The organism is Microbulbifer maximicatervae (SeqCode), assembly GCF_056231245.1.
The window spans coordinates 3476039-3533709 of sequence record NZ_CP174334.1 but is presented as its reverse complement, the minus strand read 5'-3'; the positions used below and the strand labels follow the sequence as shown (position 1 = coordinate 3533709).

Genomic DNA, 57671 nt, shown 5'->3' with positions numbered 1-57671 from the left:
GATATCCGACTGATCGCTGTTGGCAGTATCCGGGCAGTTATCGTTAGCGTTATCTACGCCGTCGTTATCGTTGTCGCCGTCGCAGGCATCGCCGATTCCGTCGTTATCACTATCTTCCTGTAGTGTATTGCTGACGTAGGGGCAGTTATCGTCGTCATTGAAGATACCATCGCCATCAAGGTCTGGATCACAGGCATCACCGACTGAATCGCCGTCAGTATCCGTTTGATTACTATTGGATTCAGTGGGGCAGTTATCGGCTATGTCATCGACGCCGTCGTTGTCGTCGTCGCTATCACAGATATCGCCACTGCCATCCCCGTCAGTATCAAGTTGGTCTGAGTTGGGGATCGATGGGCAGTTGTCGTCATCGTTATCGGTGCCGTCGCCGTCCAGATCGCTATCGCAGGCATCCCCGACACCATCTCCATCCTGATCAGTTTGATCGGTGTTGGGGATGAGGACACAGTTGTCGACGCTGTCAGGTACCTGATCGCCGTCGACATCGGTATTGTCATCGCAGGCATCTCCGTAACCATCACCATCTGTATCTGTTTGATTTGCGTTGGGTACAAGCGGGCAGTTGTCATTTTCATTTTCAACGCCGTCATCATCGCGATCGCTGTCGCAGGCATCGCCAGTGCCGTCGCCGTCGGTATCGGTTTGATCATCGTTGGCAACGGCCGGACAGTTGTCATTACTATCGTCTATACCATCGCCGTCATCGTCGCTGTCACAGCTATCGCCTTGCCCGTCACCATCGATATCGCTCTGGTCTGAATTGGCGGTAGCAGGGCAGTTGTCATCGTCGTTATCAATACCGTCACCATCCTGGTCGCTATCACAGGCATCGCCGACACCGTCTTCGTCGATATCACTTTGGTCGCTATTGCTATGGCTGGGGCAGTTGTCGACCTCATCCTCGACAGAGTCATTGTCGTCGTCGCTGTCACAGGCGTCGCCAATGCCATCTCCGTCGTTATCGTCTTGGCTTGGGTTGTGGGTGGATGGGCAGTTGTCATCTTCGTTATCGATGCCGTCACTGTCCGCATCGTCATCGCAGGCATCGCCTATACCATCGCCATCCTGGTCGGTTTGTGAGGAGTTGGCTGCGGTTGGGCAGTTGTCGTCTTGATCGTCTACGCCGTCACCGTCGTCATCGCTGTCACAAGCATCGCCAATGCCGTCGCCGTCAAGGTCGGCTTGATCTGGGTTGGATACGGCTGGGCAGTTATCCTGGCCATCGTCGTGGCCGTCATTGTCAGTATCGCTATCTTCGTCACAGGCGTCGCCGATACCGTCATTGTCCTGATCTGATTGGTCTGGGTTGGCTACGTCCGGACAGTTATCCAAGCTGTCGGTGTAATTGTCCCCGTCGCGGTCGTTGTCGCACACATCCCCGACGCCGTCGCCATCGATATCACCCTGCTCACTATTTGAATCAGCAGGGCAGTTGTCAGAATCGTTGGGGACATTGTCGCCATCCAGATCACTGTCACAGGCATTGCCTATGCCGTCGCTATCACTGTCGGCTTGGTCCGAATTTGGGGTTTGTGGGCAGTTGTCTGAAGTGTCTGGGTGGGAGTCGCCATCGTCATCAGTATCACAGGTATCACCGCTGCCGTCGCCATCTAAATCTTCCTGGTCTGAATTACTAACACTCGGACAATTGTCATTATCATCATCGATACCGTCACCATCTGAGTCTGTGACGCCAGGGGGCGGGAGCAAGTCATCGGCGGCATCGCCCCGGCCTCCATCAGAACCGCAGGCACTTAAAAGCACCAATGAAAATAGTATCGCAATAAGCGAAGGTAGACGCATGGTCATAATCTCCCGAACAAAATCCATTTTTGTTATCTGTCAGACAAACGCAGTAGACCTGTAAAAAATACCCCTGCAATAAATCATTTATGCTGGCGCACTTGGACTCCGGCTTATTTTTAGATAGATGTCATTATTTTGATTGTGCGTATTTCTAATACTAAAGTTATGGCGCACAACCGTTTATGAGTGTGGTAACTATGCGTTCTTTCTCACTAAAAGTGTGATGAATGGCGAAATTTTGGCGGGATAATTTATGGGTGATAAAGCGTGTAATTAGTGAAGACAAATTTACGCCATAAAATATAATGGAATAGATAATTTGACAGCTTGATTTGCTGTTGCTCTTGACTCTTTCTAAAGTGGAATCTGATTCTGAGCCTGATTAAGCCGCTACTAAGATGGGGAATTACCCCGCCATTTCAAGTTGATTATAAATCTTGCAGGCAGGTATTTAGATCGAAGTATATTGGCTAAGGCTTCTTTAATAACACTCTTTGAAATCGCCTGGTGTAAATCAGGTGAGCCAAGGGCATCGACATCACCTGGGTTTATAGGCTGTGAACTTTCTATTTAAGATTTAACTTCATTTCCATAAGTGATGGTTGGAAGCCAACTTTTTCATAGGCTTTTATCGCTGAGCTATTTTGAGAGTAAACATCAAGATAAAAATCTTGAACACCATTCTGTGTACCCCATGCAATTAATTTTTCTATTAGCTTTGAGTTAATGCCCTTTCCTCGGTGCGCTGGTGATACATACATAAATCCCAGATAAGCATGCCGCTCATGATCAAGAGATATTTTTGAGCTTCGAATCTGGGCATATCCCGTTCCAATAACCTCACCTTCGATTTCAACTACCAGAAGATATGAGTCATCAGATAGTATCAACTTTTCCATATCATAATAGAATGCTGATTCAGCTTTAATGGATGAATTGTATGGCCTTTCGGCTTCGATAAGACACTGTTCCAGCTTAAGTAAATCAGGAAGGTCTTCTATAAGTGCTGTTCTAAAATTTAACATCTTTATTTTCAGTGGTGATAGATTTGGTCATGAAAACTGCTCCAACTCTACAAAGGCCTGTATCTGACTTTGGTGTGGGCTAACAAAGCTAGACAAATTTCTATTGAGTGGCGGTCAATTCATACTTATAACTGGCCTCTACTGCAGGCCGTGATCTGTGTGATTGCGTGAGGATAGCAGATTGTAAGTCTTGAAGCAGCTTTTGTGATTCAAGCTTTGTTTGTTTAGGAAATTAGCCCAACGGTCCTTTCAATTGCCCAATACCCACTGACTACTCCAACTGGATAAATAGCGTATTTTGATTGTGTTAGAATGTGTTGATACAAAATTGAGATCTTCCAGTTCGAGAATATCCACTGAACTGTAGATGATAAGAAAATCAAAACCAAGACAAATAATATCTGCCCCAGTTCTACACCTATATTAAAGCTAAATAATGCGGTGATTTTATTGCTGTGAGGAAGGCCTAATTCCGCTAGCGCACTGGCAAAACCAAATCCGTGAAGTAACCCAAAGCCACTGGCAACAATCGCAGGATAGCGTCGGGTTAAACTCGTTTTACTCTGTCCATTATGCGCGTATACAATTTCTGCGGCTAACAGCATAATACTCAATGGGATCAACACTTCAACAACATCTACTCTTATGGTGAATAAATCTAAACTTGCGAGTCCCAGGGTGAGGGAGTGGCCTAATGTAAATCCGCTAATCGCTATTAAAGTGCTTCTAAAATTTCTGGCGATAAAGACTAAACATAACACGAATAGTAAGTGATCATAGCCCTCCAATATATGTAAGAAACCTGCTTCAATATATTGTTTGACACAATCCCAAATAGTTAGGCGGGAAGGTAAATTCATCTCTAAGACCTTGGGGCTATTAAAGAGATTAATAGTGTCACCGTCTGATTTTTCAAAATGAATTAAGCTCGATAAGGCTGGATTGGCAATGGGGTATGTGATTTTTATAGTTAGGGGATTATATAGCCTTGTAAAATTGTTTGGGTGGGGGTTTCTGCATAGGTAACTCTTCACGTTGGGTCCGGCAGGTCCTGTTATCTCTGGTTGTATTTGGCAGAATTCGCCCTTTAAGTGTATCTCAGGTTCAGTGCCTGGCTGCATGATAGGCGGGACTTTCCATCGAAGGATATAGCTGCTTTCCGTGACCTCTTTTAACTCAATGTATATCGGTCTTCCATCATGAGCGAAACTAAAATTACTAATTGTTGTAAGTAACAATAAGAATAGAAGGGCTTTGATGATCTTGTAGGGATTTTTAGTTGGCATAGGTGATATCTACAGGTACATATGGTATTGAGGCATCCCTCTCTATTCTGTATCCTGCCAACAGCTCTTGTATCCTAAGTTGTCTGTTTTCCTCCATTTTTTCCCGTCGATAATCCTCAAGCACTAAAGGGGAGGCTTCTCTAAAGCTGGGTAGACGGCTTGTTTTGTTTTCACTAACCAAAATTAGATGTAGACCATACGGAGATTCAAATGGACCGGACCAAGTATTCAATGGTAGTTGAAAGATACTTTCTGCGAAATTATCTCCGAAGTGGCTGGCCACTAGACGGGGAGTACGATCTACATAATTCCGATGAAAGATGAATCTGTCTCCGTAGCGGGCGGACTCCTCGAATGGAACTGACTGCTTTATTAAGTGGTTCAAGCTCTGCTTAACAGTCTTCTCTAACTTTTCTGTAGAGTGACGTCTAAAATCAAAGAAAACATGAGTGAAGGTAATAGATGCTTCAATTCGATATTTCTCGCGATGAAGCTGGAAGTAGTTTTCCAAGTCTTCTTCACTAATGTCAGTGTTACTGGAAAAGCCACCATTTACATAGTCCAGCTTTTGAATAAGGCGCCGTCGTATAATCTGATCATGCTTCTGCAGGCCTAGATTAAGGGCTTCACGGTAAAGTACTTCTTCTTTAATGTAATCATTAATCAGGTTGGACTTTTCTGGCTGAGTCAAACCCTCCCAATAACGTCGTGCAAAATTCTGGTTAAATGTTTTTTTCTGGAATTGGAGGTGCTCAATTAGTATGTCTTCGCTGATAAGCAAGGTACCTTCAAAGTTGGTTCCATTTTCTTCTGTTAACAACTCTGCGACAACGAATAGCACTAAAGCGATAATAGAAAAGTGTACCAGAGGCTCCCTTTTCAGAATCTCTAATTTCCGCTGCATGAAGCTTCCTCCATTGAAACCCGCAGAGTGTATTGATATCAGTATGCAAGCTACTTTTTTAGATATGCTATGTGCTTGCTGTAGCGTCGAGGTTTCCTATCGGTGTCAGGGGGTATACCAAATTGGGGATGTATAAGCGCGCTCCTGGATAACAGCAGGTCCTTCAGATGGTATCTGAATATTTCCGTTGTTAATTTCTTTTACGGCCACTGCATCGTAAAGTGAATGGCGAGGAGTAGGGATTTGTAATACCCGAACATAGTAAAATGCTCTTTCGTTCACATTAAAGCTTGTATCCTGCCACAAGGTCGATAACTCAATAGAACCAATGTTGTTAGTGTATTGCCCCGTTTCTCGACTCACGGTATCACCCACTGGCTTTAACTGGCCTTGGTTATTAAGAGTGCGCTCCCCAGACCAAGCAACATTAATTACTTTCTCATGACTTTTTCCCGCTGCGTCCAACCAAGATTTTACCACCTGGATTCGATCCAGATTTGCTCCTTTGGGATCTTTTGTCGCGCGTATAAGTAGCTGAATTGGCTGGTCAGTTCCTTGTGGTTTGACTAAATCACCCCCCATAGGTACTCCATGGGAATAACCCAGCTCAGCAATATTTTCTGCATCTATCGCATGCTTGGGGAAATCCCAGCCTGCAAAGACACGCACCTGTATTCTAGGGCCTGTAGTGGCATATACTTCACGGCGTTTAAATGCAGCGAAAAGGCTTTCTCTAGTATTTTCTTCTGCCCAAGCGGCGGCGAGTCCAGAAGCAGACATATTCCAACCTGTAGCCTTGGTTCCGCCAATGACAGTGTTAGTTCGCTTGCTGCTTGGTACTGAGTCGTGGGCAAACTTGCCCCAAAAGTTATTCTCCTCCGCAGTTGACATACCCGTATGTGAATCTGTCGACCCTACAAACCCCAGCTTATAAGGGTTTACACCAATTTTTTTCTGTATTTCCAGCCCAGAACGCAAGGCCGATCGGACGAAGTCACCTTTGGCAACACGGTACGACTCTGGGTCAGCTTGTAGGTAAAATGGATAATTCTCAAAGTCGGCAAAAGGATCGTCCGGGGAAAGCGTTGAATGGGTTTCTGAGTCCCCCTTAATTTGCGTTATTTCAACCAGGGGCTCCCAGCGCATGCGTGTACGTGCATACTGGGTATCAATTGGCTCACCACGCAGAGTGGTTTCTGCAAACATATAGCCTTTGGATACATTGGAGTTGTGGGGAATCGCAATGAATTCACTGCCAGTTCGTTTAGATGTCTCATCTAACCAGTGCCACAAATCTTCTGGGTACTGGCTCTGATCAGCCCCAAAAGGAAGATACTGCTTAGCTTTATCCGCCCCATCAGGGGAGACCACAACCCGGTGTAAGTTGGCCCCTGTTGGGGTTGAGCTCCATTCCCAGCCAATAAAACTGGTAAAGGTGCCTGGGTTGTTATGGCGCTCTGCAGCATCGACTATTGCGCTCCATGCACTTGTCCGGGTTTTATCCAAATCACCAAGAACCGGCTCTGGGAACTTGTTAGCCGGGTCCTGGACAGGGTCGGTGGGAGCTACTGTGCCGAGAGCCTTAGCGGGCAGTAACTCATTGAAAATATCCATACCTTCATTCATAGATACTTTATATCGGATATGCTGCTTGGCAAACCAGCGCATCATTGACTGGTATAAGGACATATCGCTGTCTAGCTCATCTGTCTTATTCACCACTGCCCTCATAACACCCAGCCCTTCAGCGTGATCTGAAACCACGAGAAAATCCAGGGGGGTGTCTATACGTACTTTCGCATGAGTGTAGGGGTGAATAACCGGCTGCCCCTTGGCCCAGCGATAAGCGGTGTCTGGAGTTGCCGAATAATTTTGGCTTAAGAAGGCATCGAATGAATAGGAGGTATGAAGGTGCATATCTCCCCAGAAAACCTGAGTGGGCTCACTAGCAGCAACACTTAGGTGAGTGATGGATAATGTAACCCCTACCAGACGTGCTATTCTTTTTATGGGATTTTTCATATTTCCAATTGCCAACGTCGGTTGGCTATCTTTTAGATGACTAGATCCTCTTAACATGTCAGGATCGTTAGGATAATCTTGGTAAATAAGGAAGTGATTGATTAGATGCTAATCATTTGGCTTTTAGGTTTCTTTGCAAATAAAGCCAATCTCTTGACCAATTAGGACACACTTGTAGATGGCTGAGTATGGACACACGACCATTGCAACTTGGGTATTACCTATTATTGAGGCCCTAAAACCATTCTGTTCTACCCAAGAAATTTTGCAGCGTGCAGAAATTGACCCTAAGTGCATAGAGGATGCGAATCAGAGAATTCCTTTAGAGAATATGAAAAAACTATGGGGGCTCGCTGAATCCATATCAGGTGATGATTGTATCGGCCTGCAAGTCACTAAGTATGTTAATCATACAAACCTTCATGCTCTAAGCTATGCCCACTTGGCCAGTAGCTCCATCAGGGAGAGCTTACTGAGGTCTGCTCGATTCTCAGAAGTGGTTACCACCGCTATGCGAATCAATGTTCATGATGAACAGAAACAAGTAGTAGTCTCTTGGGAAAAAGTTGATAATTTTCCATATGATCCAAGTATTCACGCTATAGATGCCTTTATGGCTTTGCTAATAAAGTCCATCAGAAAGATATGCCCTGATGTGCATCGTCATTTGATTTCTATTAATCTGGAGAGGCCCAGACCTATCACTCTTGAGCGGCATCAAATGATGTATAAGTGCCCAATTAACTTTTCGGCGGACACTTGTGAGATTAGATTTAAACAAGAGTTTGTTGATCGAAAGCTCTCTTCGGGAAACGATGAGCTGGTCAGGGTCAACGAGCAAGCCCTAATTGGTTACTTGGAGCGTTTGCAGAAGAATGACATAGTTAGCATAACCAGTAGAGTGCTTGTTGATCTGATGGCTACAGGTAATTTTTCACAAGAGGTCGTGGCCAAGGAGCTTGGTATTAGTTGCCGTGGTTTGCATAGAAAACTAAAAGAAAGAGGTTCCAGTTATCAGACTGTGCTAGATGAAATACGCCAGTATCAGGCTGTGCAGTACCTTAAGCAAAACGATACCCCGATCACGTCAATCGCCTACAAACTTGGATTCGGTGATACCAGTAGTTTTTCCAGAAGCTTTAAAAAATGGACTGGGCAATCTCCGCGAGAATTTCGGACTAAGCATAGTAGAGATACCTCAACAGAAATCTGTATAGATTAAGAGCGACTTTATTTATCAATAGAGGAGTCGATTTGTTTGCATTAATTACTCCTAGGGCTATTGGATATTACATACCACCCAGCTAAATTTGGTTGGACTATTCTATAGTTATCGAGAGAAAAGAGGGGAGGTCTAGTCTTTAAAGGGGCTGATAAAGTACTTGAATTTCTCATTCGGTATCATCAAATACCTCAAGCTCTTCCTTGCTTCGAACCCAAGACTTAACTCTGCCAACTGTAATCCCATTATCATCGTCAAACAGGATTTCAGTGCCTTCAGGATCAAGTTCATCATAGATGGGAATAAGACTGCTTAGTCCCTCAAAAATCCAGCGACCTCTACGCCCTTTATCATTTGTCCAGTCACTTTTGTCTTCGATGCCGGACTTCCCGTACTGAATGGCCTTCTGGTAAGCTTGCTCTCTATCATCAGCTCTTAGTATCACAACATTTGAGAATGCCCGGCAGCGCCGACGCATATTGTCGAGTTCCTCATCATCAAATTGAAACCTCTCTATAATTGTTGCGACCCACCAGCCGTAGGGGCTCTTATTTCTGTCAGGAATTCTCTGGTTACTCATTTTAACTGCCTTGTACTCGCCGGTGATGGGGAAGCTAATAATCTCTTCTTATGCATTAATTCCTCCGCTTGCGCTCATGTAAAACAGGAATAAAGCAGCGGCGAGATTTAGGGGTACACGAATAATACCTGCAATTCTGTTTGGGCCCCACTCATCTTTAGCTATGGCCGTTTTGAACTCATTTAGAGTGAAGTAACAAAATGCGCAGCCAAGTAAAAAGGAGCCTGCCCGAGTATTGAAAATGGACAGATTTAGCATCTCAGGATTCAAAAACCGGATGGCCAGCAAGCCAAGCATTGCCAGTAGGGTGGTGAGGATAATAAATTCATTAATTCCAAATGCCTTCTTGCTCATAAAATACGATGTTCCAATTAGTGCGGGCTAACAACTAAGGCAACTTGCCAGTGATGGGCTTTTCTTTGGGGACTTACCGGTTTGTTAAACTAGTGCATGTCTTTGCAAGCTTGTATAGTTATTCTCACCTGAATTTGATGTTGAAGCCCCACCGCGAGCAGATAGGTTGGGGCTCATCTACGGAGCCAACAGATCGTTTTTTGGGTAATAGATGCGCTATACTGGCTAATTGATATATGTCGCTACCCGACTGTACGCTCAAAGTTCATATAATACTTAAATTCAAGTGTATTGCCACTCGGATCTTTTATAAGAAACTTACCTGACTCATCTTCAGCGCCTTCGTTCTTTATAAGGCTACTTGCTACAAACTCTACATCATTTGATTTGCAAACTTCTAATACGGACAGCCATTCTTCTTTACTTAGAATTGGTCCAAAATGGTCAATTTGGTAGGCCGGCATTTTGTCGGAAGCTTGATGAATTGTAATTTGATGGCCGTAAAATAAAATGTCGAACCAGGTGGGGTTGTCACGGCCTATAGAGCAACCCAAAATGTCCAAATAAAAGCGCTTCGCTTCCTCTTTGTCGGGAACCACGAAAGAGAGATGAAATGGATTCAACATAAGTTTCACCTTGTTGTTCGTAAACGTGGGTAAGTCTTAGATATAACGTCTCTATAACCATCTCTAATTGGGGTGGTTTTTTGTTGTCTACGTAAAATTGATAGTACGCAGAGGTTAGGTTATTGGCTTGGCAATGGACTTTAAACATTAATGGAAAAGTACTTTGCTTCCCATACCATGCCTTTTTCTATATAGAATTTGTGAGCTTGCTCGCGTCGAACACCAGAAACAAGGCGAACCTGGTTGCAGTTCTCAATTTTTGCTTGCTCCAAAATCCAGTCAAAAAGCTTTCCGCCATAACCACTCGATCTCTTCTCTATTGTGGTTATAAGGTCTTCAATTTCGAGATACTTTCCTGTATGTAGCCAGTCAGATATACGGTAACCTGCTACAGCTTTTATGCCGTTATCGTCTAGCCGGGCCAGTTTATACCCGCAGTTGTGAGTTAAAGATAAGATCCTTTTCAAGAAATCATCTTTAGATATATGTGGCCTGAGCTCAGATAAAACCTCATAACAACCCAGTATATCTTGATTTGTCTCAGCTATAGATATATTCACTTGAACCTCAAGTATGTAACGCTACTACAACGTGTCGCTTTGAGCGCAGCGTAAGATGGCCTGGTGGCTTTATTGTAAACCACTCCTCTTAACTATTTGGCCTGTCTCGAAAAATAAGACCAATTTCTATTGTTACCCACGGTTAGTTGATTGATAAATTAGCACTTTGATTCTTCCATATGAGCTGATTCACAAGCTCAAACAGTTCAAAGGTATACACTTTCCTTAGGAGCCAATTCTAGACCAAATAGAGGATCAATTGCAGCCTAGGTTCCCACAATGACCGACACACTTGGCGGTAATGAAGGAAGCTAGCAGTAGTCAGGCGTGCTCCGACACAAACAAGCCAGGGATTCCATAGGAACTTATATCAGCTCGCTGTATCTGATTGAGCGGTACCAGATTGGTGTCATCAATTGATAAGAGTGCTAGCCGTAAATCGTTGCTTTATATCTCAATTGCTCTGCAATCCCATCCCTAGCGATTTCAATCGTTGCGCGTATATTTCGCTTGGACTTCACTATTTGAGATACACTTCGAACATTTAGAATTTATAGTTCCACCCTTTGAATGAAGTGAATTTTTAGGGGTTGTCGCATCAAAAAGTCCAAACCCTAAAGGGCTATAAAAATAACACCAGTGCTATTCCTAATAGACTGATTACCTAAAATCCTAACAATATATAAAAAATACTAAGCAATTTTGACTGTAAGAAGAAGGGGGCTTGCGGTAAGTAGCAGTATTGAAGATCTACTCTTCTGGGCTCTTTCGTGAGAGCTTAATAACAGCACCAGCATAAATGGTTAATTTTGTGCGTAACTCAGATTATTCAAAGCGCTAAGGAACCTCTGAATAATTCTGAGTCAATTTGGTAATATTCACCTACCCATCAAGACTACGATGAATCATGCACCAAGTCACCTTTGCCGAAGCAGAATATAAGCTAAAGCGTCGTATAACTCGCCGAGAGAAGTTTCTTTCTCAAATGGAAACCCTCGTCCCATGGCAGCGACTAGAAGCTCAGATCACTCCTTGTTACCCACAAGGTAAACGTGGCCGACAGCCATATCCATTGAGTGTCATGCTTCGTATTCATTGCATGCAGCTATTTTACAATCTCAGTGATCCCGCTATGGAAGATGCACTGTATGAAATTGAATCCATGCGTAGTTTTGCTGGATTGACTTTGAGTAGCCCAATTCCCGATGAAACAACGATTCTTAACTTTCGCCACTTACTGGAGCTCAATCAGCTAGGTGCAGCTCTTTTTGATGAAATCAACAAACACCTTGCTGAGAATGGGATGGTACTGCGTGAAGGCACGATTGTAGATGCCACTATTATCTCTGCGCCAACTTCAACTAAGAATGAAAAGAAAGAACGTGACCCGGAAATGCATCAAACAAAGAAAGGCAATCAGTGGCATTTTGGGATGAAAATGCATATCGGGGTTGATGATGTGCTCGGAGTAATACATAGCATAGATACAACAGCAGCGAATTCGCATGATGTCACAACCACAGAGCGAGTTCTCCACGGGGAGGAGAAAAGAATCTGGGGAGACTCTGGGTACATTGGTGCGGAGAAACGTGAAGAGTTGAAAGAGCGGGAGGCGGATTGGTATATAGCAATGAAGCCGAGCAAGCTAAAAACTCTTCCAGGGCGTGATGCACTCCGTAAAGCGGAAAAGATCAAGGCGCAGATAAGAGCGAAGGTCGAGCACCCCTTCCGCTACATCAAACGGGTATTTGGTTATGACAAGGTCCGCTATCGGGGACTGGTAAAAAATACTGAGAGGCTGTGCTTACTGGCAGGCTTTACCAACTTATTAATAGGGAGAAAATACTTGGCTGCCTAGGGGTGGTTCGCCTGAAACCCACCTATTGAGGGTTTCAGATGAAAAATTAGGGGACTATTACGCGAAAATTACGCGTTTGTGCGTAATAAAGTGAATTTTTCAAGCAGCTCAGCTTAATTCTGGAAAAATGCTTCGTTGATCAGAGGATCCCTAAGTTAAAAAATATAGGCACAAAAATAATCTTATTGGATTTTATTAAGTTTGTTTTAGTGTCGAAGCTGCGTAAAATCAAAGGATGATTATTGGTATTTTGGTCAGCGTTGAGCTGCCTTTTAAAATGCTGACTACCAAAGAAGTTTAACCAAGTCAATAATTTTCTAAGAATCAGCCCGTCAAAGGAGAGCGGTATTGTGACGTAAAAGCAAGTAAAAGGCGCTGACCCAAGGTGCTCGAACACCAGGGGCCAGCTAACCAAATTGATACACACACTATCAAAATGGCTATATGGATCATACGCTAGAAACCCGCTCGTCTTCAATAAACTGGAGAGTATTGAGCAGTTTGGAGAGATTCACCAAGCTATGGGAGCGTAGTGCTCGCCTTTTCTTCTTCTATGCCTATCGTTCTCGTGCACCACCTCATATTTCCTCAAGAAGTTACTTACAAAGCCTTCCGTTAAGGGTGGTCTACAAATGGTTTGAGTCTTAGAGGAAATAAATATGTTGATCTTAAAGCGCCGGACGGGTCAAAACTTAAGGATTGGAGCAAATGTCTCAATTACCGTACTAGAAGTTAAGGGTAATCAAGTGAAGATAGGCATACTTGCTCCCAAATCCCTGCCTGTTCACCGTGAAGAAATATATATACGTGTACAAAAGGAGCGGGCACTTGGAAGAGGAGATCGATGATAGCCTCGCTGTGGCTACGGATTTCCCAAAGCATCCATGTCAAAACCATGGTGAGGTAGCGGTTTTGATGTTGGGTGCCTTTGCAAGCGACCCCTACTTGCTGGATGTAAGCAATGGGTTAATGTTGAACTCACCTACCAATATGTCATAGATGACCAAATTATGGGCGCCCAAGATCGTTCCAACTCAAATGAAGAGTTGCTCGACAGTATTGTTGGGTAGAGATTCATTACTGGTTGGGAGTTGCCCATCTCTGACCTGCACGATGGGTGGTGTGGGGGACGGTAGCTAGAAGCTACCGGCTATGTGATCTAGGTTCTGGGCCCATTGTATCTTGACTCATTAATAGACCAGATTACACCTGACAAGAGAAACCCAACAGCCAAACTACCTATTACTGACCAAAATGTATCCATAGTGAGAATGGGTTGATTATGGATCATCTGCCTTGATAGAAACCCATTGACAAATAGTAAACAACCGCCCCCAAATAGACCTCTAGTTAAAGTAAAATGAAACGACCCTTTAGATCGAATCTTTTTCCATCTTTCATCAGGCTTCATTATTGATCCGTATATTGTCGGTGCTTACCGCCTTTAGCATAGGCCGAACGACGTAAGGTTCAGCCCAGTTACTTTTTTGGCTTGGCGATGCTGGCTAAACTTGTTATGACTTTACTGGCCATATAACAGTCTCGTTGTCCAGCTCAAATAGATAGCTACACTGCATTTCTGCAAGGTAATTGTAATCAAACCAAAACATTATACCTAAACCATCATGAATTAAGCATTTATGATCTGGAAGATCTTCAGAAGACCAGTCTTCTAGTTTTGCTATCTCTCCAGTATGTTTAGCTATTAACCTTGATATTTCTTTGATTCCTAAACCGAATAGTTGCTGTTCAAATAATAAATATCCGGCTCCCATAACTGTTATTGTACCTAAGCGAAAGTTATCATTATCATTGAAGGTAAATGTTAAGTTTCTATGCGAATACCATAATTCTCTATGCCAATCACCTTTGCCTTCAACATACTCGGATTCTTCGGCTCGATCTGGCTTGCCTAAGAAAGAAATGACTTCTTTCTCTATCATGCCGTACCTAATTTCACCTATTCCAATACCCGGTAATATATTCATTTTCTATGGGTCATAACGCCTTTTTATGAGAACCTATGCAGTAGGCTGTTCAAGTCGGAGGCGACAACACAAGCTTGTTAAACATTGTGTAGGCCAAAAAACAAAGTATATGGAATTTATATAGCCAACACTGTAACTGGAACCCATACTGAATACTTTAGTGATTTTTTTGCTGAATGGCCTAGAATCTTCTTTAAATAGATAAACGGAATAATAAAATATAAGGAATAGGCCGATAAAATAATGATCTCCGAAAAAGCATTTCCTATGACTACTAAGCTGATTATGAATATAATAATCATAGGTACAAAAACGAAGGTAAAGGCAACCCACCAGTCAATATCTGGATCACTACTTTGTGCCTTGTTTCTGTCAATTAGCTTGTAGATGCCTATCAATATCAAAGCAATTATTGCAGCCTGTAACATCTTCCCACCTATTTATACTTAAAACACTTCAATCAACTGATACGTTAGTGGACGGTTGGATTGATTTGTTAATGTTTTCTAATTCTACTTTAAAAGTGCTTACTTTTTTCTCTAGCTCTTTCCTAATTCTCCTCTTGCCTTCAAGACAGTAGTCCACCATTAAATCAGATATTCTAACGAGTTTACCGGTTTTGCTCTCTGGTGAAGGTGACCATACCTTGCCAGCGTAATTCAAGTTTCCAAACAATTTTGCTGAGAAGTGGTAAGTTTGACCGTCTGCTCCCATAGAAAAATTTCGTGGATACCTTGTTTCATACAGTATTTCTTGCCAAACATACTGAATTTTATCTGCTAACTCTTGACGAATTTCTTTTTTACACCTTATTCGTGGAATTTCTTGGGGAGATTTAGGGTATTGGGACTCTAGTTCTTTAAGTCCTGCTTCATCTTTAACGAATTCACCCTCATCATTCATAACCTTCACAGAACCTTCTTCCATCAAAGGCATCATTTGGTATCCCCATAATTGCATTTTGGGGGACTCAAAAAATATATAATTTTCTTTATCATTTTGCTTTATACCCAAGACGTATTCAGGAGAAAAGGAAGGGAATCCAATAAGCCTTACTATTACATCTTCTTCATATGCTGAACCAAGATAACTTAAGACAAGATGCGTATATCCGCCAAAGAGCTCTCTCGAAAACTGAGAGTCCTCAGGTTCAAGGTGTTCACTTGCGAAAGCAGTACTACTTATGAACCATATAATAAAAATTCTTAATTTCACTCTATGCTCCTATTGTCTGTGGTCTTGCCCACATAAAGAAAATTGTCCTTCTGTTGTGCTTTGTTAGTACTGTTACCTACAGATTCTAATTTAATAGAATACTGGAATAATTGTTACTTTTTTCACTGGGCCAGTTTTAATCTCTGACTCGATATCCCCCGATTCTGACTCGATCCAGAAAGTAGCTAAACTCCCACTCCTTTTAGCTTTCAACATGTACGATTTCCCTGCCTCTGCCAATAGCTCAGTATTTGACTCAAGGACATAGTGAAAAGGGGGTTGAAAACCTATTTTTTGCGCTGTGGTTTTTTCAGGTGTAAATACAGCTCTTACACCAATATCTCTCCATCCTGGCGGAACTGGAAAGGTTGCCTCAATTGGCGCCGTCCATGGTCCGGGATGAAGTTTTTTTCCATCGATTGAAGCAAAAATGAGCGAAACACCGCCATCTGTTTTTTCTCGGCTATTTATGAGTACACCGTTTTCGGTTCTATCAATTACCTTGTTACTAGAGCATCCACAAAGAACAAGTAACACCAGTAAAAGTAATGTCATTTTCATTGGTTGTACCAAATTAGTGCTAACGAAGGTGCAGGAAAACTCAGCCCGCTTTTCGTGTTTTGTTTTTATGTGAAAAATAGCCTACTTATCAGTGAAAGGCTAAATCAGAATTCACGTAGGATCACCATTTGTGGTTATTATTTGGCCACTCCTAAGGGAGCAAAGATATACATTAGTTTTTCTACAACTTCAATGTTCAGCACAGCGGCTTGCTAGGGCAACCATGCTAATTACTCTTGCGGGATTGGCAATCCATGTTGTTTTAGAAAAGAAAGCTTATCCCAATATCCTCTTTGAAATACGATCTTTCCATCTTTGACTTGAAAGAAACCGCAGCCACGCAAACCTAGAGGATCTTTCCACTCTAAAATTACCCAATCTCCATCTTGGAAGATATGCTCTACTATGCATACCATATCCGCTGCAATGAACTCTTCTTCAAATCTGGCTCGAATAGCATCTTTGCCAACCACCTTATCATTAGCAACTTGATGGTTAACTGCATCATCAGAATAGAAGCTGACCACTTTCTCTACATCCGCTTTGTTAAAGGCCTCAACCCAAGCCTGAATTACTTCTTTTGGTTCCATAACTCGAATCCTTTTAGATCCTAACGCCTCAATAATGGGTCGACTGGAGTAAAGCGTAAGGAAGTCCAGCCGAAGGCACCATTGATTGATTTTTTATGTGTTGTCACTATTTTGTCTAAATTTATGATTGCAAGACCAGCATGACTCACTTGGCCAATGCCATTGTTTGATACTACTGCCCTGATTATCTGTGGTTTCTTACATTTAGAGCAATTAAAGCGCAAAACACATGTAACGATGAACAACCAGTATCCCATTGCTACCCACCAATGCCAGCCGAATGGGGGGAAGCTTGTTGGCTCATTGGAGATGGCGCCAGAGGAATCGACCACTCGATATAGCAGGATTAATATGGCGCCAGTCGCTAAAAGCTGTATTAATCTCTTCTTATAGTGGCTCATGGATCGATTAGCACATAACGCCTAGCTTCCTGTGAGGCGAGTTGGTACGCCCAGAACGGGTGTGGACTAATGGGGTGAAAGTCCCCTGTAGGAGGATCACCATTTAATGGATTCCATTAAATGATAACTACTAGTGAATGGCAACTTTATCACCGCGAGGTCTTGTAGGAAGGTAGCCGCTAGCAAGGCTATGAGCTGACGAACGGAAACATCCTAAAAGGCTGAGCCTGGAGGTGGGGGATAAAGGACACCGAAGCCGGATGATCTAGCGGGCAGAGTCAATGATACAGTTGTGTATATAAAGTTTACGTTCTTATCTCGGGAAATCTGTTTAGCTTGCTGCTATGAAGCTGTCAGCGTGGCCGCTGACTCACAAGTAGGCCCCACCCACTAGCCGCCATCGCGGGGATAGAAAAAAGTGGTGGAACACCGAAGCGTCTCGGTCAGAAATGAATAGAGTGATTAAATAGAAGTCAGCTGACGGCATAGTAGCCAAATGCCAAGATTTATACCTTGAACAGAGTGAAGGCCTGGACCTAAACTCCACGAATTAAAAGACCGGATTTGCCTACCGATATGCTTTCAGTCAGATAAAGTTGAGGTTGGGCACTGTCATGGAACTCAACTTAGATGAGTATCTGCTCGACGCTATCGTTGGGTAGAGATTCGGCGGATAGGGAACCAGCCATTGCGGACCGGCACAATGGGTAGAGTGGGGCAGGTAGCTAGAAACTACCGGCTACCCGATTTAACTGCGTGCCACAAAATATTTAAATATTATTTGTATCGTTTACGGTTTCTTCAAGCATCTCTGAAAATTCTTTGGGCTTGGCCCGATAAATCACATGATCACCATTAAATGTACGAATTGTCCATTTCCGTTCTACTGCCCGATGCCAAGAGGGATCTTTAGCTCTATCGGCTTTCGACACCCCCTCAGGAATAAAAGCTACATAAGTGACATTGAGTTTTTTGGCCAGAGGATTCTTATACGATACAGGTTCCGTAAGTGTTTTTAATGGCTGCGTAACATCTCGTGGAAATTCGGAATTAACATCAATCCATGAGAAGTGAACTTGACCATTTACCACTTTATGTTCCTCTGGTATTGTCTGCCCCTCCATCATTGACATGCCATCCTCAGGTACTTTCGCGTCTAAAAATGTAACATGATGAATTCGCTCTGGAATACGATCGATAACTCCGGTGATTACCATACCACCATAGCTATGACCTACAAGTACCACATTTTTCAATTTTTCAAAAATAATCAGGTTAACGATATCGTTGATATGTGTGGTTAAGTTAACATCAGGAGTGGAAAGATGGTGCCTCTCACCTAACCCCGTCAGTGTTGGCCTGTAGACGGTATGACCTTTAGCGCTAAGGTGTTTACCAACCTCTTTCCAGTCCCATCCACCGCCTGTAGCACCATGTACCAAAACAAAGGTGTGATAATCTTTTTTTGTATCAACTTCTTCAGCAACAGTTTCAAATGTCGTAAATATTAAGAATATTACTAATGAGAATATAGTTTTCAATGAAATTCCTCTTTTTGTATTCTTGATTTTCCACCTACAAGTAAAATTGCTAATAAAGCAGTTAATGCCTCAAACTGCAGCGCGAAGCGTCCGACACCTTGACCTGGTACGCCCGCCCAGCATGGGCGTGAACTAATGGGGTGAAAGCCCCTTATAGGAAGATCACCATTTAATGGGCTTCATTAAATGCTAACTACTAGCGAATGGCAACTGCAACACCGTGACTTTTGTGGGAAGGAAGCCGCTAGTAAGACTACGGACTGAAGAATATAAGTATCCTATAAGGCTTAGCCTGGAGGGGAGGTGGCCAAGGACACCGAAGCATTGTGATCTAATGTGTAGAGTAAATGATGCAGTTGTTTGGTGAAGTTCACGTTCTTATCTAGAGAGATCTGTTAAGCCTGCTGCTGTGAAGCTGTCAGTGTGGCCGCTAGTTCAAAAGTAGACCCAACCCGCTAGCCACCTTCGAGGGTATAGACAAAAAGCAGTGAAACACAGTAGCTCCTCAATCAGCATTGACCACGATGATTAAATAGAAGTTAGCTGACGGCATAGTAGCTAAGTGCCAAGATTAATACCTTGGACAGAGTTAAGGCCTGAACCTAAACTCTACGAGTTGAAAGAGTGGGCTAGCCTTCCAGTCGGATAAAGTTGAGGTAGGATACCGCCATTATGCTTAGCTCAAATGAAGAGCTGCTCGACACTATCGTTGGGTAGAGATTCATTACGGATAGGGAACCACTCATTGCGGACCCGCATGATGGGTGGTGTGGGAACCGGTAGCAAAAAGCTACCGGTTATCCGATTTAAGATTGGTCCGTAGCTCTTTCCCATTCATCTGCATAGCCACTTGAGCGTAGATATGAACGTAGGGAGTTCATTATGTATTCGTTCCAAGCCTCAAGATCTTTATGGCCACAAACTAATCTTTCTTCCTCTATATCCTCTACAGATAAGTCAACCATAGACCAGAAGAATTTTGCTAAATGAAACGCCTCGTCTCTATCAGAAACCATACCTTTAGAAATTATAAGGCTTGTTTTTTGATCGTCGAGGACGTTTGCGTAGTGAAGAATAATATCTTTTTCTTCTTCGAACCTATATTTGATCATAGAGCGTCTTGTGCCTCCCTAATAACCGACATTCTGTCAGCAAGCCAAATGAGCTTTTGATGTAATTGGGCTGTGGTCATTTTTCGAGTGACCGTCAAGAAATAATGCTGTTTATCCCTCTCGTCAGCGATAAATTCAAGTCCTTCTGGTAAATCACATTTTTCTATTACCCAAAATACATCGACTGGGCTACCTTTGGCATGTTTCTTTTTTAGTTTGTACTGATCCTTTAAGTGCTGCCAATGAGCCGAAAACGATAGCCCCATTTGAGAATGCGGTATAACCCATTGCTTACACTGTGAAAAAAGGTAATCTTTCTCTCGAATATTGTTGTATGTTTTACCTTGTTTATCATCCATATACAGAGTCGGATGCTCACCTCTTTGTGTTGGTCGTGCAAAAAAAGCATCATAACTTTTAATGTACTCTCGAATATCTTGAATTATCCGAAACTGTTCCATATTCACATTCCATGTCTAAAATCTTAACGTTGCCAGCACACGCAGTGTGCGATCGTACCTGTGTTTGGTACGCTCAGCATAGGTGTGGACTAATCGGGTAATAGCCTCCCTGTATGAGGGTCACCATTATATGGGTTTCATTAAATGCTAACTACTAGCGAATGGCAACTGCGACACCGTGAGGTCTTGTGGGGAGGGAGCCGCTAGCAAAACTACGAGCTGACGAACAGAAACATCATATAAGGCTTAGCCTGGAGGGGAGGCGGCCAAGGACACCGAAGCTGCGTGATCTAACGGGTAGGGTAAGTAATGCAGTTGTTTAGTGAAAGTTTACGTTCTTATCTGGGGAGATCTGTTTAACTTGCTGCCGTGAAGCTGTCAGCGTGGCCGCTGATTCATAAATAGGACCAGCTAGCCGCTATTGCGGATTGGCACGATGGGTAGCGTGGGAGCTGGTAGCTAAAACTACCGGCTACCCGATTTATGCGCCTGTCCCTGCCTTGTCACAGCGACATCTATGTAGTGACCAAATAGTGCTTATTTACGATTAGCCCACGGAGAGTTATTTTCAAAAGTTGAGATATACAGATCCTCGACTTTATCTCGTGCCCACTGGGTTTTGCGTAAAAACTTGAGCGAAGACTTAATTGATGGGTCGCTCTTAAAGCAATTGATATTGATCCTATCTGCCAAACCATCCCAGCCATAATGCTCCTGCAAACGTGTAACAACTTTCTCAAGAGTAATACCGTGTAGCGGATTATTTGGTTGATCTTTACTCATTTTTCAATTAATACTCTATGTTTAATGGCGCATAATGCTGTGAACATGGGCTGATGAAGTTGGCACCTAATCGCAAATAAAATTAGGTGACAGGCTTGCAAGTCCTTTCCCTTAACTTATTATGTGTTTAAAGCCCTTTAATAATTATAATTGATATACATAATAAATGTGGATATAAGTAATATAGTGATAAATTGTTTGAATCTTTGATTACTTCGTTTTGTTAACTTTTGAGTAAAGGTGGTATCTGTTTCGATAGCATCTTTTAATAGAATGTTTGAGCTAGATTGCAATAGTTCACCTATCTTGTCAGCTTCCTCTGGGCTAATTTCAGCCTTCGATGACATTTCAGATATCCTCTGGTGAATCGATGAGAGCTCATTGTATTCAGCCTTGTTGATTTTACCTGACTGAAAAAACTCTTCCTGCTTTTCTCTCAGTGTAGTTACATCCACAATTCTTCCTTACCTATAACGCCTTGCACAAGTGCCGCTGGAATGGAGCCGCTTTGTGCTAGCGTAGCGTACAGCACAAAGCGAACGGAGTATAGGTGGTGGGATGCAGCAACTTGTTAAAAGCTCACTGGGACCAGTAACCCAATATATGGTATTTGCCAGACTCTTCAGGTTTTAAACGAATGCCGAGAGCTTTAAAGCCAGGGCAGGTAATGAGAGCATGATTGGTAGCGCTACCATCACCTATTGGTTGTTTGGCATCACCTTCGAGAATGTTGAGGGTGCATAACGAGCTAATGCTTTGCCGCTTATTGAATTCTGACTGTGTTCTGTTTCCGACGTGAACAAAGCTATCTGTACTCCCTGATTCTAATAGAGATCTGACCGCTGTTGAAAATGTCTGATATGATAAGGCACTAGAGGATAGAGCAAACAAAATAAATGCTGCGATAGTTTTCATAACTATTAACGCCTTATACGATAGGCTAGTGGAACGACGTGCAGCGAGTCCAGTCTGTATCCTTTGTGGGCGATTGTGCCACAATTTGTAAGTACTATTTAACAGCATTGATCTGAACTACCGTGACATTAGCAATGCGACCACCGCGCCACCAAGTCCCTTTTGTACCAATCTTAAGCCTTTTATGGTGATACTCACGGCGCTCTTCAATTAATATCCACATATTGGCAAAGCCTTCATTAGGAATATTACCTGGAGTAGTATCTCTTATGACTCTGCCATCTTCATCAAGAATCTCTGGCCAGATCATGTGTATACCTTCAACTTGCGGATCATCCCCGTCATATAGAAAATCCACTCTCATTCCTTGACCCGGCTTGGCATTTTTATTCTCTTCAGATAAGTCTATCTTGTACCTGACTACAAAATCCGGCTTTCTTCCACATCTTTCTTCATAAGGTATATGTTCTTTCATATATTGTGTTAACGCGAAGTTGTGGGGCTCCGTAGGCGTCCCTAGCAGTTTGCTGCCGAACGCCGACGTTTTGTGATACCTACTGGTTTTATTGCATAAATGTGGTTCGCAAAGCGCTCACTGTTAAGGCTATTAATGGAATGTTTGATAGAGCAAATATTAAAAACCTGATTTCAATTTTGTTGAAAGTTGCTTGCACAATACTATGAATTACTCGAATAGCGACATAGGTCCATGCCAGAATAAAATTTATGCCATCTCCTGCGCCAAGGACTGCAAGTGATATTGCCAAAGCATAGAAAATAGTTGGTTGCTCCATGAGATGATTATAATTATCAGCTTTCCAACGAACATGGGGAGGTAGGGTTGACATTTGCTCTCCGCGAGGAGCATTCGGATCAAGCTTTAATTTAGCTTTCTTCACTGCAGGCAATCGTGTTGCGTACATCCACAACCACATAACCATTGACCAAGCTATCAAGGCAATTACAGGCTGAATTATTTGGGTACTTTCAATCATTCGTTGATTCCTTTTTATTATTTACTGATGTTAGAGAGCTGAACAGAGCATAATGACCACAACAGGAGCAGCTGGAGTGTTGGTCGTCCTGCGTAAGGCTGCAAGCCTGGAATATACTGATCGGCCTTACTTTCATGGCTACTTTTTCGGTGGAACTCTTGTCGATACAGCTTGGATTTCATTCTCGAAATATGTTCTCGGATCGGTATCATTCAAAAATATAAAAGATTCGGGTTTAATACCAGACTCAATAGCACGGGATTCTTCACGCGAGAGAATTAGAGACTTTTTAGGGGCCACCCATATCTCCTTATAAGTTCCTTCATAGGTTTCAAGATACCACTTACCTCTCTGTGGATCTCCTTTTTTAAAGGGGTTGTCTTGAGGGGAATTCTTTGTTTCCTTAGAATATTTGAACCAATTTTTATCTAAATCTAGTTCTAGAATGCAACCTCTCGTAGCAACATTTCCGTCTACAAGAATATACGTCCAATAGGCCCGGTCAGCATTGATCGACTAATGTGCTTGGTATGTATTTTACTCATTAATTACACAAAACCCATTACCAAAAGGATCTGAGCAATATGCAATAGTACCCCAGTCACCTCTTTCTCCTCCTTCATGCTTTCCGCCTAGTTTAACAATTCGCTTAACTATTTCATCTACGTTTTCAGTTAGAAAGTCAATATGAACGGGGGTCCAATGACGAGAATAATTTCGCTCAGCTGTCTCGGTGGGGGCTGCTGCTGATCGAGCCTCTTTCTCTTGTAGATAAATATCACAGTTCTCTACTGAAATTACTGACATCCCAGCTTGATCCCTTAGCTTTTTACAACCAAGAGCTTTAATATAAAAATCCTCAGCTTGTTTAATGTTAGAAACATCAATACTTATAGAGAGCTTTATCAAAATATATTCTCTTTTATTGATTTATGATAAATGACGGCTACAACAGGGACGACCAGCACATAACTGCTTGTGCTTGCTAGGCTGATGCACTCTAAACGGATCAGAAAAAGTTACGCCTCTACTTTAAATAAAATTGGAATTCTATGCAGTCCTTCACTTGGATTTGGCAGCCATGTAGATAGGTAAAAATTTGAATGCTTTGCCAAGCATTCTGCATAAGCGCGTAATTCTTCAGGATTAATGTCCTCTGGTTTAGTATCAATCAATGTGCCATTCTTCGCAATAGTGAGAGCGATTACAAAGCTGCCTTCAATATTTCGCTCTCCTAAATACTCCACATGAGGCGTGCAAAAACCGATCGAAGTAGCTGTAGCAGTGGAGATCTCTGTTAAGAGGATAGCCAGCAACATTACTTTAAATATATTGTGAATCATCAAATATGTCCAACGCTTTGCTAATGAGCAGCCGAAGTAACGCGCAGGCTATCCTGTGGAGGCCGAGCTTTTCGTGGTCGGAACGAAATTGAGAAACTTGTTATCATCTTTTACCACGTAACTTTGCCCTTAACGCTCGTACACCTACAGGCTTTAAAGCACAGTACTTTGCAAACAGTAACTCGCTCAGAAACGGGACTATGATAAGTACTATACCGAACACAACCCAACTCTTACTGGCCAAACCCAATATAATAGCCAGCATTGGAATAGTGGCGCCTATAAATGCGAGTACCCATTTTGACAACGAAGTGTACTCGTACTGAAAGAAGCGCTTTTCACAGTGCATGCGGTTTGAAAAAGACAGCATTCTGACTTTTACCGCTTGCTTTCCATATTGTGGGCACTTTCTTATCATGGCTTATAACGCCAAGCTTCGTGACTGCTGTGAAGCGGATGCGTATCAGCGGCTCCAGCCACGGTAGTGCCGAACAAGAGTGCTTTGCTATGCATTTTCCGGTCAATCAGAAAAAAATCCCCATTCAATATCTGCTGCATTTAGGCAAAAACTCCAATTACTTCTCGGCAGTCTTTTGTAATCAAAGCCAATAATAGGCAATGGATATTCAAGCAAGTCTTCTCCATCAGTTAAATCCTGCTCATATCGTTCTTGAATATTAGAAAATTTAAAGGATTTTCATTCTTTATGATTATATGCAGGAGAAATAGTGATAATCGAGGTTTTGCCGTTTTTTTCTCACGATACAAGATCATGAGCTACATTACCTCCTAATGCAACTTTTTCGACTTTTGATAGCACTAACGCGTTGCTCAGTTGCGGCCTGAATGGAGCTTGCATTGTACTAATGTTTTCTAGCACAATACAAATGGAGTGTAGGATGTCAATTGTAGCAATTCGTTATGGCATTTTTGACGGACGGGGGAATTGGAATTCTAACTTAGCTAAATGCATGTTTGTGCGAATTTTCTGAACATATGTTCCCAAGTGATTTCCAGGATTGTAAGGAATATAAATTCCCTTTGTATTTGCGAAGAATATCAGATTGGCGGAATGTGGATGGCATTATGGCGCCATTGCAGATTTAATATACGCCTCTAGATACTTATCTCCGGCCGTATATCTCTATTTAACAAAAATTCAACTATTAAGTAAAAATATCTTTGAATAACTTGGTTATAGAAAAAACTACAATCTATCTGTTTTGTGGAGGTGGTCTTGAGGCGCTTATTCCTGGTGGTTGTGGATCATTTCTTTTTTAAAACTCTTTGAAATTCAATAAATATTTTGTAGAGCGTTAGCGTCCAAGGATAAACGCCTTAAGGCATTTACCTTGTGGGAGGGGTAATACTTAAGTGTCAATCTTGGCTGAAAAATTCAAATCTAAGTGCTATGAGCTGTAATTAAATGGCTGCAGATTTTCTTTGCGTTTTCATGACTATCGACATTGAATTTAGAATAGTGTTTACTAGATTCTCCATGGGCGATTTCAGAAAAGTTTTGAAGTGAAGAGCCAAGCTCTTTCATTGGCCGCCTATGGTTTAAATATTTTTTTCTGTAGTATTTTTAATTAACAGGTTTGTTCAAGCGCCAATTATTTTTAAGTTTCTGTCAGTATCTATAAAGCAAAAACTGATCGGGAGGGCTTTAGTATTTGGCACTTAAATTGCCTTTTATCTTAAAAAAACTTTCTGCCGTATTAAGAGGGCTTTTTGTTAAAAAATGGGCAAGCCTGTGGCTGTATATATCATAAACATTAATGGGAACTAACATGGCTACAAACACTTACATCTATAAATCCTACGCAGATGGTGAGTCAGACAGCGATACTTTGTGGGGGCAAGTACAAAATAGCCTTAATAGCTTAAGCCAGAATGGCCGCGATTCGGTAAAAATCGCAAGTTCAAACGAACATGGCGGCAATTGCCGGAGTGTCATTATTTACACAGACGACGCGGCACCCGCTGGCTCAGTTGACACATTGTCACAGACTTGGAATTACGAAACCTTCAACGATTCAGACGGATATAGCACAATGTATCAAAATGCCGTCAATTTTCTGAATGAAACCCTTAATTCCGTACAGGCATACTACTCACGACTGTCTATGATCGACGCCAAGAGTCACTCAGCACACCTCGTTGTTTGGTACCGTGAAGGTGCATAAACAGTATTATTATATTTTCGGAATTCATTGATGGCTCATAGACGTCATCTCTTTTTACACCAATGCAAACAATTAGCCAGCCTGTGCTCGCGCGCCATAAGAGCGTAGCTCTAAAGTCGATGTGAGCAGCTGTCAGGTTGTAGGATAAGGCGTGTGGAGATAACAAGACACAGTTAATCTGTTTGCGTAGCTTTTATATTTATATAAGGTGAGCACGTGTCAAACTTCGACCAGATGGCAAACTTTTCTAGTACCACCAATATCGCTAGCACCTCCACTGGCTCTAACTCATCCTCTGTCGCCAAAAATTATGCGAAGAATTTTCTTACCCAAGTCAATCCCCGTACTGGTTTACTCAGCGTTACGATTCCATCGCCACCTCTAAAAGGGATTCTCTCGATGGAAGTGAATCTCGGGATCACATACGCGCAGGAGACCGTAGGTTCCTATGAACAATTGTTTGGTCTACCTATAGGATGGTCCTATTCGTTAAGTTACATTAATGATGGGATCTTGACTCTCAACGGTAGCCAAACCTATGTTTTGAGTCTGGAAAGTCCTTCTGGCTTGCAGTATTACTACCAGAAAAATCTTGAAATGACGCAGTATAGTCCAGGGCAGTACCCTAATTTGCCCTATGTCCCAAGTACCCTTTATGCATACCTACTGACCTTTTTAGACGGCCATCATCAGTATTTCGATGCCCAGGGGAAATTGATCTGTTGGGACGACAAAAATGGAAACCATCTGCTTTTTACCTATGATTCAAGCGATGCTTCCATTACACAGGCGAAGCTTATCAGTGTTACTGATGCATACGGACAAAACCTATCGATTTCACTCAGTAGTGACTCCATCGACGTGATTTACCCAAAATCCGATGCCAACCCTAACCCGATCACCTATTCTTACCAGCTGCTTGAGGGCGCGCTGGTTTCCTACATTGACCCTATGGGCTTGACCACGCACTTTATTTACAACGGAGGCCTTATAAATAGCAAGCTCCTCTCGAACGTCAACTATCCCAATAAAGTCAGCTCGACGTTTGACTACAGTACAATCTACTACAAAGATAGTTCTGGACAACAAGAGCAACAAGATGTCGTAAGCAAGGTGATCAACACCTATGAAGAAGAAACCCGTAGCACAACCTATAATTATCACCCTGAGCAAAGTGGTCCAGATGGCCATAATTATCTTGGGAACCCTACGTATGAGGTCGCATCTACAGCATCAGATACTTTATTTCAAAGTAATGACAATAATTACAGGTATTACACCACGATCAACAATAACAAAACGTTGGTCGTTAATCAGTACAACAATCTGCACCTTCTTCTAAAGTCGACCACCTTCACAGCAGATGGAAGCGAACGCATCCAAGAAATAGCGTACACTTATGTTGGTGAAACGGACGGCGACTTCCCCCCCTACAACCAGCTCGATCCAAATTATCAACTGATTGCAGAAAAGCTAAGCACCTTCTACAACGAGCAAGAAGACACCAGACCCGCTAAAATTATTCGCAGCTACACAGACAATGGTCAAATTGCCTCTATCGAAGAGTACGAACAGATAGAGGGTGAATTACAGCTCGTCAAAAAGGGAGAGGTTGAATACGATATCAGTTTTGGTATGCCCACTTCCGTTAAGGTATACGATTACAAACCCAGAGGAGTACTTAGTCAAACACCAGAGATTATAAGAACGGACAATAAACTTTCAGATGATAAGAAGCACATCCTCACATCCACCCGCGGGACTGAAGTGAATGGCCTACTTAATCCACTACTCGTGACCTCTGTTGAGTATGACACTGCTGGCCGTCCCAGTTCCTCCACGCGTACCTGGGGTTCAGCAGCACCAGATCATTCTGGAATTGCGAAAACCAACACGATCTTCGAAAATATTCTTGACTCTACCGCACACACATTGACGCATGCCACAACCGATTTCTTTGGCAACACCTCTAATGAGGTTTACGATTTATGTACTGGTTTCCCAACCTCAACTAGCAACGCCGTGGGTGCGATCACTACGTATAACTATGACCTCGCTGAAGCAACCGTAATACGCACTGACCCTATGGGTAACACCACAACATGGAGCTACGATCTTACCAGTAACATAATGCGAAAGCTCGATGCCAACGGTTACGAACAGAAGTACTACTACAACGGGTTTGGGCAACTTATCCAGCAAAGTGATTATCCTGTGAAGGGTGGGGCAGAGCGAACCTTAACGACGAATACTTATGATCAGCTTGGGCGTCTCAGCGTACAATTGGGTGTTCTAGGCGAAGCTTCAAAAGTCACATACGCCTATAACGCACGCAGCCAATTAGCCTCTAAGACTGATGCCCTTGGCAATATATCGGGATACGAATATGATTCGGTAGCTTGCACGAAAGCAAGCTCTTTTAATTCGCTGAAATCAACTGAAGTGACTTACGGTCCTGAGAAGTCTGGCGGCCCACTTCTTAGTAAATTCAAGAAAAGAGCTAAAAAAGAATATAAACAAAGACTTGTCGCTTCGGCTAAAAAGTTCGATAGACACAATGCTAATCAGTACGCCTGCGCTACACGCTTGTGGAACGCTTTTCAACTCAATGTACAGACCAGTATTGGGGATCAGCAGACCCCTCAACAGTTTTCTCTAGCGAGATCCTACAATATCCTCCAAAGCCCCACCCAGTATTGTCTCGGTGGTGCAAATCTCAAGCGCACACTAGTGGCCTCGCGAGATCTAAATGGGAATATGCTTCAGAGCACTTGTACACTTGAAGGTACGTCTCAGACAGAAGCGTCGTCAAATCGTAGTTACAATGAACTCGGGGAATTCACACAAGAAGCCACACTGACGGAACAAACTCGAGAATTTACTTATGATGCGGTAGGAAATAGGACTCAGATCACCCAGTTTAGTGGATCACAGGTAAACAGCACCTATGATCTAAACAAGCGAGTCTCTTCTCATTCGTACACCGAGAATGGCTCGAGCATTGAAATTCATTATGAATACGATGGTGTCGGGCAGCGCACTTCCATCGAGCGCTTCGTGAATGGGGAAAGCGATGCACTGCTCAGCTACACCTACACGCTTGATGGCAATATTTCTTCAATAAGTTATCCAGACGGGAAAACAGTTTCGTGGAACTACGATGTCAATACGGGCCTTCTGACTTCATCCATTGATGCGCTCGGGCATCAGTGTAGCTATTCCTACGACAGTTATGGCCGGCTCGCTAAAATCGCTCGGGACGATGGCTCTGTTTCTGTGGGAATCACCTATATCACTCAGGATATCGATAAAGCTAATGTGGGAAAAATAGCCTCGGTGAGCTATTCAAATGGGGTCAAGCTCGCTTACACCTATAACGGTTATGGGCGCCCCCAACAAATCATCGCTACCAGTACGGGTGAAGATGAGCCTATTACCCTCACCTACAGCTACGATGCAACGACCTCATTCGTAACCGCCATTAGCTACCGACACCCTGGGGGCTCAAGTACACTCAACCGCGATGTTTCATTCGTATATGATGGTGTTGGACAAGTCATCGGGGAATCATCTGTAGACCTACAAGGCAACCCTCTCGAAACCGTATCTTATAGCTATGATGCGCTAGCCAATATCAAAACTTGCACCCGCTCACTGCCCTCTACTGAAAGTGCGGAGACAAATTACACCTACGATGCTGATAACCGGCTAAATTCCATCAGCGTGGCTGGCGCTCAAGATCAGGCTTTGAACTACGATGAAAACAACAATCTGATTAAAGATGAAAATGGCAATAGTTACCAATACAATGCATTGAATCAACTCACACAATTCACCTCAAGTGACGGCGAGAATACGACCTACACCTATTATCCCAATGGCCTGCGTGCAACCAAGCAAACCGGTGATGAGGAAATCATTCACTATTATTACGACAACGCTAGCAATGCCAATATCATCAATGAAGTTCAGGGGGATTCAGAGGCTAGCTACATAATATCAGCATCGTCGCGACTCGCTCGTGTGCTGAAGAAAGACTCGTCATCTGAGCTCCAGTCTTATCTACTCGATAGACAAAATGTTCTTATGACTTTCGATACCTCAGGTTCTATCAGTAGCGAGTATGTCTACGACGTATATGGCAACTGTAGGTCATCCCAGAGCGGTAGCATCACTGACAATCCATTTGCTTATTGTGGAGAATATGTCGACTCAGAATCGAGCTTGCTCTATCTGAGGGCCCGGTACTACGCGGCGCAACGGATGAGGTTTGTGAGTCGAGATAGCTTCTTGGTTATGAATCCTTACACCTATGCCGATGGGAACCCTGTCATGAAGCAAGATCCTTCTGGGCATCTTTCAACCGCAGCAAAGATTGGTATCGGTGTGGGCTCGGCCGTCGGTGCGGCAATCTTCGGATATGGCGCGTGGAGTGTCTGGTCACGCATGGCGCGTGAGAATATTCCTCAAGGTGAGCAGCCGCCAGAAGTAGAGGGATTGGATGGTATTGTTCCTGATCATGGCAATATTGTTGCTCCTCCAAATGATGGCAATATTGACGCTCCTCCAAATATTGAAGCTTTTGGGTACGCGAATTCACCAGACCAAATATTTGCTTATTTGAAGCGGGAGGGGGAGGGGTTTGATTCAGACTCAGTTGTCTCTATTGAAAGAGATGAGGGCGGGCAATATTGGTACGAAGCCTGGAGGCCCAGACCCAATGACAATCAAGATATTCTGGATGGCGCTGAAGTACTTCCGGATGTGGATCAGTTGACATTTCGGACACTCCCTCGAGGTATAAATACAAAGCGAGCTAACCGAAATAAAGATGAGATATTTGAAGATGGAGGAGACGGTGGGGGGATAGTCGATGATGTAGTAGGTGTAGTAAGTGAAGCAGAAGAAGTAGCAGATGTAGCAGCGATGTTCTGCGTATAAGTTAAACCAATAGAAATAACGGACAGGTTTAAATTGCATTTCTTGAGTGTAAAGCGCTACTTTATCATTGTGCAATGGTAAAGTAGTGCTCTAAAGTTATTCTTATCCGGAAATAGGTAATGTAAACTTTTTTGTGTATCTGCCCGCTCATTTGCAAATATATGAAATCTATCATTGTCAATTGGTTGCCAAGCTCCGCAAATTTCGCCAATCAACTTCAGAGCTCTCAAAATACATTGGTATTTCTATTTCGCGAATACTTAAAGCAACTTGCAGAGGCAATTACCCGTTCGGAGAAGCTGTTTCGGGCTCCCTTTCTGGCTCTGCACTATCTCAAAGGCGATACCCTCGATCACTGTGAGCTGGAAAAACTAAAAGAAGTCACCGCTATATGGCGTGAGCGTTTAATAGATATCGGTTGGTTTACGCGCTGTTTCAACGAGTCTATCGCTCGGCAAGCCAATGCTGAAGACAAGTGTACAGGCCGTTTTTGGGCGGGGCGATTTAAATCGCAGGCTTTACTGGATGAAAAAGCCCTCGCCGCTTGCATGGCCTATGTAGACCTAAACCCTATCCGCGCTAATTTTGCCAAAACGCCTGAATACTCTGATTACACCTCTATTCAACTGCGTATTCGCTCTGCAATCACCGCCGAGCAACCCGGAAGTTTACTGCCGTTTGTGGGAGATGAGCGCTTAAACATGCCATAAGGTTGACCTTTTCAGATGGGCCTCTATTTGGAGTTGGTGGATTGAAGTGGTTGGCATCTAGATCCCAGAAAGCGCGGTATTATCGCTGAAAATACCCCTCCTATACTTGAACGCCTGGGTATTTCGTCTGAGCACTGGCTTTACCTCAACCGAAATTTTGAAAGCCGATTTAAAGGTTTAGTAGGGTCGGTTGAAGCAGTACGGCAAGCGTGTAACTTATTGAATAAACGCTGGGCTCAAGGTGTGCTTGATTGCCAGAAGTTTCTCTCTTACCCCTCATCTAAACTAAAATGAACCATTTTTAATCCCGCCGATCGATACCCGTTCGCTCCATGTGCTGAAAGGCCTGCATGCCCAAAATAGACTAAATACTCCGCACAATTGTTCTTCGATGCCCCTCTGTTGAGCATGGCTTTTTATTCCGCTGATTTCCCCCTCCCACATGATTCATGGGTGTCCTATTTGTGGATATGCTTGTATTCGTTATGCATGCCGCACTCCACGAAGCTCAAATATACCGAACCAAAAGAGACCTAAACTAATAGAAAAAGGCAAAATTAATCTCAAAATTAGTTTCTCTTTTTCCTCAATACCAGAAATCAGTCGCCTGTTATCGTAGTAAGCTCCAACTATGTATTGGTCTTTATCGATCTTTGATGTGTAGTATTCCAGTTCTAGCTCATCCCCAACTTGAAGGTTGTCAAATATGTCTTTAGAGGAGTTTGAATACTTGAATTCTTGGTCTTCAATGATGATGGTGTGTAGATAATCACCTTTCCCAACATATCTAGTTTTAATTCTTTCAAGCAAGCCAACCTGGGTAAAAATTCTTTCTCCCTGAGGAAAATCGCTATAAAGGAAGTATCCTGATGCAAGAGCAAACACCGAAAGTGCAAGTGCAGTATATCCAACCAATTTTGACTTACTATCTAATCGCTCAATCTTCATATATAATGCTTAAATCAGCGGCGTATTTTTACGTCGGCGGCCTTTGCTTGTTATAACTGTTCTACAGTACAATTTGAATTCCACTATTGCTTTCTTGCCAGCTAAGCTTTTCACACACGATGCTAAGCATAGCTCCGCCTTCAACCTCTATGTGAGCTACCGGATTGAGCAACTCTTGGCTGTAAGATTGCCATCCGTCTTCTTTATATAGCTTTGCTACGCTGGCAATATCTTCTTTTATGGTAATGTTTACTTCACCCACGAATATTGCATCTTCGTCACCTGCTGACTTTCTATAGTTTAGTCTTGAATAATCAGCGCAATATAACGTAATAACACCATCGAATGCTGCTGGATAAAACTCCAATTTTACTACGCCGCTCAAACCGTCAACTGATAAAGTTAAATCAGCATTATTTAATAGCTTATCGCAGACTTTTTGTAAGGTGCTCATTTCTATCCTGAGTTATAATGCCTAGCCGCACGGACCGGAGGTCCAAAAAATGCACAGCATTTTTGATCGTGCCGGCTCTTGTTATGTGTATTTTAAGGTTCATCTCTGAGTTTATTCCTGCATTGTCGAATGAAGTCTCGATACTCAAGATCAGAATCTTGATGCAATGTTTTCTCAAATACGCAACACAAGTTCCATAACGCTCTTTCTTCTGCCTGGTCCTCAATCATAAGTTTGTCTGAATCACTAAACCTACGAGTCAGCTCAAACAGAACCCATGCTTCATCTTCCGTGAGCGTGATTTTTACTTTTTTGCTCATAATTTCTATTTACACATAGCGCTTTGCTAAACGGCAGCCGAAACGCAGTGCAGGCTGTCCGGTGGAGGGGGCGTTCTTTTGCACCCGGAACGAATTTCAGCAACTTGTTATGTTTTCCTCAAGGCCTTCTTGAGCAGGTAGCTTATAGCCCAGGCCATGAGGAAAAATAAGATCAAAATTTCATGGTTGCCCGTATTATTTGCCCACTTCTGGGCACGAATTTTACTACCAAAAATACTTACGAAGATAAGTGGCGATGCGATGGTCATAAGTACAAAACCAAAGGCAACTGCTGGTCCACTATCAGATCCCTCTCGATATAAAACTCCAGCTACTACAGTGAATAAAGCCGAGCCTAATAGAAATAAGAGAACCCTAGATAATAGTTCATCAAACTCCTCTCGCTTACGCCTACTACCCACTTCTCTCTCCAGAAACATAACGCCTGCCCCACAGGAAGAGCGTCAGCGATTTCCTGTGCGGGCACTGGTTATAAGTTTCTAGGCACATACTTAAACTGCTCTCTTTGCTCAACTGAGACAACATGCTTAACCATTTCAATTTCGCATGCACCATGATCTTTAAAATTTTTTCGTCCTTCTCTTAGCGTAATGCCATGATTTGGACCTGAACCAACATCCAGCTCATCAATATCTTGCCCATCGTCCTCCCAAAAGCACACTGGACAAATTAAATAGTTGCCTCGCTCAGGTAGTGAAATGTAATCACAGTAAGGGCACTGCTCTCTTGGAGTTGGATCTTCTGGTTCATACCATTCAAAAGCCTTTTTACTAAATAATGCCTTTATCTTCTCTAGCACTACTTATTCCTTATAACGCCGCTAGCACCGAGCGAAGCACGCAGTGCGTAGTCCGGTGCCTAGCCTGGTTAAATGCATGATTAGGCATCTGCTCGTCTTTTCAGCTTGAAGCAACACAACGTTGTAAACATGTAGCTGTCTTTTTCATGCTCTACTTCTACAACGACATTATCTTTTTCTAAAACGTTGTCTGTTGTAACCCATTGCAAAAATCCTTCTTCTAGTTCGCTGTGAGAATAGTCTTCTCCGAGCATTACAACATTTGCAGATATGAATTCGTTTGGGCCCACATCGTATTCAACGATATCACCCAATTTTACTTCTTCTCCAGATTCGTATTGCATAAGCATTTAACGAGGCTGTAGAAAAACAGTTTTAGAAAAAGCTGTCATTCCTCAGGTTCCTCCAAACAAAAATTTCGGTCTAAATTTAGCGATACCACTAAATTTCTTTCATTGTATTAAATTTAGGCGCCTTGATGCCCCTAATTTATACTCAATCAATGGATACTGCCATATCTCATCAACTTTTCTATATTATGTACCAAGCAGAACATCTGCCATTGTCCCTGAACCTTACTTTTTCCTCGTAGCGAGAAGCGATTCAATCGCTTGTTGGTACCAATGTTCCCGAACACTGGCTCGACAACAGACATTCGATGTCCATAAATGGTCTTGCCTTCGATACTATCAACCCGCTTTTTCATCCAGTCAGTGGCTGTCCGTCCGTTTGTCCAAGTTAGGGATACTTGCCTTCCATGTCCTTTTCGAGAGCTGGCAGATTCCGGGTTTCGCATACACTGATTTTTAAGGCTGCATTCCCTGCAGTCAGTGAGGCGCCCTTCGAACAGTAGTTTTTTCTTACCTTCACTGACATGCTCTTCTTTTAACAAGAGCATCGCTTTTCCTGCAGGACAGATACAGGTTTTCTTTTTCTTGTTGAATGTAAATTCACTAGCTGGGATAGTCTTCTGGACATTAGCCCTACCTTTTTGATTGCGCTTGCCATACTTGGTTTTTTGCTTTGTAAAAGCTTTATCACGTGAACGGAATTTATTGTCAGGTATATAGGCATTGATGCCGCTCTCTCGCAGGTAGCTGTAGTTAGCGTCGTTGGAGAACCCAGTATCAGCAGTAATGATGACCTGTTTGGCCAAGATGTCTTCATCTATTCCTATATGCTGATAATGGCAACTGATGCCATCGAGAATAGGCTTCAATGTATGATGTTCTTGCCCCTCACCAAAGGCCTGTGCTTCAACAACTATCTGATGCTTCCTATCAACTGCGGCAACGCCGTTATAGCCCTGGATGGTAGTCATCTTGGCTGACTCATTGTCTGTGATATTACTTTTTACTTCTTTAGGGTTTTTACCTTGTCCCATCCTGGGGGAGTGATTCTTTAAGAACTGATCAATTTTATCAAAGTGTTTCTGAAGAGTATCCGCCGCTTTAGCTACCGCTTGTTTTCGCTCTTTTTCATTAGGCTTCCTGCCATCAAGCCTCTTGTGCTCTTTGAGACAATATTTGATCTTCTTGAGAATTTTTTCCTGCTTCTGTTCTAGTTCTTTAAAAGTTCCCGAATGTTCTTTGCTGGCATTGGATGGCATCTTGCATCCATCTATTGCGAAAAGTTCGTTGCCAAGCAGCCCCTGCTGATCGCAGACCAGTAACACTTGCTCAAACACCGACTCAATCGCATCAGGATAACTGCTTACGAAACTCGCAATACTAGTAAAATGTGGAACGGTATCGCATGACAGTGCTTTGAAGAGGATATTGTTCTCACATTGCCATTGAATTTCACGGCTTGAGGTAATGCCTTTTGAGTAAGCAAACAATATGATTTTCAGGAGGATAGCTGGATCATAAGCGGTTCGCCCGCCGCTATCATTTTGATATTTTTTATGGAAGACAGAGAGGTCGATATGGTCATCAATCAGATGATGAAGTGTAAACTCAAAGGTTTCAGGTTGTAGTTGCTCTTCGAAATTGATGATTACCATTGCATCTTGGTTGTAATCGTAACGTTTGAAATTGGGCATATGGATAATCTCGACATCAAGACCTCCATTTTAACAAAAAAGCTACCTTTTAAGAGTTTTTCTACAGCCTGAACGCCCCGCACAGGGGCAGACAAATAAGAGCAGCGTTTTGGCTGTCCCAGTGACCAACCCGAGCGATTGCTGCGGCTTGTATGGTTGTTCTTGCCTGATTCTGATGTTGAAAATCCTTTTCGCTAACGGGTAAATTGAGACCCACCTTCGGCGGCCACCGAAGGCCTTGTTTGTCACAGTTCGTTGCTGCGCCGGTTTATAAAGACCGTTAACAAGTAGGAACGTGACAGACACTCACTAGGCATAACTCGAATAGTCATGTGGGCCTCGAGCCCGAATAGCAAGGCGGAGATAGCTTATCTTATGGAACCTAAAGAGATCAATGTCGGTATCGATACCAGCAGTAAACAACTCGATATTTATGTGAGACCTACTGGCCAGTTTTTTAGTGTTGCCAATGATAAAAACGGCATTAAGGATGCCATTAAACAACTACAACCTCTTAAACCTCAAAGAGTATTAATAGAGTCTACAGGAAGACTCGAATTAGAGTTTGTTTGCGCCGCCGACAAAGCAGGATTACCTGTTGTTGTTTGCAACCCTTCACAGATAAGAAGCTTCGCTAAATCCGCAGGGCGCCTCGCCAAAACTGACAAGCTAGATGCAATGGATATTGCACATTTTGGTGAGGCCATGAAGCCAAGACTATCGGAGCTAAAGCCAGAAAAACTCAGGAATATCAGTGACTTACTGGTAGTACGAAGTCAGTGTTTAGAAATGAGTACAATGCAAAAGAATCGGCTTCAGAGAATGCCGAAATCAGTACACAAACCTATACGGACCATTCTAAACACCATCAAGAAAGAGTTACAAAGTATCGACAAACAACTAGATAAACTGGTTAACAGTGTGCCTGAGTGGCGGCAAAGGCGAGACCTATTGTTAAGCGCTAAAGGAGTCGGAAATGTATTGGCTTATACGCTGATGAGTGAACTTCCCGAGCTAGGAAAATTGAACCGTAAAGAAATCGCTGCACTTGTCGGTATCGCCCCGATGAACCGTGATAGCGGCAGCTTCCAGGGAAAGAGATATATTCGGGGTGGAAGGCATCGTGTACGAACGGTTTTGTTTGTTTCCATCATGTCGGCCATACAGCATCATCCCAAACTAAAGCCGATGTACAAGCGATTAGTCGACGCTGGCAAACCTAAAAAGGTCGCTCTGATTGCCTGCATGAGAAAGCAGATTACGATACTGAATACGATGGTGAAAAATAACACCTACTGGGATGAAAGTATGGCTTAATAACTTGACGAGCAACCATAGTCACTTGTTATGTTTACGGACGATATATAACTTCTTCTTGTGGATCATAACAAACTATACCTAGGCTTTTAGCCGTTTCTACTACGTGATCGAAGGACTCTTCAATTTTAGAAAACGCTACTGCAAGAATTGCTAAATCTCCGATAATATTATTTTCTAAAGGACCATCGGCCCAAATAACATTATCAATTTCAGATTCAGGCACTTTTGTTACACAAGGATATTTTTCTGTGAGCTTTTTGATTAACTCTACCATCTTTGGGTGAGGAGGCATTTCAGAATCTTCGTTTGCTTCTTCTCGATCATCAAATTCATCCCAAGCCTCTTCATCATTCTCAGGAATGGGACTGATACTAAACATTATCGAAAAACTCACAACTAACTACTCTTTAATTTCGTACTTGGAGAAACATAACGAGGCTGTAGAAAAACAGTTTTAGAAAAAGCTGTCATTCCTCAGGTTCCTCCAAACAAAAATTTCGGTCTAAATTTAGCGATACCACTAAATTTCTTTCATTGTATTAAATTTAGGCGCCTTGATGCCCCTAATTTATACTCAATCAATGGATACTGCCATATCTCATCAACTTTTCTATATTATGTACCAAGCAGAACATCTGCCATTGTCCCTGAACCTTACTTTTTCCTCGTAGCGAGAAGCGATTCAATCGCTTGTTGGTACCAATGTTCCCGAACACTGGCTCGACAACAGACATTCGATGTCCATAAATGGTCTTGCCTTCGATACTATCAACCCGCTTTTTCATCCAGTCAGTGGCTGTCCGTCCGTTTGTCCAAGTTAGGGATACTTGCCTTCCATGTCCTTTTCGAGAGCTGGCAGATTCCGGGTTTCGCATACACTGATTTTTAAGGCTGCATTCCCTGCAGTCAGTGAGGCGCCCTTCGAACAGTAGTTTTTTCTTACCTTCACTGACATGCTCTTCTTTTAACAAGAGCATCGCTTTTCCTGCAGGACAGATACAGGTTTTCTTTTTCTTGTTGAATGTAAATTCACTAGCTGGGATAGTCTTCTGGACATTAGCCCTACCTTTTTGATTGCGCTTGCCATACTTGGTTTTTTGCTTTGTAAAAGCTTTATCACGTGAACGGAATTTATTGTCAGGTATATAGGCATTGATGCCGCTCTCTCGCAGGTAGCTGTAGTTAGCGTCGTTGGAGAACCCAGTATCAGCAGTAATGATGACCTGTTTGGCCAAGATGTCTTCATCTATTCCTATATGCTGATAATGGCAACTGATGCCATCGAGAATAGGCTTCAATGTATGATGTTCTTGCCCCTCACCAAAGGCCTGTGCTTCAACAACTATCTGATGCTTCCTATCAACTGCGGCAACGCCGTTATAGCCCTGGATGGTTCCCTTGCTGGTAGTCATCTTGGCTGACTCATTGTCTGTGATATTACTTTTTACTTCTTTAGGGTTTTTACCTTGTCCCATCCTGGGGGAGTGATTCTTTAAGAACTGATCAATTTTATCAAAGTGTTTCTGAAGAGTATCCGCCGCTTTAGCTACCGCTTGTTTTCGCTCTTTTTCATTAGGCTTCCTGCCATCAAGCCTCTTGTGCTCTTTGAGACAATATTTGATCTTCTTGAGAATTTTTTCCTGCTTCTGTTCTAGTTCTTTAAAAGTTCCCGAATGTTCTTTGCTGGCATTGGATGGCATCTTGCATCCATCTATTGCGAAAAGTTCGTTGCCAAGCAGCCCCTGCTGATCGCAGACCAGTAACACTTGCTCAAACACCGACTCAATCGCATCAGGATAACTGCTTACGAAACTCGCAATACTAGTAAAATGTGGAACGGTATCGCATGACAGTGCTTTGAAGAGGATATTGTTCTCACATTGCCATTGAATTTCACGGCTTGAGGTAATGCCTTTTGAGTAAGCAAACAATATGATTTTCAGGAGGATAGCTGGATCATAAGCGGTTCGCCCGCCGCTATCATTTTGATATTTTTTATGGAAGACAGAGAGGTCGATATGGTCATCAATCAGATGATGAAGTGTAAACTCAAAGGTTTCAGGTTGTAGTTGCTCTTCGAAATTGATGATTACCATTGCATCTTGGTTGTAATCGTAACGTTTGAAATTGGGCATATGGATAATCTCGACATCAAGACCTCCATTTTAACAAAAAAGCTACCTTTTAAGAGTTTTTCTACAGCCTGAACGCCCACAGCGTAGCGTTGGCCGTCCCGCAGAGGCCACGACAGGGGCCGGCGCATACTGCCTGTGTTTGTTATTGGGCGAATTACGCACGATGCTTTGCCTGATAGATCCTTGCCATTATTGGCTGGCCAACTATGAGGATAACATTGAGCGCACAAAACAAAATTAGGCTTTCAGTGACATAGAAAGAGCCAAACACGATAGCCCAGACTAATAGAAGAAGGACGGACCACCGCACCCGGCTCCCTTTGCCAATAAGATAGACAGAAACTAGGCAGCTAGCGATCGCAAAGCCCTCACCATACAGTACCCAGGTAAAGTCATGCGCATAAACTGGGGCACTAAACAAAGAGAGAAAAATTATTGTCAAGACTCGATTCATTTCTTTGCCTTATAACGCTTTTAGCAGCGAACCAAAAAGCCATAGGCTTTTTGGTTCGCTGCCTAAACTTGTTAAATGTTGGCGCGATAAATTTTTTTGTAATATTCATATGAGATTAAACCTGCCGCCAAAACATACAAAAACACTAAGTCGCCCCAGTAAAGTGAGCCCAATATTACCAGTGACCATAAATATGCCAATACATATTTAAAATTTTGGTGCGCCATTGGTGTTTTTAAGATTGCACCAAAGGCAACTAAGTTTAAAATAAACGAGCCTACCAAGCCCTGAAATATATAAACAGACTGCGGCTCTTGCATGAATGACTTTATATAGTCTGACAATGTAATGCACTCAGGCCTTGCTGTGAAAATTAGCACATACCCTGCGCCTAATGGATATAGGGAATTTATAAGGTATAGGCTTGCGTAGATAATCCTTTCTTTCATAAGACATTTAACGCCGTTGACACAGGCCGGAGTAAGTGGCACAGCTTTTGCGTGTTTTTGCAAAAGGTGTGACGCTTACGGAGGTCCAGCCCGAAGGGCGATTGTGCTCAACCTTGTTATACGCTGCTAAGCCCATACAAACCATCCGATGACTACACCTAGGATTAAACACCCAAACCCTACTTTTACGGCCATGTTACGTTCGGCCCGATCTTCCAGTATTGCACCTTGTATATATAGGTTTAAGGCTTTGTTGGCTACTTCAGACCCCGGAAACTCCTTGTAAAAATCAAGCAAAGACTTCTGCACTTTTGGCACCCACGATGATGGGTGATCATCGTCAGGGCTGTAATCAAGAGCAGTTAGAATGGATGGGGCCTGAGTTTTTGCAAGCTCTCCAACTTCCTTAGCCTTGTCGTAATACTTAGATACATCCATATTTAAATTTTCGCATAACGCTTAGATAACCTGCACTGCAGGCGGTAAAAAAAATGACCTGGCATTGAATTTAGGCCGAACTAAAGAGGCCCATTCCTGCAGTGTCTGGTTCATCGCCATGTTGTACATTCCCGCCGGCACTATCTTGCCGAGCCGCCCCCTTTATAAAGGAAATTCCTTTTTTCGCCTTAGACCACACTCGGCCAGTCAACTTTGTAGATTCATGGCACTGCCCACACTCTACCATCAGATCTTGGATTTGCAATCCAGCTGGGAGTCGTTGATCTTTCATTAAACCCACTTGATTACTACATAGATCGTGCTTTTTCTTATTGCACCCAGCATATAATCCATAACTCCGTACCATGTGTTTTCCTATTGGAGGTATGTGCTGCAAGACACGTCTTAAGAACTCCTGAGGCTTTAACCGAAGTTGCTTACGTCGCTGGTCACGGTGATCAAAATAACGAAAATCCAGCCCCTTATGATCCACGTTTAATATCTGCTTTGGCTTAAGCGGGCCACCTTTGATGTAGCGTGAAAAATACAGCAGAACGCCTTGACCATGCTCATACCGTTCTTGAATACGAACCGACCATTCCTTGCGATAGCAAGCTTTAAAGAGGATATCAAACTGGCCAATTGACCAACTGGGAGGAAGCTTGAGTAACCCGGCACGATACTGTTCTAATAAAAGCGCTTGAAATTTTCCCCTATAAAGACTCTTAACCACTCGCACAGGCAATAAATATTCACCTGTTTCTTTCCATTTTTCCCTTAAAGTCAAGCCGCCAGCAGTTATCAAACAGTGTATATGGGGATGTAAAGTTAACTGTCTTCCCCAAGTATGCAGAGCCATAAGCATCCCGGGAGTTACTCCGTGATAGTCTTTACTCGCCATTAATTCAAACAGGGTTTCTTTACTCGACAAAAAGAGTATATCTGTAAGCTTCTCTTCGTTGTATTGCCATAACGGCAGATACTCATGAGGTATAGTAAAGACCACATGAAAATGTTCTGTATCAAATAATTTACGACGCTGCTGATCAACCCACTGGAGCTGTTTTCTGCCTGAGCAGAGGGGGCAACTTCTATGCCTACAAGAATGATGCTGTTCAGTGACATGGTTGTGCTTACAACGATAATAACTGCTTCCCATCGATTTTGTACGGCATTCTTGTATCGAGGAGATAGCCTTTAAATTTTTTAGTGGTTGCGCAGTTTTAGATAAATAACCACTGTACGCAGAAAATATATTTTGCAATACCCGGTTATGCATTTTCTAAAATGCCTCTTATAATTTAAAAGTGGCACCACTCCCGCGCAGCGGGTTTGTACAACAGCTATATAGTAATCATTATGATCACTATTATCCTGATTACTATCCTGGAATCAATCTTACGCCTCGGCTAAAAAATGTTATTCAAATCAAAAGATTACTTGCTTTTATGTTAATCGTACCAAATGTAAAAATGATCACTTTGACTACTATCCCCAAAAAAGACTAGTTTTGTAACTCATTGTATTTCATTAAGTTTTTTCCTGATAAAGCTATCCTTCAAAAATAACAGTCAAGATGATCAAAAATACCTATGTATACCCATTAATTGTTAGCGACCGTTAGTGCAGATAGGGCTGGAATTGAGCAACAGCTATGGCCTGGGTATTTCAAAACCTAGAGTGCTGCTGAATAATTCCATGATATTTCTGGCTAACCGGGCATTTCACAATCAAGACGCGGTTCGACGGAAATGTCTGGACCGTTACAACGTCGTGGTGCAAGTTGCTAATAACTCTACAAACGTCGAAGGGTGTGTCTTGAAGGCGATAGCTGTCGCATTACGGGGCTTGCAAAGAATTAGGTCCATTTGCGGCGAGTTGCGCTTACTACTTGTAGCCTTCAAGGTGCGCATAGAATGAGTGGCTCCGTTGCGATTGCCTTGGGTTATAGATTTCCTTGAGCATTTACGTTTCAGGGTTTGTATCAATTAGCGTTCCTGATGGGGAGTAGGGCTATTCTAGGGTTGTTTAATCTACTTATGAATACCTCCCTGGAATGGTCAAAAGCCTCCGTTTTATCAATTTACTTAAAGAATAATCTTTAGTTGAGACTTATCGGCCGAGTGGCTTTTTACGTAAGGTATTCAAGAGCATCTAATAGGCTTCACTCTTTCAGGCCGCGGCTGCCTGACTTATAAGTCTACAGCCCAAAATGGTCAGTTCCGTTTTTGACTAGTTCCGATACCGTCCAATCCATACACTGTTAGTCAGAAACGAGAGAGACTTATGAAGATTGATGCAGCAGTTTGCTCCAGTGCGCGATTGGCCCGAGACCGGCGCTTTGATGGGCGGTTCTATACCGCAGTGAAAACAACCGGCATTTTCTGCCGCCCGATCTGTCCCGCTCGGCCACCGCTTGAGCGCAATGTTACTTATTTTGAGACTGCGGCGGAGGCGGCCAATGCGGGCTTTAGGCCCTGTCTGCGCTGTCGCCCCGATTCTGCGCCGGGCAGTCCAGCTTGGGGATTGGTGTCGACCACCGTGCAGCGCGCTTTAAAACTGATGCGCAGTGAGCGCGAGCCTCAATCTGTAGAGCGACTGGCAGAGCGGCTCGGGGTCAGCAGCCGCTACTTACGTCGTCTGTTCTCTGAGCATCTGGGGGTAAGCCCCTTAGCGGTTTGGCAAACTGAGCGGGCACTATTTGCTTTTCGTTTACTGCGGGATACGGACCTGCCTATTGCTGAAATCGCTTACGAGTCTGGTTTTAACAGCTTGAGACGCTTTAACGGCGTATTCAAACAGATCTATCAGCGCACCCCATCCGAGGTTCGCAGGGAGGGACACGCAGTGCGCGCCGAGACGGCGAGCGCCACACGGGTGCGGTTGTACCTGGATTACCGCCCGCCATTAGATTGGCAACAACTCCTGGCTTTCTTGGGAACTCGCGCTTTGGCCGGGGTAGAGCAGGTGGAGGGGGAGGTCTATTCACGCAGTTTCGAACTGGATGCTTGTCGTGGCGTGATGGAGGTTTCCCACGATCCGGAGCGCAATCGCCTGGTGGTGGAAGTTTTTGGTCAGGAAGGTGGGGCAGGGTTATATCTACTGAACCAGCGCCTACGCCGGCTGTTTGACCTGGATGCGGATATTGAAGAGATCCAGACGGTATTAAACGAAGATCCACTGCTGGCGGATCAGTTGGCGAAGAATCCGGGCCTGCGCTTGCCCGGTGCCTGGGACCCATTCGAATATGCACTGCGGGCGATTCTCGGTCAGCAGATCAGTGTCGCGGCGGCGACCACTATTGCCGGACGTATAGTGGCCCGCTATGGGGAGTCGTTTGTGGATGATGCAGGCAGAGAGCGGTTTTTATTCCCAACGGCGGAGCGTCTCGCTGAGGCGGACTTTGCCGATCTGGGCTTGACCCGGGCTCGGGTGAAAACCCTACAGGAGTTTGTCGCCGCAACTTTGGATGGCCGAGTGAGTTTTGCCGATCAGTCCCTGGAGGATTGGTGCAGTCAAGCCACGGCACTGCCGGGTATTGGCGATTGGACGGCGCATTATATTGCTATGCGCGGCCTGTCGATGCCGGACGCTTTCCCCGCGTCGGATTTGGGTATTCTGCAAGCCCTGGGCAGTGATGGTGAAAAGGCAAAACCCAAGCAGGCCCTGGAGCGGGCAGAGCAGTGGCGGCCCTGGCGGGCATATGGAGCCATTTTGTTGTGGCAGTCCCTGAAATCTGGAGAGAAAAAATGATTGTCTATGAGAGTTACACCACGGAATTGGGTGATGTTGCCATCGCGGCCTGCGAACAGGCGGGAGAGGGTCTCTCGCGAGGTATAGTTGCACTCCAGTTTTATGACGATGAACGACCATTGCGTTTGGGGGCCGGTTGGCAGCGGGGCGCCTCGGAACTGACAGATTTGGCCGCTCAGCAGTTGCGGGAATATATCGCCGGCCAGCGCAAAAGCTTCGATCTGCCTCTGGCGCCAAAGGGTACTGAATTTCAGCGCCGGGTTTGGGATGCGCTGTTGCAAATTCCCTTTGGCGAAACCCGCAGTTACAGCCAGCAAGCCCAGTGGCTGGGCCAGCCACGGGCTATTCGCGCGGTGGCGCGGGCCAATGGTGCGAATCCGATTGCCATCGTTATTCCCTGCCACCGTGTAATCGGAGCCAATGGCAGCCTTACCGGCTACGCCGGCGGCCTGTCTTTGAAAGCGCGTTTGCTCACCCTTGAGGGCGCCAACTTTGTCCAGCAGGGCGAGCTGCTCTAACGGGTAATATTGGGAAAAGCGCAATCATCTCTCCCTAGCCACGGCCCCTTTGGCGCGAGATAATAAGCGGTTCATAATCATATAGAGCCGGAGGCCAAATGCTGTACAGATTGGGGGATAAACAGCCACAACTGGAAGGTGAGGGCCACTATATTGCGCCCGGTGCCCATGTGATTGGAGATGTGCGTATGCTTGCGCACAGCTCCGTATGGTTTAACGCGGTGGTGCGCGGTGACTGTGCGCCGATCACTATCGGTGAATACAGTAACGTACAGGATGGCTCGGTATTGCATGCCGATGTGGGTGTGCCATTAACCATCGGCACCGGTGTCACCGTAGGCCATAAAGTGATGCTGCACGGCTGTGACATTGGTGATTACAGCCTGATTGGTATCAATGCCGTGATCTTAAACCGGGCCAAAATCGGCAAGTGCTGTATCATTGGCGCCAATGCGCTGGTGACCGAGGGCACAGAAATTCCCGATTACTCTATGGTGCTGGGCTCTCCCGGCAAGGTAGTAAAATCTCTCGATCCCGCCACCTACGAGCTGCTTAAAGCCAGCAGCGATCACTATGCGGCCAACGGCAAACATTTCGCCAGTGAACTGGTCCCGCTTGAGGCTAAAGATGTCTGAACAACCGGTAAAAACCGTGCAGCCGAAAGAGCGCCCGGTGAAATCCCCCTGTATCTCCGTATGTGCCCTGAATGAGCAGGACCTGTGCGAGGGCTGTTTTCGCAGTGGTAATGAAATCAGCCGCTGGGGCTCCATGGATAACGATGAGCGCCGTGCAGTGTTAAAGCTCTGCACCGAGCGCGCGCGGCAAATGGGCCGAATCTGGTAAACAATCGATAGCGCTTTGTCGGGGCCGGGCCTCGCAGGGCCCGGAACTAAATGCGACTATGACCCAACCCTTTGTCCACCTAAGAATTCACTCAGAATTTTCCCTGATCGATGGCCTGGTAAGAATCAAGCCGGCCATCGCCCGCGCCCAGGAGCTGGAAATGCCAGCCCTGGCGATTACCGACCAGTGCAACCTCTACGGGCAGATTAAATTCTACCGGGCCTGTTTGGGTTCCGGTATCAAGCCGATTACCGCAGCGGATTTTTGGCTCAGCGAAGGCGGTGAGGGTAAGCCGACGCTGATCACGCTCTATGCGATGAACGCCGATGGCTACCGCAATATTACCGAGCTGATTTCCCGCGCCTGGATGGAAGGCCAGTACCACGGTAACGCCTATATCAAGCGCGAATGGGTTAAGGAGTACAGCGAAGGGGTGCTGATGCTGTCCGGTGCCAAGTACGGCGATGTGGGCCGTGCCCTGGTAGCGGGGCGCCGCGCCCAGGCGGAGGAGCTGGCACGGGAGTGGGCGGAGTTATTCCCCGGTCGCTATTACCTGGAGTTACAGCGCACCGGGCGCGCTGGCGATGAGGACTACCTGCACTCGGCGGTGAAGTTGGCCCAGAACCTGAACTTGCCAGTGGTAGCCACTAACGACGTGCGCTTTATGGACGAGAGCGAGTTCGAGGCCCACGAGGTGCGCGTCTGTATTCACGAAGGCCGCGCTCTCGATGACCCCCGCCGCGAACGCCGCTACTCCGCGCAGCAGTATTTTCGCACACCGGAAGAGATGTGGGAGCTGTTTGGCGATATCCCCGAAGCCCTGGAAAACACCGTGGAGATCGCCAAGCGCTGCTCCGCACCGATCCAGCTGGGTAAATACTTCCTGCCGGAATACCCGATTCCCGAGGGCATGACCGAAGACCAGTTCTTCGAAAAGGTCTCCTATGAAGGTATGGAGCGGCGCCTCGCGACTATCCTAGACAAGTCCGCTGCGGACTATGCCGAGCGCCGCCAGGTCTACGAAGACCGCCTGCGCTTTGAGCTGGATATCATTATCCAGATGGGATTCCCCGGTTACTTCTTGATCGTAATGGACTTTATCCAGTGGGCCAAAGACCACGATATCCCGGTGGGCCCGGGGCGGGGTTCCGGTGCCGGCTCCCTGGTGGCCTACTCGCTGGACATTACCGATCTGGACCCACTGCAATACGATCTGCTGTTCGAACGATTCCTGAATCCGGAGCGGGTGTCGATGCCCGACTTCGATATCGACTTCTGTATGGAGAAGCGCGACCGGGTAATTGGCTACGTTGCGGATAACTATGGCCGTCAGGCGGTGAGCCAGATTATTACCTTCGGAACCATGGCCGCGAAGGCGGTGGTGCGGGACGTGGCGCGGGTACAGGGCAAATCCTACGGTCTCGCCGACAAGCTGTCCAAAATGATTCCCCCCGATGTGGGCATGACCCTGCAAAAGGCCTTCGACCAGGAAGAGATCCTGCGGGAATTCCTCGACCACGACGATGAGGGCCAGGAAATCTGGGAGATGGCCCTGCAGCTCGAAGGGGTCTCCCGTAACGTGGGCAAGCACGCCGGTGGTGTGGTTATCGCCCCCACCAAGCTCACCGACTTTGCGCCGCTCTACTGTGACGAGACCGGCGCGGGTCTGGTAACCCAGTTCGACAAAAACGATGTGGAAGATGCGGGTCTGGTGAAGTTCGACTTCCTCGGCCTGCGGACGCTGACCATCATCGACTGGGCCAAGCGCATGGTGGATGAGACCCGTGCGCGCGTGGGTGAGGAGCCCCTGGATATTGCCGCGCTGCCGCTGGACGATGAAGAAACCTTCAAAATGCTCAAAAGAGCAGAGACCACGGCGGTATTCCAGCTGGAATCCCGGGGTATGAAGGACCTGATCAAGCGCCTACAGCCGGACAACCTGGAAGATATGATCGCCCTGGTGGCCCTGTTCCGTCCGGGTCCGCTGCAATCGGGCATGGTTGATGACTTTATTAACCGTAAGCACGGTCGCGCCCAGGTGGCCTACCCGGATGCCAAATACCAGCATGAAAAACTGCAACCGATCCTGGAGCCCACGTACGGGGTTATCGTTTACCAGGAACAGGTGATGCAGATCGCCCAGGAGTTGGCGGGCTATACCCTCGGTGGCGCTGACCTGTTGCGCCGGGCGATGGGTAAAAAGAAACCGGAGGAAATGGCCAAACAGAGGGCCACTTTTGAAAATGGGGCAAAAGAGCAAGGAATTGACCCCGAACTTGCGATTAAGATCTTCGACCTGGTAGAGAAGTTCGCAGGCTATGGTTTTAACAAATCGCACTCTGCGGCTTACGCACTGGTGTCATACCAGACCGCTTGGCTGAAAGCGCACTATCCCGCCCAGTTTATGGCGGCGACCATGTCTTCGGATATGGATAAGACCGATAAGGTGGTGACCTTTATCGAAGAGTGCCGAGCCATGGAGCTGGTACTGGTGCCGCCGGATGTGAACCTGGGTAGCTTCCAGTTCTCGGTGGATATCGACAATCGCATTATCTACGGTCTCGGTGCGATTAAGGGCCTGGGTGAAGGTCCGATTGAAAATATTATTGCGGCGCGGGAAGAGGGTGGTCCCTTTACCGACCTGTTCGACTTCTGTTCGCGGGTTGACCCACGCAAGGTGAACAAGCGCGCGCTGGAGGCACTGGTGCGCTCCGGAGCACTGGACAGCATAGGCCCGGATACCAATGGTGCCGACGGTTTGGATTATTCCCGTGCAGTGCTGTTTAACGCGCTGGATGAAGCGGTAAAAGCGGCGGAACAGCAAAAGGCCAATGCCAATGCGGGCATGATGGACCTGTTTGGCGAAGTGGTGCCCCAGGCATCGGAAGGCGATGTGTACGAGGATTTCCGTCGCACACGCTGCTGGAGTATCCGCGAGCGCCTGGAAGGCGAAAAGAATACCCTGGGTCTGTATCTCACTGGGCACCCGATTGACGAGTATGCCGGTGAGTTACAACACCTGGTGAAGGCGCGAATCGCCGATTTGAAACCCGGCCGGGAATCGCAAAAAGTTGCGGGTCTGGTTGTGGCGATGCGGGTAATGAAAACAAAACGCGGTGATTCCATGGCTATTGTTACCCTGGATGATCGCAGTGGCCGTATTGAAGCGGCCATGTTCAGCGAGGCCTTTGGCGAACATCGAGACAAGTTGGCCAAGGATGCTCTGCTGGTATTGGATGGACCGGTTGCCACTGACGATTACAGCGGCGGCCTGAAGATGACAGTAAATAGCGTTTCCACGCTCGATGAGTTGCGCCAGAGCTGGGTGACCGGGGTGCGCTTGCGAGTGGATAGCGGCAGTGTGGCACCGGGGCTGGCCAAGCGGCTGGCCGCTTGCCTGCAACCCTATACCGGTGGTCAGTGCGGGGTGAGCCTTGAGGTTTCCCGCCACGATGCCCGGGGCTTGTACCGACTGCCGCCGCAGTGGAACGTAGAACCAAACGACCAGATGGTCCAGTCCCTCAGGGAACTATTGGGACGTGAGCAGGTGGCGCTTCAATACGTACAACGGCGTTAAAATCTACCGGGCTCGACTGGCTGGTTCTGTACAGTTAAGCTATGCCGCTGTGATAGCCCGGTGGTAACAAAAAGAGTTAAAGGCGCAGATTTCATGAATTTTAATTTTCTCGAGTTTGAGCAGCCAATTGCAGAGCTGGAAGGCAAGATAAAAGAGCTGCAGCTTGTGGGTGATGACAACGAGCTGAATATCGCCGATGAAGTTACCCGGTTGCGGGAGAAGAGTAGAACTTTGACCGAGTCCATCTACTCCGACCTGAGCCCATGGCAGGTCGTACAGGTAGCCCGCCATCCGCAACGTCCCTATTCAAAGGACTATATCGAGCGCTTGTTTACCGATTGGGATGAGCTGCACGGCGACCGTCACTTTGGTGATGACAAGGCGATTATCGCCGGTATCGCGCGCTTAAATGGCAAGCCGGTAGCGGTGATTGGTGAAGAGAAAGGCCGCTCTGTAAACGAGAAGGTTGCACGCAACTTTGGTATGCCGAAGCCGGAGGGTTACCGCAAAGCCCTGCGCGTTATGGAAATGGCCGAGCGCTTTAAAATGCCGGTGCTGACCCTGATCGACACCCCGGGAGCCTATCCGGGTATCGACAGTGAAGAGCGCGGTATCAGTGAAGCCATCGCCCAGAACCTGGCAGTGATGTCCCGCCTGCGCACGCCGATTATTTGTACCGTGATTGGTGAAGGTTCCTCCGGTGGTGCACTGGCGATCGGTGTGGGTGACCAGCTGAACATGCTGCAGTACTCCACCTACTTTGTGATTTCCCCTGAGGGTTGCGCCAACATTATCTGGAAAACTGTCGAGAAAGCGCCTTTGGCCGCTGAGGCGATGGGGGTGACCTCCAGCGTGTTGGAAGAGTTGGGTATTGTGGATGAAACCATCCCCGAACCTCTCGGTGGCGCTCACCGCGATCCGGATGCAATGGCCACTAGCCTCAAAGACCGTCTCAGTGAGCAGCTGGACCAGCTGAGCAGCATCCCCATTGATGAGCTGCTGGAGAAGCGCTATCAGCGCCTGATGAGCTACGGCAATATCGTTTCCTAAGCTGCTTTTTTGCTTTAGGGAGTTGTTCAGAGACCCCCTAGATCCTTCCCCTGCCGCGCCAAGTGTATAAACTTATTGCCCTTGTGCGCGGTTGGTGCTTCCTTCCTGGCGCCTGCTTTCCCTACTCATAGATACTTGCGGCTGTGTGTCATTTTTGTGTGGCCGAGCTCTCCCTTCGCCGCTTCTTTTCTGAAAAATCTATTTTTTACCGGGTTTCCCTACGTAATAGCTGTCGACATAGATAGGTTATTGGACTCTCGGGAAGCCTGAGAAGAGAAATAAAGTACTACAAACAGTGTGATCCACTCTTGTGAGTGGAGCCGTTGCGAGAGAGGCTCCATTGGCTGGTAGCAGACAGTCTGGAGCTTGGCGGCCGCTGTATGTCCACGCTGCCCCCATTTTGAACCCCCTTATCGAAAAGGCCTCTGAGACGGCGCTGCCTCCATGATAGAAAGTACCAACAATAAAGATTGGTGCAAAAGGCACAGGTTTGCCCGGCTGAAAATATCGACCGGTGAAGCCTGTGAGCTGAAGTCTCAGGATTAATAATTATGGCAATAATGCAGAGTAATACAGCAACGGATGCTGCGCAGATACCGACGGGTGACCAGTCGGGGCACAGGTTTGCCCTGGTGGCGCTGACCTCACTATTTTTTATGTGGGGCTTTATCACCTGCCTGAATGATATTTTGATTCCCTACTTGAAAGGAATTTTCGAGCTGAACTATGCCCAGGCAATGCTGGTGCAGTTCTGCTTTTTTGGTGCTTATTTCCTGGTTTCCCTGCCTGCCGGTGCCCTGGTCAGTAAAATTGGTTATCAGAAAGGGATTGTGACCGGCTTAAGTATTTCGGTGGTTGGCTGTTTGCTGTTTATCCCCGCTGAAAGAATGGAAGTTTATGCACTGTTCCTCGGTGCTCTGTTTATTCTGGCTTCCGGTATTACTATTTTACAGGTTTCCGCCAACCCTTATGTGACAGCACTGGGCGATGAGCGCACGGCGCCCAGCCGCCTGACTCTGACCCAAGGCTTTAACTCCCTGGGCACCACTATCGCCCCTCAATTTGGTGCATTGCTGATTTTACCCGCTGCCGGTGTTGCAGCGGGCGCTGCCAGCGCTGCTGTTATTGAAGTTCCCTACCTGATCCTGGCCTCCGCGCTGGCGATCCTGGCTATCGTCTTCGCATTTTTGAATTTGCCGGCAATTGTCAGTAGTGCAACTTCTGAGTCTGTCTCCAATACTGAAGCCGCTTCCGCCTGGAGCTACCGTCACTTGGTGTTGGGCGCGATCGCTATTTTTGTCTACGTGGGTGCTGAAGTCTCTATCGGCAGCTTCCTGGTGAACTTTATCGCTGAGGATTCCATCGCCGGTTTGGAAGAGTCTGAAGCCGCCTTCTATATCTCCCTGTATTGGGGTGGCGCTATGGTTGGTCGCTTTGCCGGCGCTTTAATTATGCGCTTTATCTCTGCTGGCAAAGTGCTCGCAATCTGCTCTATCGGCTCCTGTGTATTGTTGTTGATTACTGTTACGGGTAGCGGCTATCTGGCGATGTGGGCGGTACTGGCTGTGGGTCTGTGCAACTCTATTATGTTCCCGACTATCTTTAGTTTGGCGCTGGCCAAGCTGGGCCCATCGACCAGTCAGGGCTCCGGAATCTTATGCCTGGCCATTGTAGGCGGTGCCATTGTGCCGTTGTTACAGGGGCTTCTGGCTGACCAAATTGGTATCCAATTGGCGTTCGTTCTGCCGATCTTCTGTTACCTCTATATTCTCTACTACGGTCTCTCAGGACACCGTACAGATAAACGCGCTTAAGTTTTCTTTTCTTCTCTTCTGAGCTCGTTTGCCGGCATTTTTATGCCGGCTTTTTTGTGTCCGGAATAAATGGCCAATTTGAAATGTATTTGATTGTGGGGGGAGGGGGTACCGGCGATCCCTGCCAGTTTTAGAGAGGTTGGGGGTTAGGAAGCTTGGGGGGCAGTTAGATCAGACTGTTTGTTGGAGTCGAGAAACTCTTTAATCGGTAAGCGATAGTTGCGGCTTACTTTCAGCTTTGCACCGCTGCTCAGGGTGAGAAAGTACTCGCCTTTGGTTAAAACCTTGATATGTACAATAAAGTTCAGGTTAACCAGCGTGGATCTGTGAATGCGTTTAAAAGTGTCTGGGCAGAGTTGTTTTTGCAGGTCTTTAATAGTGCTGCGCATTACATGGGTTTCCCCTTTGGCATGCACACACATATAGTCACCCGCCGCATCGATCCACTCGATATCCGGTTGGCTAACCATGGTGATACTGCCCCGGTCTTTAATGGCGAGACGCTGGGTTGAAGTAGCGGCGTTCTCTCCGCTTGATGCTTTGCCGGCACTGCTTTCGAAAGATCGCATCAGGCGATTTTTCTCTTCCTGATGGCCATCCTCTCCTTTGGATATCATCTGTGCCTGGCGCTGTCGGGCGCGGTCGAGGGCGGTTTCCAGTCGGCGCGGGTCCAGTGGCTTGAGCACATAGTCAACCGCGTGGACTTCAAAAGCCTTAAGGGCGTATTGGTCGTAGGCTGTGGCAAAGATTACCAGGGGCATGGTGTCTGCCTGCAGGTTGCGCACCACATCAAAACCGTTCATTCCTGGCATCTGCACATCGAGAATGAGTAGGTCTGGGTTGTGCTCTGAAACTGCTTGGACAGCTTCCCGGCCATTGCGACAACAGGCGAGAATATCCAGGTCCTTGCGTTCTTCGAGCATACTTTTCAGTAGTCTTAAAGCCAGGGGCTCGTCGTCCACCAGTACGACGCTGAGCTTGCTCATTGAACTTCTCCCTGTGTCAGGTGGGTTGATTGGTTGGAAATTTCCAGTGGAATATTGATGAGTACTTGCATACCGTCATCAGAATTTTTGTTTTGTTCTATTTTGAAATCTTGCGGGTAGAGCGTCGATAGCCGTTCGCGTACGTTTTTGAGGCCCACTCCCGTTGAGGAGGATTCCGGGTCACATTCGCTGGCAAAGTGATCTGGGCAACCGGTGTCGTAGACTTCCAGCACCAGGCGATCATCGGTGTTGTGCGCGTGGATACCGATAGTGCCCCCCATTTCGTTGGGGGCTATGGCATATTTCACCGAGTTTTCCACCAGTGGTTGCAGCAACATACTGGGCACTTGCGCCCGGCGTACAGTTTCATCGATCGATAGGTCTACGGACAACCTGTCGGCAAAGCGGGTTTTCTCAATCTCCAAATAGAGCAATACCGCCTCGATCTCGCGGTCAAGCTCCACTTTCTGCATGGGGTCTTCTTTCAGGGAGAGCCTTAAAAAATCACTGAGGCGCACAACCATTTCTCGCGCTTCATCAGATTGCTGGAATCGAATTAGGGCGTTAATGGAGTTGAGCGTATTGAAGAGAAAATGTGGGTTAAGCTGGTAGCGCAACATTTTTAGTTGCGCTTCATTGGCAATGGCCTCTGCTTGAAGTCTGCGGAGCTGCTCCCGTTCATGTACTGCTGCAACCTCCAGCATTTTCTTGTGCTCTTCATTGAGTAGGAAGTGATATTTTACCCCGCAGTACAGGGCGCTCCAGAATAAAAATACAAATAAAGAAGCGTAATACCAACCGCCGAACTCAGACCAGATCGAGTGTTCACCACTGAGGCGTATATAGGCCTCCATTCGAACCAAGGTCCATATTCCAGAAATAACAGCGACAGCCAGAAGGTAGATCACGGTGCGGAAGGCGAGCTCTGATTCCCAGGCGACATCAAAAATCGGTTTTAGAAACAGGGATAATAAAAATGCAATAGCGCACTGGAATACTGTATTGACAGGCTCGAAGTGAGGCCACTCTGTAGGGGAGTGCCACAGAGTCAGTGAAAGAAAAGTGACCAGCAGTATGCCAACCCAGCTGACCAGCTGTAGTTTCCAAAACCAGCGGGTCGACTGAATTTCAGTGTTCGGTCTCGTATCTAGACGGGTCGAGTACTGCATGATTTCCCGCATATTTAGTATTGTGAAAAGGACGGGATAGACGCTCATCGTCGCGTTCATTATTATCCGCAGAATATTACCTTGCAGAAACGTGACCCGCCAGAGGGGATAGCGCCACGCTTCCGGCTTGTCCCCGAGAAAGTCCTTTTTATCTGATTTCGGGGTGAATAGTCGAGTAATTTTCGGCAATCTCGATTCAGAAGACAACTCCTCTCTATTTTTAAATACGAGTTAATCAGCCCGGACTTCTTTGAGGCTAAAGTTCAGTGGTACTTCTGTTTATCCAGCTCGACACTATTAGATTGTCTATCTGGTCAAAAACGGTAATTTGAAATTTGGTTGAGTAGATAGGTAGTTGCCGTTAATTGTGGTAAAAATGTGCAGGGCCTTTAACGGCTTGAATGAATCCACAGTCGCAAAGGTGATACTAACTTTTGCGCAAAATCATGTGGTGGCGGAAAAAATTCCGGGTGAATGGACCTACCGCTAGAAAGAAATAGTTTAGATTTGGGGATCGGTTTCCGATGAGCCAGATGTTGCCCGAATCGGGGTTCTCCTCGAGCGAGATGGCTAAATATGACACTGATGCCCGTGCCGGAGTAGCGGCCGGCGTTGCCCCGCGTTATATCAACTTAATTGCACTTACGTCCCTATTTCTGATTTGGGGATTTATTACCGGCCTGAACGATGTGCTGGTGCCACACTTAAAAAATGTTTTTGAGTTGAGTTACACCAAGGCTGTCTTGGTGCAGTTTTACTTTTTTGCCGCCTATTTTCTGGTATCTGTGCCGGCAGGCATGTTGTTGAGGCGGGTTGGTTATCAGCTTGGTCTGGTGCTCGGGCTTTTGGTGGCTTGTGCGGGCTGTCTGGTCTTTATCCCCGCTGCCCGCCTACAAATCTACGAAGTGTTTTTGCTGGGGCTGTTTGTTCTGGCTTCCGGGATTACCCTGCTGCAGGTTTCTGCAAACCCCTATGTTATCGCGCTGGGCAGTGCTCGCACGGCGCCCAGTCGACTGAATCTGACCCAGGCTTTTAACTCCCTGGGAACTACCTTGGCACCGGTGATTGGCGGCGCAGTTTTCTTTGCGGGGCTTACTATTTCCGCTGACCCGGATACAGCGGCGAGTATTATTGAGTTCAGGGCCCGCGAAGCGGCTTTGGTTGAGACCCCTTATTTCTGGTTAGCAGTGCTTCTACTGGTGATGGTCGCTTTCTTTTCCTGGATCAGGTTGCCGGCTATTCCCGAGCACCAACAGGGTGGAGGAGCGGATGGTCACGATGTGTTTTCTCTGTGGCGTTTCCCCCGCTTGACCCTGGGGGCTGTAGGTATTTTTGCCTATGTGGGTGCGGAGGTGGCTATTGGCAGTTTTCTGGTGAGTTTCTTTGGTGAACCATCAGTGGCAAAGATGGCACCTTTTGAAGCGTCAAAGTATGTCTCTTATTACTGGGGCGGAGCGATGATTGGGCGCTTTGCCGGGGCCTTTTTGCTGCGCTTTGTCTCTGCTGGAAAAACCCTGGCGGTTTGTGGCCTGGGTTCGGTGGTACTTATAGCAATCGCGATGATGACGTCAGGCCCGATCGCGGTCTGGTCCATAGTTGCAGTGGGCTTGTGCAACTCGATTATGTTCCCGACGATATTCAGCCTGGCTTTGCGCGGGCTGGGCAAACATACCAGCCAGGGTAGCGGTATCTTATGCATGGCAATTGTAGGTGGTGCAATTATTCCTCTTTTCCAGGGAATGCTGGCTGATAGCGCCGGTATACAGTATTCATTTTTGGTGCCTCTGGTGTGTTACTGCTATATCGTTTATTACGGCGCTTTTTCACGAACCCTGCGCGGTAGCGCAGTGGAGTAGAACCTTCTCATTTATCCTTTCCGCCTTGTCTGCAATTTGGACCAGCCCATCGGATTTCTATTGGCCTGTAGAGACAAGTACTGCAATTTGTTGTCATTGCGAACTGTGCCCACTGGGTAGCCATGACTCAGTTTTATGGCCGATCGGTGAATACGGCATTAGCAGAACTTGATTCCGACGAGAGCTGGATCTGGAGTTATCTCTAATATTTCAGCTCGGTGGAGGCAGACCGTGCACAACTGCCGGGGCAGGTGATGTGCGGCATAATAAATATGGCGATAGTAGGTCGCGCTGGGTGTAGGGCTTTGGAGATATTTCCTCTGAAGTTTGTCTGAGCGCAACTCGTAGAGCCAGTTAACAAGCGTGGAATAATTTTGGGAGTTATTCGTGAATTTTAGTAAGCGATTTTCGCTGGGCTTTGTGCTCTGTGCTTCTGTGCTCGCCGGGTGTCATTCCGAGAGCCAACAAACTGAGCCAAAAGCCGATAAAGCGCAGGCCGACACTGGCACCAGTGCCGCCGAGGGCATCGACAACTGGCCTGAACTCAAGCCAGCCTTACCGCGCGATGAAAAGCTGGAAGCCCAAATCACTGAAATCATGTCCCGCATGTCTCTGGAAGAGAAAGTGGGTCAGATGATCCAGGCGGAAATCCGCAGCGTTACTCCTGAAGATGTGAAGACCTATCACCTGGGTTCCGTATTGAATGGTGGTGGCGCC

At 45.6% G+C, this 57671-nt stretch carries 54 protein-coding genes (2 of these 54 running past the window's edge); 17 read left to right on the top strand and 37 right to left on the bottom strand.

Annotated features, from left to right (window positions below):
• The 5 genes from ACJJIS_RS15435 to ACJJIS_RS15415 form a co-directional block, all read right to left on the bottom strand.
• Nucleotides 1-1851 carry the 5' portion of a thrombospondin type 3 repeat-containing protein gene (locus ACJJIS_RS15435; protein WP_475708478.1) on the bottom strand. Its footprint begins 1194 nt before the window's first position, so only the first 1851 of its 3045 coding nucleotides appear in the window; it begins with the start codon at nucleotides 1849-1851; its stop codon lies beyond the left edge, outside the window.
• A 542-nt stretch (nucleotides 1852-2393) separates the two neighbouring features.
• Entirely contained in the window at nucleotides 2394-2852 is a 459-nt protein-coding gene (locus ACJJIS_RS15430) for a GNAT family N-acetyltransferase (RefSeq protein WP_475708477.1), read from the bottom strand.
• A 224-nt stretch (nucleotides 2853-3076) separates the two neighbouring features.
• On the bottom strand, nucleotides 3077-4138 hold the full coding sequence (locus ACJJIS_RS15425; RefSeq protein ID WP_475708476.1) for a HupE/UreJ family protein: 1062 nt from the start codon (nucleotides 4136-4138) through the stop codon (nucleotides 3077-3079).
• Nucleotides 4128-5042: a peptidylprolyl isomerase gene (locus ACJJIS_RS15420; protein ID WP_475708475.1), complete on the bottom strand. Its 915-nt coding sequence runs from the start codon at nucleotides 5040-5042 to the stop codon at nucleotides 4128-4130. Before ACJJIS_RS15420 ends, ACJJIS_RS15425 begins: the two co-directional genes overlap by 11 nt.
• A gap of 105 nt (nucleotides 5043-5147) precedes the next feature.
• Nucleotides 5148-7064, bottom strand: coding sequence for a DUF3604 domain-containing protein (locus ACJJIS_RS15415; protein WP_475708474.1), 1917 nt, complete (start codon nucleotides 7062-7064; stop codon nucleotides 5148-5150).
• A 178-nt stretch (nucleotides 7065-7242) separates the two neighbouring features.
• Between ACJJIS_RS15415 and ACJJIS_RS15410 the strand changes: the two genes are divergently transcribed.
• On the top strand, nucleotides 7243-8286 hold the full coding sequence (locus tag ACJJIS_RS15410; protein ID WP_475708473.1) for an AraC family transcriptional regulator: 1044 nt from the start codon (nucleotides 7243-7245) through the stop codon (nucleotides 8284-8286).
• A gap of 169 nt (nucleotides 8287-8455) precedes the next feature.
• On the opposite strand, the gene ACJJIS_RS15405 is transcribed toward ACJJIS_RS15410, so the two are convergent.
• The 4 genes from ACJJIS_RS15405 to ACJJIS_RS15390 all read right to left on the bottom strand — a co-directional run bounded on the left by ACJJIS_RS15405 (nucleotide 8456) and on the right by ACJJIS_RS15390 (nucleotide 10406).
• Entirely contained in the window at nucleotides 8456-8866 is a 411-nt protein-coding gene (locus tag ACJJIS_RS15405) for a DUF4288 domain-containing protein (protein WP_475708472.1), read from the bottom strand.
• Between the two features lie 48 nt (nucleotides 8867-8914).
• Nucleotides 8915-9220, bottom strand: a complete 306-nt coding sequence (locus ACJJIS_RS15400) for a hypothetical protein (RefSeq protein WP_475708471.1) — start codon at nucleotides 9218-9220, stop codon at nucleotides 8915-8917.
• Between the two features lie 242 nt (nucleotides 9221-9462).
• Nucleotides 9463-9846: a VOC family protein gene (locus ACJJIS_RS15395; RefSeq protein ID WP_444916442.1), complete on the bottom strand. Its 384-nt coding sequence runs from the start codon at nucleotides 9844-9846 to the stop codon at nucleotides 9463-9465.
• A 140-nt stretch (nucleotides 9847-9986) separates the two neighbouring features.
• Entirely contained in the window at nucleotides 9987-10406 is a 420-nt protein-coding gene (locus tag ACJJIS_RS15390; protein WP_475708470.1) for a GNAT family N-acetyltransferase, read from the bottom strand.
• 907 nt (nucleotides 10407-11313) lie between these two features.
• Here ACJJIS_RS15390 and ACJJIS_RS15385 point away from each other — a divergent pair.
• The 3 genes from ACJJIS_RS15385 (at nucleotide 11314) to ACJJIS_RS15375 (ending at nucleotide 13263) form a co-directional block, all read left to right on the top strand.
• On the top strand, nucleotides 11314-12264 hold the full coding sequence (locus tag ACJJIS_RS15385) for an IS5 family transposase (protein WP_444959510.1): 951 nt from the start codon (nucleotides 11314-11316) through the stop codon (nucleotides 12262-12264).
• Between the two features lie 659 nt (nucleotides 12265-12923).
• The gene (gene csrA / locus ACJJIS_RS15380; RefSeq protein WP_444915871.1) at nucleotides 12924-13112 is read left to right on the top strand and encodes a carbon storage regulator CsrA; all 189 of its coding nucleotides are present in this window, start codon (nucleotides 12924-12926) and stop codon (nucleotides 13110-13112) included.
• Nucleotides 13093-13263: a hypothetical protein gene (locus tag ACJJIS_RS15375; RefSeq protein ID WP_444928266.1), complete on the top strand. Its 171-nt coding sequence runs from the start codon at nucleotides 13093-13095 to the stop codon at nucleotides 13261-13263. The genes csrA and ACJJIS_RS15375 overlap by 20 nt, the downstream gene beginning before the upstream one ends.
• A gap of 515 nt (nucleotides 13264-13778) precedes the next feature.
• Here the strand turns inward: ACJJIS_RS15375 and ACJJIS_RS15370 are convergent.
• From ACJJIS_RS15370 to ACJJIS_RS15300, 15 genes are all read right to left on the bottom strand, one after another.
• Nucleotides 13779-14252: a hypothetical protein gene (locus tag ACJJIS_RS15370; RefSeq protein WP_475708469.1), complete on the bottom strand. Its 474-nt coding sequence runs from the start codon at nucleotides 14250-14252 to the stop codon at nucleotides 13779-13781.
• A 116-nt stretch (nucleotides 14253-14368) separates the two neighbouring features.
• The gene (locus ACJJIS_RS15365; RefSeq protein ID WP_475708468.1) at nucleotides 14369-14680 is read right to left on the bottom strand and encodes a hypothetical protein; all 312 of its coding nucleotides are present in this window, start codon (nucleotides 14678-14680) and stop codon (nucleotides 14369-14371) included.
• Between the two features lie 28 nt (nucleotides 14681-14708).
• Complete coding sequence (locus ACJJIS_RS15360; protein WP_475708467.1) at nucleotides 14709-15467, bottom strand: hypothetical protein; 759 nt, start codon at nucleotides 15465-15467, stop codon at nucleotides 14709-14711.
• A gap of 90 nt (nucleotides 15468-15557) precedes the next feature.
• Nucleotides 15558-16028 carry a hypothetical protein gene (locus tag ACJJIS_RS15355; protein WP_444942388.1) on the bottom strand — a complete coding sequence of 157 codons (471 nt, stop codon included), beginning with the start codon at nucleotides 16026-16028 and terminating at the stop codon, nucleotides 15558-15560.
• A gap of 230 nt (nucleotides 16029-16258) precedes the next feature.
• Nucleotides 16259-16618 carry a nuclear transport factor 2 family protein gene (locus tag ACJJIS_RS15350; RefSeq protein WP_444916449.1) on the bottom strand — a complete coding sequence of 120 codons (360 nt, stop codon included), beginning with the start codon at nucleotides 16616-16618 and terminating at the stop codon, nucleotides 16259-16261.
• Between the two features lie 1171 nt (nucleotides 16619-17789).
• Complete coding sequence (locus tag ACJJIS_RS15345) at nucleotides 17790-18560, bottom strand: alpha/beta hydrolase (RefSeq protein ID WP_475708466.1); 771 nt, start codon at nucleotides 18558-18560, stop codon at nucleotides 17790-17792.
• Between the two features lie 806 nt (nucleotides 18561-19366).
• A complete protein-coding gene (locus ACJJIS_RS15340; RefSeq protein ID WP_282931756.1) occupies nucleotides 19367-19672 on the bottom strand; it encodes a hypothetical protein in 306 nt (101 codons plus the stop codon).
• The gene (locus tag ACJJIS_RS15335) at nucleotides 19669-20133 is read right to left on the bottom strand and encodes a hypothetical protein (RefSeq protein WP_282931757.1); all 465 of its coding nucleotides are present in this window, start codon (nucleotides 20131-20133) and stop codon (nucleotides 19669-19671) included. The genes ACJJIS_RS15340 and ACJJIS_RS15335 overlap by 4 nt, the downstream gene beginning before the upstream one ends.
• 537 nt (nucleotides 20134-20670) lie before the next feature.
• Nucleotides 20671-20916 carry a VF530 family protein gene (locus ACJJIS_RS15330; protein ID WP_282931758.1) on the bottom strand — a complete coding sequence of 82 codons (246 nt, stop codon included), beginning with the start codon at nucleotides 20914-20916 and terminating at the stop codon, nucleotides 20671-20673.
• 137 nt (nucleotides 20917-21053) lie between these two features.
• Nucleotides 21054-21371, bottom strand: a complete 318-nt coding sequence (locus tag ACJJIS_RS15325) for a hypothetical protein (RefSeq protein ID WP_475708465.1) — start codon at nucleotides 21369-21371, stop codon at nucleotides 21054-21056.
• Between the two features lie 124 nt (nucleotides 21372-21495).
• Nucleotides 21496-21831 (bottom strand): hypothetical protein, encoded by a 336-nt coding sequence (locus ACJJIS_RS15320; RefSeq protein WP_475708464.1) that lies wholly within the window; start codon nucleotides 21829-21831, stop codon nucleotides 21496-21498.
• Nucleotides 21832-21925: 94 nt separating this feature from the next.
• The gene (locus tag ACJJIS_RS15315) at nucleotides 21926-22306 is read right to left on the bottom strand and encodes a hypothetical protein (protein WP_475708463.1); all 381 of its coding nucleotides are present in this window, start codon (nucleotides 22304-22306) and stop codon (nucleotides 21926-21928) included.
• A gap of 88 nt (nucleotides 22307-22394) precedes the next feature.
• Nucleotides 22395-22826, bottom strand: a complete 432-nt coding sequence (locus ACJJIS_RS15310; protein ID WP_475708462.1) for an MAPEG family protein — start codon at nucleotides 22824-22826, stop codon at nucleotides 22395-22397.
• A gap of 537 nt (nucleotides 22827-23363) precedes the next feature.
• Entirely contained in the window at nucleotides 23364-23735 is a 372-nt protein-coding gene (locus ACJJIS_RS15305) for a VOC family protein (RefSeq protein ID WP_475708461.1), read from the bottom strand.
• 110 nt (nucleotides 23736-23845) lie between these two features.
• Nucleotides 23846-24169 (bottom strand): hypothetical protein, encoded by a 324-nt coding sequence (locus ACJJIS_RS15300; protein ID WP_475708460.1) that lies wholly within the window; start codon nucleotides 24167-24169, stop codon nucleotides 23846-23848.
• Between the two features lie 1790 nt (nucleotides 24170-25959).
• Between ACJJIS_RS15300 and ACJJIS_RS15295 the strand changes: the two genes are divergently transcribed.
• From ACJJIS_RS15295 to ACJJIS_RS15285, 3 genes are all read left to right on the top strand, one after another.
• Nucleotides 25960-26355 (top strand): hypothetical protein, encoded by a 396-nt coding sequence (locus ACJJIS_RS15295; RefSeq protein ID WP_282931766.1) that lies wholly within the window; start codon nucleotides 25960-25962, stop codon nucleotides 26353-26355.
• A gap of 216 nt (nucleotides 26356-26571) precedes the next feature.
• Nucleotides 26572-31296: an RHS repeat domain-containing protein gene (locus ACJJIS_RS15290; protein ID WP_475708459.1), complete on the top strand. Its 4725-nt coding sequence runs from the start codon at nucleotides 26572-26574 to the stop codon at nucleotides 31294-31296.
• A 161-nt stretch (nucleotides 31297-31457) separates the two neighbouring features.
• Nucleotides 31458-32006, top strand: a complete 549-nt coding sequence (locus ACJJIS_RS15285; protein ID WP_475708458.1) for a transposase — start codon at nucleotides 31458-31460, stop codon at nucleotides 32004-32006.
• A gap of 483 nt (nucleotides 32007-32489) precedes the next feature.
• Here the strand turns inward: ACJJIS_RS15285 and ACJJIS_RS15280 are convergent, their stop codons facing one another.
• The 6 genes from ACJJIS_RS15280 to ACJJIS_RS15255 all read right to left on the bottom strand — a co-directional run bounded on the left by ACJJIS_RS15280 (nucleotide 32490) and on the right by ACJJIS_RS15255 (nucleotide 36592).
• A complete protein-coding gene (locus ACJJIS_RS15280; protein ID WP_475708457.1) occupies nucleotides 32490-32954 on the bottom strand; it encodes a hypothetical protein in 465 nt (154 codons plus the stop codon).
• A 61-nt stretch (nucleotides 32955-33015) separates the two neighbouring features.
• The gene (locus ACJJIS_RS15275; RefSeq protein ID WP_475708456.1) at nucleotides 33016-33408 is read right to left on the bottom strand and encodes a hypothetical protein; all 393 of its coding nucleotides are present in this window, start codon (nucleotides 33406-33408) and stop codon (nucleotides 33016-33018) included.
• 427 nt (nucleotides 33409-33835) lie between these two features.
• Nucleotides 33836-34168: a hypothetical protein gene (locus tag ACJJIS_RS15270; RefSeq protein ID WP_475708455.1), complete on the bottom strand. Its 333-nt coding sequence runs from the start codon at nucleotides 34166-34168 to the stop codon at nucleotides 33836-33838.
• 50 nt (nucleotides 34169-34218) lie between these two features.
• Entirely contained in the window at nucleotides 34219-34548 is a 330-nt protein-coding gene (locus ACJJIS_RS15265) for a CPCC family cysteine-rich protein (protein ID WP_475708454.1), read from the bottom strand.
• A gap of 80 nt (nucleotides 34549-34628) precedes the next feature.
• A complete protein-coding gene (locus ACJJIS_RS15260) occupies nucleotides 34629-34892 on the bottom strand; it encodes a hypothetical protein (protein ID WP_475708453.1) in 264 nt (87 codons plus the stop codon).
• Nucleotides 34893-35047: 155 nt separating this feature from the next.
• Complete coding sequence (locus ACJJIS_RS15255; RefSeq protein ID WP_475708452.1) at nucleotides 35048-36592, bottom strand: transposase; 1545 nt, start codon at nucleotides 36590-36592, stop codon at nucleotides 35048-35050.
• A 375-nt stretch (nucleotides 36593-36967) separates the two neighbouring features.
• On the opposite strand from ACJJIS_RS15255, the gene ACJJIS_RS15250 reads away from it, so the two are divergent.
• Entirely contained in the window at nucleotides 36968-37909 is a 942-nt protein-coding gene (locus tag ACJJIS_RS15250; RefSeq protein ID WP_445360964.1) for an IS110 family RNA-guided transposase, read from the top strand.
• Nucleotides 37910-37943: 34 nt separating this feature from the next.
• On the opposite strand, the gene ACJJIS_RS15245 is transcribed toward ACJJIS_RS15250, so the two are convergent.
• From ACJJIS_RS15245 to ACJJIS_RS15225, 5 genes are all read right to left on the bottom strand, one after another.
• On the bottom strand, nucleotides 37944-38306 hold the full coding sequence (locus ACJJIS_RS15245) for a hypothetical protein (RefSeq protein ID WP_475708451.1): 363 nt from the start codon (nucleotides 38304-38306) through the stop codon (nucleotides 37944-37946).
• Between the two features lie 184 nt (nucleotides 38307-38490).
• On the bottom strand, nucleotides 38491-40047 hold the full coding sequence (locus ACJJIS_RS15240) for a transposase (RefSeq protein WP_475708433.1): 1557 nt from the start codon (nucleotides 40045-40047) through the stop codon (nucleotides 38491-38493).
• A gap of 525 nt (nucleotides 40048-40572) precedes the next feature.
• Nucleotides 40573-41013 (bottom strand): hypothetical protein, encoded by a 441-nt coding sequence (locus ACJJIS_RS15235; protein WP_475708450.1) that lies wholly within the window; start codon nucleotides 41011-41013, stop codon nucleotides 40573-40575.
• 63 nt (nucleotides 41014-41076) lie between these two features.
• Complete coding sequence (locus ACJJIS_RS15230) at nucleotides 41077-41388, bottom strand: hypothetical protein (protein WP_475708449.1); 312 nt, start codon at nucleotides 41386-41388, stop codon at nucleotides 41077-41079.
• Between the two features lie 70 nt (nucleotides 41389-41458).
• On the bottom strand, nucleotides 41459-42667 hold the full coding sequence (locus ACJJIS_RS15225) for an IS91 family transposase (RefSeq protein WP_475708448.1): 1209 nt from the start codon (nucleotides 42665-42667) through the stop codon (nucleotides 41459-41461).
• Between the two features lie 1007 nt (nucleotides 42668-43674).
• On the opposite strand from ACJJIS_RS15225, the gene ACJJIS_RS15220 reads away from it, so the two are divergent.
• The 7 genes from ACJJIS_RS15220 (at nucleotide 43675) to ACJJIS_RS15190 (ending at nucleotide 52943) form a co-directional block, all read left to right on the top strand.
• Nucleotides 43675-45141, top strand: coding sequence for an AlkA N-terminal domain-containing protein (locus tag ACJJIS_RS15220; protein WP_413664873.1), 1467 nt, complete (start codon nucleotides 43675-43677; stop codon nucleotides 45139-45141).
• Nucleotides 45138-45659 (top strand): methylated-DNA--[protein]-cysteine S-methyltransferase, encoded by a 522-nt coding sequence (locus ACJJIS_RS15215; RefSeq protein ID WP_475708447.1) that lies wholly within the window; start codon nucleotides 45138-45140, stop codon nucleotides 45657-45659. The genes ACJJIS_RS15220 and ACJJIS_RS15215 overlap by 4 nt, the downstream gene beginning before the upstream one ends.
• Nucleotides 45660-45757: 98 nt before the next feature.
• A complete protein-coding gene (locus tag ACJJIS_RS15210; RefSeq protein ID WP_252085074.1) occupies nucleotides 45758-46294 on the top strand; it encodes a gamma carbonic anhydrase family protein in 537 nt (178 codons plus the stop codon).
• Nucleotides 46287-46502, top strand: coding sequence for a DUF1289 domain-containing protein (locus tag ACJJIS_RS15205; protein ID WP_282931790.1), 216 nt, complete (start codon nucleotides 46287-46289; stop codon nucleotides 46500-46502). Before ACJJIS_RS15210 ends, ACJJIS_RS15205 begins: the two co-directional genes overlap by 8 nt.
• Nucleotides 46503-46560: 58 nt before the next feature.
• On the top strand, nucleotides 46561-50079 hold the full coding sequence (gene dnaE / locus ACJJIS_RS15200) for a DNA polymerase III subunit alpha (RefSeq protein ID WP_475708446.1): 3519 nt from the start codon (nucleotides 46561-46563) through the stop codon (nucleotides 50077-50079).
• A 93-nt stretch (nucleotides 50080-50172) separates the two neighbouring features.
• Nucleotides 50173-51129: an acetyl-CoA carboxylase carboxyltransferase subunit alpha gene (locus ACJJIS_RS15195; protein WP_445357936.1), complete on the top strand. Its 957-nt coding sequence runs from the start codon at nucleotides 50173-50175 to the stop codon at nucleotides 51127-51129.
• A gap of 551 nt (nucleotides 51130-51680) precedes the next feature.
• The gene (locus ACJJIS_RS15190; RefSeq protein ID WP_413664876.1) at nucleotides 51681-52943 is read left to right on the top strand and encodes a sugar MFS transporter; all 1263 of its coding nucleotides are present in this window, start codon (nucleotides 51681-51683) and stop codon (nucleotides 52941-52943) included.
• A gap of 146 nt (nucleotides 52944-53089) precedes the next feature.
• On the opposite strand, the gene ACJJIS_RS15185 is transcribed toward ACJJIS_RS15190, so the two are convergent.
• Nucleotides 53090-53929: a LytR/AlgR family response regulator transcription factor gene (locus ACJJIS_RS15185; RefSeq protein WP_413664877.1), complete on the bottom strand. Its 840-nt coding sequence runs from the start codon at nucleotides 53927-53929 to the stop codon at nucleotides 53090-53092.
• Nucleotides 53926-55098: a sensor histidine kinase gene (locus ACJJIS_RS15180; RefSeq protein ID WP_475708445.1), complete on the bottom strand. Its 1173-nt coding sequence runs from the start codon at nucleotides 55096-55098 to the stop codon at nucleotides 53926-53928. Before ACJJIS_RS15180 ends, ACJJIS_RS15185 begins: the two co-directional genes overlap by 4 nt.
• Before the next feature lie 524 nt (nucleotides 55099-55622).
• On the opposite strand from ACJJIS_RS15180, the gene ACJJIS_RS15175 reads away from it, so the two are divergent.
• Nucleotides 55623-56954: a sugar MFS transporter gene (locus ACJJIS_RS15175; RefSeq protein WP_475708444.1), complete on the top strand. Its 1332-nt coding sequence runs from the start codon at nucleotides 55623-55625 to the stop codon at nucleotides 56952-56954.
• A 387-nt stretch (nucleotides 56955-57341) separates the two neighbouring features.
• On the top strand, nucleotides 57342-57671 hold the beginning of the coding sequence (locus ACJJIS_RS15170) for a glycoside hydrolase family 3 protein (protein WP_475708443.1). The gene runs 2262 nt beyond the window's last position; the window shows 330 of its 2592 coding nt (coding positions 1-330); it begins with the start codon at nucleotides 57342-57344; its stop codon lies off the right edge, out of view.

What these genes read in the sequence shown, in the direction of transcription:
- ACJJIS_RS15430 (WP_475708477.1), bottom strand. Translation starts at nt 2,852, where the DNA reads ATGTTAAATTTTAGAACAGCACTTATAGAAGACCTTCCTGATTTACTT.
- ACJJIS_RS15425 (WP_475708476.1), bottom strand. Translation starts at nt 4,138, where the DNA reads ATGCCAACTAAAAATCCCTACAAGATCATCAAAGCCCTTCTATTCTTA.
- ACJJIS_RS15420 (WP_475708475.1), bottom strand. Translation starts at nt 5,042, where the DNA reads ATGCAGCGGAAATTAGAGATTCTGAAAAGGGAGCCTCTGGTACACTTT.
- ACJJIS_RS15415 (WP_475708474.1), bottom strand. Translation starts at nt 7,064, where the DNA reads ATGAAAAATCCCATAAAAAGAATAGCACGTCTGGTAGGGGTTACATTA.
- ACJJIS_RS15410 (WP_475708473.1), top strand. Translation starts at nt 7,243, where the DNA reads ATGGCTGAGTATGGACACACGACCATTGCAACTTGGGTATTACCTATT.
- ACJJIS_RS15405 (WP_475708472.1), bottom strand. Translation starts at nt 8,866, where the DNA reads ATGAGTAACCAGAGAATTCCTGACAGAAATAAGAGCCCCTACGGCTGG.
- ACJJIS_RS15400 (WP_475708471.1), bottom strand. Translation starts at nt 9,220, where the DNA reads ATGAGCAAGAAGGCATTTGGAATTAATGAATTTATTATCCTCACCACC.
- ACJJIS_RS15395 (WP_444916442.1), bottom strand. Translation starts at nt 9,846, where the DNA reads ATGTTGAATCCATTTCATCTCTCTTTCGTGGTTCCCGACAAAGAGGAA.
- ACJJIS_RS15385 (WP_444959510.1), top strand. Translation starts at nt 11,314, where the DNA reads ATGCACCAAGTCACCTTTGCCGAAGCAGAATATAAGCTAAAGCGTCGT.
- csrA (WP_444915871.1), top strand. Translation starts at nt 12,924, where the DNA reads ATGTTGATCTTAAAGCGCCGGACGGGTCAAAACTTAAGGATTGGAGCA.
- ACJJIS_RS15370 (WP_475708469.1), bottom strand. Translation starts at nt 14,252, where the DNA reads ATGAATATATTACCGGGTATTGGAATAGGTGAAATTAGGTACGGCATG.
- ACJJIS_RS15365 (WP_475708468.1), bottom strand. Translation starts at nt 14,680, where the DNA reads ATGTTACAGGCTGCAATAATTGCTTTGATATTGATAGGCATCTACAAG.
- ACJJIS_RS15355 (WP_444942388.1), bottom strand. Translation starts at nt 16,028, where the DNA reads ATGAAAATGACATTACTTTTACTGGTGTTACTTGTTCTTTGTGGATGC.
- ACJJIS_RS15350 (WP_444916449.1), bottom strand. Translation starts at nt 16,618, where the DNA reads ATGGAACCAAAAGAAGTAATTCAGGCTTGGGTTGAGGCCTTTAACAAA.
- ACJJIS_RS15340 (WP_282931756.1), bottom strand. Translation starts at nt 19,672, where the DNA reads ATGATCAAATATAGGTTCGAAGAAGAAAAAGATATTATTCTTCACTAC.
- ACJJIS_RS15335 (WP_282931757.1), bottom strand. Translation starts at nt 20,133, where the DNA reads ATGGAACAGTTTCGGATAATTCAAGATATTCGAGAGTACATTAAAAGT.
- ACJJIS_RS15330 (WP_282931758.1), bottom strand. Translation starts at nt 20,916, where the DNA reads ATGAGTAAAGATCAACCAAATAATCCGCTACACGGTATTACTCTTGAG.
- ACJJIS_RS15320 (WP_475708464.1), bottom strand. Translation starts at nt 21,831, where the DNA reads ATGAAAACTATCGCAGCATTTATTTTGTTTGCTCTATCCTCTAGTGCC.
- ACJJIS_RS15315 (WP_475708463.1), bottom strand. Translation starts at nt 22,306, where the DNA reads ATGAAAGAACATATACCTTATGAAGAAAGATGTGGAAGAAAGCCGGAT.
- ACJJIS_RS15310 (WP_475708462.1), bottom strand. Translation starts at nt 22,826, where the DNA reads ATGATTGAAAGTACCCAAATAATTCAGCCTGTAATTGCCTTGATAGCT.
- ACJJIS_RS15300 (WP_475708460.1), bottom strand. Translation starts at nt 24,169, where the DNA reads ATGATTCACAATATATTTAAAGTAATGTTGCTGGCTATCCTCTTAACA.
- ACJJIS_RS15295 (WP_282931766.1), top strand. Translation starts at nt 25,960, where the DNA reads ATGGCTACAAACACTTACATCTATAAATCCTACGCAGATGGTGAGTCA.
- ACJJIS_RS15285 (WP_475708458.1), top strand. Translation starts at nt 31,458, where the DNA reads ATGAAATCTATCATTGTCAATTGGTTGCCAAGCTCCGCAAATTTCGCC.
- ACJJIS_RS15280 (WP_475708457.1), bottom strand. Translation starts at nt 32,954, where the DNA reads ATGAAGATTGAGCGATTAGATAGTAAGTCAAAATTGGTTGGATATACT.
- ACJJIS_RS15275 (WP_475708456.1), bottom strand. Translation starts at nt 33,408, where the DNA reads ATGAGCACCTTACAAAAAGTCTGCGATAAGCTATTAAATAATGCTGAT.
- ACJJIS_RS15270 (WP_475708455.1), bottom strand. Translation starts at nt 34,168, where the DNA reads ATGTTTCTGGAGAGAGAAGTGGGTAGTAGGCGTAAGCGAGAGGAGTTT.
- ACJJIS_RS15260 (WP_475708453.1), bottom strand. Translation starts at nt 34,892, where the DNA reads ATGCAATACGAATCTGGAGAAGAAGTAAAATTGGGTGATATCGTTGAA.
- ACJJIS_RS15255 (WP_475708452.1), bottom strand. Translation starts at nt 36,592, where the DNA reads ATGCCCAATTTCAAACGTTACGATTACAACCAAGATGCAATGGTAATC.
- ACJJIS_RS15250 (WP_445360964.1), top strand. Translation starts at nt 36,968, where the DNA reads ATGGAACCTAAAGAGATCAATGTCGGTATCGATACCAGCAGTAAACAA.
- ACJJIS_RS15240 (WP_475708433.1), bottom strand. Translation starts at nt 40,047, where the DNA reads ATGCCCAATTTCAAACGTTACGATTACAACCAAGATGCAATGGTAATC.
- ACJJIS_RS15230 (WP_475708449.1), bottom strand. Translation starts at nt 41,388, where the DNA reads ATGGATGTATCTAAGTATTACGACAAGGCTAAGGAAGTTGGAGAGCTT.
- ACJJIS_RS15225 (WP_475708448.1), bottom strand. Translation starts at nt 42,667, where the DNA reads ATGCATAACCGGGTATTGCAAAATATATTTTCTGCGTACAGTGGTTAT.
- ACJJIS_RS15220 (WP_413664873.1), top strand. Translation starts at nt 43,675, where the DNA reads ATGAAGATTGATGCAGCAGTTTGCTCCAGTGCGCGATTGGCCCGAGAC.
- ACJJIS_RS15215 (WP_475708447.1), top strand. Translation starts at nt 45,138, where the DNA reads ATGATTGTCTATGAGAGTTACACCACGGAATTGGGTGATGTTGCCATC.
- ACJJIS_RS15210 (WP_252085074.1), top strand. Translation starts at nt 45,758, where the DNA reads ATGCTGTACAGATTGGGGGATAAACAGCCACAACTGGAAGGTGAGGGC.
- ACJJIS_RS15205 (WP_282931790.1), top strand. Translation starts at nt 46,287, where the DNA reads ATGTCTGAACAACCGGTAAAAACCGTGCAGCCGAAAGAGCGCCCGGTG.
- dnaE (WP_475708446.1), top strand. Translation starts at nt 46,561, where the DNA reads ATGACCCAACCCTTTGTCCACCTAAGAATTCACTCAGAATTTTCCCTG.
- ACJJIS_RS15195 (WP_445357936.1), top strand. Translation starts at nt 50,173, where the DNA reads ATGAATTTTAATTTTCTCGAGTTTGAGCAGCCAATTGCAGAGCTGGAA.
- ACJJIS_RS15190 (WP_413664876.1), top strand. Translation starts at nt 51,681, where the DNA reads ATGGCAATAATGCAGAGTAATACAGCAACGGATGCTGCGCAGATACCG.
- ACJJIS_RS15185 (WP_413664877.1), bottom strand. Translation starts at nt 53,929, where the DNA reads ATGAGCAAGCTCAGCGTCGTACTGGTGGACGACGAGCCCCTGGCTTTA.
- ACJJIS_RS15180 (WP_475708445.1), bottom strand. Translation starts at nt 55,098, where the DNA reads ATGCAGTACTCGACCCGTCTAGATACGAGACCGAACACTGAAATTCAG.
- ACJJIS_RS15175 (WP_475708444.1), top strand. Translation starts at nt 55,623, where the DNA reads ATGAGCCAGATGTTGCCCGAATCGGGGTTCTCCTCGAGCGAGATGGCT.